Annotated in this window: 44 protein-coding genes (2 of these 44 cut by a window edge); 27 read left to right on the forward strand and 17 right to left on the reverse strand. The window is 42.4% G+C overall.

Annotation, left to right across the window (positions count from 1 at the left end):
* The 3 genes in view from rsgA to ATC1_RS00245 are tightly spaced (each overlapping or abutting the next) and all read right to left on the reverse strand, a layout consistent with a single transcriptional unit that may run on beyond the window.
* Positions 1–896: the 5' portion of a ribosome small subunit-dependent GTPase A gene (rsgA, locus tag ATC1_RS00235; RefSeq protein WP_062276827.1), read on the reverse strand. The gene continues 16 nt to the left of window position 1, outside the view; only the first 896 of its 912 coding nucleotides appear in the window; it begins with the start codon at positions 894–896; its stop codon lies beyond the left edge, outside the window.
* Complete coding sequence (locus ATC1_RS00240; protein ID WP_062276831.1) at positions 897–3,167, reverse strand: penicillin-binding transpeptidase domain-containing protein; 2,271 nt, start codon at positions 3,165–3,167, stop codon at positions 897–899. It abuts the gene before it with no gap.
* Positions 3,164–3,868, reverse strand: coding sequence for a Maf family protein (locus tag ATC1_RS00245; protein ID WP_062276834.1), 705 nt, complete (start codon positions 3,866–3,868; stop codon positions 3,164–3,166). Before ATC1_RS00245 ends, ATC1_RS00240 begins: the two co-directional genes overlap by 4 nt.
* A gap of 331 nt (positions 3,869–4,199) precedes the next feature.
* On the opposite strand from ATC1_RS00245, the gene ATC1_RS00250 reads away from it, so the two are divergent.
* The gene (locus tag ATC1_RS00250) at positions 4,200–5,327 is read left to right on the forward strand and encodes a glycosyltransferase (RefSeq protein ID WP_062276837.1); all 1,128 of its coding nucleotides are present in this window, start codon (positions 4,200–4,202) and stop codon (positions 5,325–5,327) included.
* 26 nt (positions 5,328–5,353) lie between these two features.
* On the opposite strand, the gene ATC1_RS00255 is transcribed toward ATC1_RS00250, so the two are convergent.
* The 6 genes from ATC1_RS00255 to rpsB all read right to left on the reverse strand — a co-directional run bounded on the left by ATC1_RS00255 (position 5,354) and on the right by rpsB (position 13,144).
* On the reverse strand, positions 5,354–5,596 hold the full coding sequence (locus ATC1_RS00255; protein WP_062276839.1) for an acyl carrier protein: 243 nt from the start codon (positions 5,594–5,596) through the stop codon (positions 5,354–5,356).
* Between the two features lie 41 nt (positions 5,597–5,637).
* Positions 5,638–7,482, reverse strand: coding sequence for an HAD-IIIC family phosphatase (locus ATC1_RS00260; protein ID WP_062276842.1), 1,845 nt, complete (start codon positions 7,480–7,482; stop codon positions 5,638–5,640).
* Positions 7,479–10,214: a phage holin family protein gene (locus ATC1_RS00265; protein WP_062276846.1), complete on the reverse strand. Its 2,736-nt coding sequence runs from the start codon at positions 10,212–10,214 to the stop codon at positions 7,479–7,481. Before ATC1_RS00265 ends, ATC1_RS00260 begins: the two co-directional genes overlap by 4 nt.
* A gap of 273 nt (positions 10,215–10,487) precedes the next feature.
* Positions 10,488–11,204, reverse strand: coding sequence for a UMP kinase (pyrH, locus tag ATC1_RS00270; protein ID WP_062276849.1), 717 nt, complete (start codon positions 11,202–11,204; stop codon positions 10,488–10,490).
* 448 nt (positions 11,205–11,652) lie between these two features.
* Positions 11,653–12,267 carry a translation elongation factor Ts gene (gene tsf / locus ATC1_RS00280; protein WP_062276855.1) on the reverse strand — a complete coding sequence of 205 codons (615 nt, stop codon included), beginning with the start codon at positions 12,265–12,267 and terminating at the stop codon, positions 11,653–11,655.
* Position 12,268: 1 nt separating this feature from the next.
* The gene (gene rpsB / locus ATC1_RS00285) at positions 12,269–13,144 is read right to left on the reverse strand and encodes a 30S ribosomal protein S2 (protein ID WP_062276859.1); all 876 of its coding nucleotides are present in this window, start codon (positions 13,142–13,144) and stop codon (positions 12,269–12,271) included.
* Between the two features lie 376 nt (positions 13,145–13,520).
* On the opposite strand from rpsB, the gene ATC1_RS00290 reads away from it, so the two are divergent.
* From ATC1_RS00290 to ATC1_RS00310, 5 genes are all read left to right on the forward strand, one after another.
* On the forward strand, positions 13,521–14,336 hold the full coding sequence (locus ATC1_RS00290) for a M55 family metallopeptidase (protein WP_082174587.1): 816 nt from the start codon (positions 13,521–13,523) through the stop codon (positions 14,334–14,336).
* A 265-nt stretch (positions 14,337–14,601) separates the two neighbouring features.
* Entirely contained in the window at positions 14,602–15,498 is an 897-nt protein-coding gene (locus ATC1_RS00295) for a cation diffusion facilitator family transporter (RefSeq protein ID WP_062276865.1), read from the forward strand.
* A gap of 71 nt (positions 15,499–15,569) precedes the next feature.
* Positions 15,570–16,007 carry a D-aminoacyl-tRNA deacylase gene (dtd, locus tag ATC1_RS00300; protein ID WP_062276868.1) on the forward strand — a complete coding sequence of 146 codons (438 nt, stop codon included), beginning with the start codon at positions 15,570–15,572 and terminating at the stop codon, positions 16,005–16,007.
* Positions 16,008–16,011: 4 nt separating this feature from the next.
* Positions 16,012–17,874, forward strand: coding sequence for an excinuclease ABC subunit UvrC (gene uvrC / locus ATC1_RS00305; protein WP_062276872.1), 1,863 nt, complete (start codon positions 16,012–16,014; stop codon positions 17,872–17,874).
* Positions 17,875–18,113: 239 nt separating this feature from the next.
* Entirely contained in the window at positions 18,114–18,755 is a 642-nt protein-coding gene (locus ATC1_RS00310) for a lactate utilization protein (protein WP_062276875.1), read from the forward strand.
* Between the two features lie 138 nt (positions 18,756–18,893).
* Here ATC1_RS00310 and ATC1_RS00315 read toward each other — a convergent pair whose 3' ends face one another.
* The 4 genes from ATC1_RS00315 to rplS all read right to left on the reverse strand — a co-directional run bounded on the left by ATC1_RS00315 (position 18,894) and on the right by rplS (position 22,798).
* Positions 18,894–19,892 carry a bifunctional UDP-N-acetylglucosamine diphosphorylase/glucosamine-1-phosphate N-acetyltransferase GlmU gene (locus ATC1_RS00315; RefSeq protein WP_062276878.1) on the reverse strand — a complete coding sequence of 333 codons (999 nt, stop codon included), beginning with the start codon at positions 19,890–19,892 and terminating at the stop codon, positions 18,894–18,896.
* Between the two features lie 364 nt (positions 19,893–20,256).
* On the reverse strand, positions 20,257–21,561 hold the full coding sequence (gene folP / locus ATC1_RS00320; RefSeq protein WP_062276881.1) for a dihydropteroate synthase: 1,305 nt from the start codon (positions 21,559–21,561) through the stop codon (positions 20,257–20,259).
* Positions 21,562–21,565: 4 nt separating this feature from the next.
* Positions 21,566–22,300, reverse strand: a complete 735-nt coding sequence (locus tag ATC1_RS00325) for a gamma-glutamyl-gamma-aminobutyrate hydrolase family protein (protein WP_062276884.1) — start codon at positions 22,298–22,300, stop codon at positions 21,566–21,568.
* A gap of 153 nt (positions 22,301–22,453) precedes the next feature.
* Positions 22,454–22,798: a 50S ribosomal protein L19 gene (gene rplS, locus ATC1_RS00330; protein ID WP_062276887.1), complete on the reverse strand. Its 345-nt coding sequence runs from the start codon at positions 22,796–22,798 to the stop codon at positions 22,454–22,456.
* 438 nt (positions 22,799–23,236) lie between these two features.
* Here rplS and ATC1_RS00335 point away from each other — a divergent pair, with 438 nt between their 5' ends.
* From ATC1_RS00335 to ATC1_RS00430, 18 genes are all read left to right on the forward strand, one after another.
* Complete coding sequence (locus ATC1_RS00335) at positions 23,237–24,784, forward strand: acyl-CoA carboxylase subunit beta (RefSeq protein ID WP_062276889.1); 1,548 nt, start codon at positions 23,237–23,239, stop codon at positions 24,782–24,784.
* 34 nt (positions 24,785–24,818) lie between these two features.
* On the forward strand, positions 24,819–25,106 hold the full coding sequence (locus ATC1_RS00340; RefSeq protein WP_062276892.1) for an OadG family protein: 288 nt from the start codon (positions 24,819–24,821) through the stop codon (positions 25,104–25,106).
* 62 nt (positions 25,107–25,168) lie between these two features.
* Entirely contained in the window at positions 25,169–25,579 is a 411-nt protein-coding gene (locus tag ATC1_RS00345; RefSeq protein ID WP_062276894.1) for a biotin/lipoyl-containing protein, read from the forward strand.
* Between the two features lie 12 nt (positions 25,580–25,591).
* A complete protein-coding gene (locus ATC1_RS00350) occupies positions 25,592–26,725 on the forward strand; it encodes a sodium ion-translocating decarboxylase subunit beta (RefSeq protein ID WP_062276896.1) in 1,134 nt (377 codons plus the stop codon).
* Between the two features lie 848 nt (positions 26,726–27,573).
* Complete coding sequence (locus ATC1_RS00355; RefSeq protein ID WP_062276898.1) at positions 27,574–28,005, forward strand: single-stranded DNA-binding protein; 432 nt, start codon at positions 27,574–27,576, stop codon at positions 28,003–28,005.
* Complete coding sequence (locus ATC1_RS00360; protein ID WP_062276900.1) at positions 28,005–28,655, forward strand: translin family protein; 651 nt, start codon at positions 28,005–28,007, stop codon at positions 28,653–28,655. The genes ATC1_RS00355 and ATC1_RS00360 overlap by 1 nt, the downstream gene beginning before the upstream one ends.
* A 465-nt stretch (positions 28,656–29,120) precedes the next feature.
* On the forward strand, positions 29,121–30,005 hold the full coding sequence (locus ATC1_RS00370; protein WP_062276907.1) for an NAD(+)/NADH kinase: 885 nt from the start codon (positions 29,121–29,123) through the stop codon (positions 30,003–30,005).
* Complete coding sequence (locus tag ATC1_RS00375; protein ID WP_062276910.1) at positions 30,002–30,562, forward strand: B-box zinc finger protein; 561 nt, start codon at positions 30,002–30,004, stop codon at positions 30,560–30,562. Before ATC1_RS00370 ends, ATC1_RS00375 begins: the two co-directional genes overlap by 4 nt.
* A gap of 6 nt (positions 30,563–30,568) precedes the next feature.
* Entirely contained in the window at positions 30,569–32,305 is a 1,737-nt protein-coding gene (recN, locus tag ATC1_RS00380) for a DNA repair protein RecN (protein ID WP_062276913.1), read from the forward strand.
* Between the two features lie 222 nt (positions 32,306–32,527).
* The gene (locus ATC1_RS00385; RefSeq protein WP_062276916.1) at positions 32,528–33,310 is read left to right on the forward strand and encodes an SdrD B-like domain and LysM peptidoglycan-binding domain-containing protein; all 783 of its coding nucleotides are present in this window, start codon (positions 32,528–32,530) and stop codon (positions 33,308–33,310) included.
* An 18-nt stretch (positions 33,311–33,328) separates the two neighbouring features.
* A complete protein-coding gene (locus ATC1_RS00390) occupies positions 33,329–34,258 on the forward strand; it encodes a hypothetical protein (protein WP_062276919.1) in 930 nt (309 codons plus the stop codon).
* Positions 34,258–35,952 carry a R3H domain-containing nucleic acid-binding protein gene (locus ATC1_RS00395; protein WP_062276922.1) on the forward strand — a complete coding sequence of 565 codons (1,695 nt, stop codon included), beginning with the start codon at positions 34,258–34,260 and terminating at the stop codon, positions 35,950–35,952. Before ATC1_RS00390 ends, ATC1_RS00395 begins: the two co-directional genes overlap by 1 nt.
* Before the next feature lie 3 nt (positions 35,953–35,955).
* Entirely contained in the window at positions 35,956–36,600 is a 645-nt protein-coding gene (gene tmk / locus ATC1_RS00400; protein ID WP_062276925.1) for a dTMP kinase, read from the forward strand.
* Positions 36,601–36,925: 325 nt separating this feature from the next.
* Positions 36,926–38,245 (forward strand): peptidylprolyl isomerase, encoded by a 1,320-nt coding sequence (locus tag ATC1_RS00405; RefSeq protein WP_062276928.1) that lies wholly within the window; start codon positions 36,926–36,928, stop codon positions 38,243–38,245.
* A gap of 241 nt (positions 38,246–38,486) precedes the next feature.
* Positions 38,487–39,122 carry a lysophospholipid acyltransferase family protein gene (locus ATC1_RS00410; RefSeq protein WP_172667683.1) on the forward strand — a complete coding sequence of 212 codons (636 nt, stop codon included), beginning with the start codon at positions 38,487–38,489 and terminating at the stop codon, positions 39,120–39,122.
* A 545-nt stretch (positions 39,123–39,667) separates the two neighbouring features.
* On the forward strand, positions 39,668–40,942 hold the full coding sequence (gene rho, locus ATC1_RS00420) for a transcription termination factor Rho (RefSeq protein WP_062276937.1): 1,275 nt from the start codon (positions 39,668–39,670) through the stop codon (positions 40,940–40,942).
* Positions 40,939–42,042, forward strand: a complete 1,104-nt coding sequence (locus ATC1_RS00425) for a M23 family metallopeptidase (RefSeq protein WP_062276940.1) — start codon at positions 40,939–40,941, stop codon at positions 42,040–42,042. The genes rho and ATC1_RS00425 overlap by 4 nt, the downstream gene beginning before the upstream one ends.
* A gap of 226 nt (positions 42,043–42,268) precedes the next feature.
* Positions 42,269–44,125 carry a S9 family peptidase gene (locus tag ATC1_RS00430; RefSeq protein WP_062276943.1) on the forward strand — a complete coding sequence of 619 codons (1,857 nt, stop codon included), beginning with the start codon at positions 42,269–42,271 and terminating at the stop codon, positions 44,123–44,125.
* Positions 44,126–44,384: 259 nt separating this feature from the next.
* Here ATC1_RS00430 and ATC1_RS00435 read toward each other — a convergent pair whose 3' ends face one another.
* The 3 genes from ATC1_RS00435 to ATC1_RS00445 are packed head-to-tail and all read right to left on the reverse strand — an operon-like array spanning position 44,385 to position 47,324.
* The gene (locus tag ATC1_RS00435) at positions 44,385–45,869 is read right to left on the reverse strand and encodes a bifunctional glycosyltransferase/class I SAM-dependent methyltransferase (protein WP_062276945.1); all 1,485 of its coding nucleotides are present in this window, start codon (positions 45,867–45,869) and stop codon (positions 44,385–44,387) included.
* Positions 45,870–45,899: 30 nt separating this feature from the next.
* Complete coding sequence (locus tag ATC1_RS00440) at positions 45,900–46,841, reverse strand: metal ABC transporter substrate-binding protein (RefSeq protein WP_062276948.1); 942 nt, start codon at positions 46,839–46,841, stop codon at positions 45,900–45,902.
* A 6-nt stretch (positions 46,842–46,847) separates the two neighbouring features.
* Positions 46,848–47,324: a TIGR03943 family putative permease subunit gene (locus ATC1_RS00445; RefSeq protein ID WP_062276951.1), complete on the reverse strand. Its 477-nt coding sequence runs from the start codon at positions 47,322–47,324 to the stop codon at positions 46,848–46,850.
* A gap of 907 nt (positions 47,325–48,231) precedes the next feature.
* Here ATC1_RS00445 and ATC1_RS00450 point away from each other — a divergent pair.
* From ATC1_RS00450 to ATC1_RS00460, 3 genes are read left to right on the forward strand one after another with little or no spacing between them, the layout of a single operon-like run.
* Positions 48,232–49,077: a metallophosphoesterase family protein gene (locus tag ATC1_RS00450; RefSeq protein ID WP_062276954.1), complete on the forward strand. Its 846-nt coding sequence runs from the start codon at positions 48,232–48,234 to the stop codon at positions 49,075–49,077.
* Between the two features lie 29 nt (positions 49,078–49,106).
* Positions 49,107–52,190, forward strand: a complete 3,084-nt coding sequence (locus ATC1_RS00455; protein WP_062276956.1) for a hypothetical protein — start codon at positions 49,107–49,109, stop codon at positions 52,188–52,190.
* 27 nt (positions 52,191–52,217) lie between these two features.
* A complete protein-coding gene (locus tag ATC1_RS00460; RefSeq protein WP_062276960.1) occupies positions 52,218–56,291 on the forward strand; it encodes a Smc domain-containing protein in 4,074 nt (1,357 codons plus the stop codon).
* Between the two features lie 177 nt (positions 56,292–56,468).
* On the opposite strand, the gene ATC1_RS00465 is transcribed toward ATC1_RS00460, so the two are convergent.
* Positions 56,469–57,671, reverse strand: partial view of an ATP-binding cassette domain-containing protein gene (locus ATC1_RS00465; RefSeq protein ID WP_062276963.1) — the 3' portion only. Its footprint extends 984 nt past the window's final position; only the last 1,203 of its 2,187 coding nucleotides appear in the window; the start codon falls outside the window, past its right edge; it ends in the stop codon at positions 56,469–56,471.

Genomic DNA, 57,671 nt, shown 5'->3' on the forward strand with positions numbered 1-57,671 from the left:
TCTCCATATCGGATCCGCAGAAAAGATTCAAGCCTTTCTTTGCTCACTTCACCGGTTTCAACCGCTTTTTGAACGGCGCATCCGATTTCTTCAGGTCTGTGTGTACAATCGCTGTAAAGACAGTGGGATACTAATGGTCGAATTTCCGGAAAATATCCATCCAGTTCTTCTGGTTCAATATCCCATAATGCAAGTGTTTTCAGTCCAGGCAAATCAGCAACAAATCCCCCGCCTTTTAACGGAAACATCTCTCGTACAACAGTCGTATGCCGGCCTTTGTCCGTTGCTTCGCTGATCTCATTCACTTTTAAATCCAGTTCTGGATCAATCAAATTGATCAAACTGGACTTACCTACACCCGAAGGACCGACTAATCCGGTTACTTTGCCGGTCAGCAGAGATTGCATTGTTTCGATACCTATGTGTTCAACCACAGAGGTATACAATACGTGATAACCAATTTTTTCATAGATCTGAAAGATTTTTCGGGCTTTTTCCATACCGATCAGATCTGTTTTATTGATCAGAATGATCGGATGAATTGCCTGCTTTTCACAAATGACCAGAAAGCGATCGAGCATTCGCAGTCTTGGTTCCGGCTTGGCACAGGAAAAAACCAGCAGAATCTGATCAAGATTACTGATCAGAACCTGCCGATATTCAATTTTTGTACCGGACATCATCCGAATCAATTCATTGCTGCGTGGCAGGATCTTTTCAATAACTCCCGTTCCATCCTCAAAGCGGATATACTCAACACTGTCTCCGATGGCTACCAGATCTACATTGTGCGTTTGTTTCTTGATTTTGCCGCGCAGCTTGCATATTGTGATCACTCCATCTGAAAAAACTGAATAGAATCCTGAGTGATATTTTAAAACGCGGCCTTGTAACATTTATTCTCCTGTTTCATCTGTTTCAGGAGTAATCTGCCATGGCGCTTTGGTTGGAACCGGCGTCGGTGTTATCGTCGGCGTCGGTGTAGGCGTCTTGGTGATGTACACGCCGGCTTCCCAGTTATATAGCATCGATGCCTGACCGTTGTAATACAGTTCGAGTACCCGTCGGAATATTGGCGCAGCAAAATCGGATCCTTCTCCAATATTCTCAACCAGGACAGCGATCGCGATATTCGGCTTTTCGGGATCTTCTTCATCGGTGAAACCAGCGAACCATGCATTGGGAAGCGCTCCCGGCGATGTTTGTGCAGTTCCAGTTTTTCCCCATATTTTTTGTTTGACAAACTTAAAGGTATTATAGGCGGTGCCCCGAACATTGCTGGTTACAGACAACATGGCATCTTTGATATAACCCAGATTTTTTTCTGAGACAGGCAATTTTCCCTGTTCTTCCGGTTGAAAGGCATAGACCACATTCCCTGCTGGATCTACGATCTGTTCAACGACCTGAGGACGGTAAAGCGTCCCGCCGTTGCCGACAGCTGCGACAAATCGCGCCACTTGCAGTGGTGTGACCAGCAAAGTACTTTGTCCGATGCCTAATTGAACAGAGGAATATTCATCCTTCGGCGTTTCCACATTCCCCGGCTCCTCTTCGATCTCGCCAATGCCGGTTAAAGATCCCAATCCGAATCCCCTTGCCATACTGGAGAGTGCATCTGGACCAACACGCCGATATAGTTCAAGGCCGATTTTATAGAACCATGGATTGCAGGAGCGCATGAGGCCTTCACCGAGTGTCAATGTACCACTGGGCGGTATGTCGTGCTCCAGCGTCCAGTCTGTTAAAGTGACTCCATCCAACTCGTTAAACTCATATCCGCATTCATACGTGTCATTGATATTGTAAATTCCGGTTTCCAGAGCTGCTGCCATGGAAATGATCTTAAATACCGATCCCAGCGGATACTGTCCCTGCGTTGCACGGTTATACATCGGACGATTGTTTCCATACAGCAAGTCCCCGCTGTAAAAAGAGTTGTAATTATTGAAATCGAGCAAATTCGGGTCAAAGGTTGGGGATGAAGCCAACCCCAGCACTCTGCCGGTATCTCTTTCCAGGACGACAACAGCTGCATTGAATCCGGCGATGGCACGTTGCAGGTCATATTGAAAATCCTCATCAAAGGTTGTGTAAATTGTGTTCGCTGCAAGTGGATCGGTTTTCGATAATCGGGTTATAGCATTTCCGTTCGGATCCACAACATACAGCGCTGCCCCGCGTTCCCCATCAAGCTGATCCTGTCCCCATTTTTCGATACCGAGTCGGCCAATGCGTTCATCAATCCGATAGCCATTCCGTTTCATTTGATCAGCTTCATCAGCCCCGATTGGCTGCACATATCCGACCAGATGCGGCGCAACTCCTCCATCAAAATAATATCGGCTGGCAGTGTAACGATTCAGGTAAACTCCTTCGTATCCGGATATTACGGAATAACGCTCTTCCAACGTCGCTGCAGGTACTTCTCCGACAATAACATAATCGTATTGATTCGCTTCCTCAAGAATCTGTGTGATCACAAAAGTCGTCTTGCCTGTCAGTCGAGACAATTCGTTAATCAACGATGTCCAACGGTTGGATGGGATGGATGCCGGAACGACACCGATGGCATACGCTTCTGCTTCAGAGGCTAATGGAATCCCGTTAATGTCATAAATCGTGCCGCGTGACGGAACAGTTATTTCCATTGCCAGTTTATTCCCGCCGCGCAGTTCGGGCATGATCATGCCGTCATCCCACAGAATTTTCCAGTCTTTTGCTTCGAACGTCAAATTCATCACCATATCTCTGGAAATGACACCGGCTGCATGGGTTATGAAATCGATTTTATATCCGACCTGGGCGCTCCCTGGATTGGTCAGTACGGAGGTGATGGCATAATTCAATTCATCAAGTGTCATATTGATTGCGGTGTCTTTGTAGCGCAAGGCAAAATCATCATAACTGATCGTATCCCGTGTGACTTGGGACAGCATATTGTACATCGTAACGTAGTCCTCTGCTTTCCAGGCGGAAAGGAAGGCTTCGGCTGAAATTCGCGATTCCGGTACGGCTGTTGTCATGGTTTTTGGGTCTGGCAGCGGAGTATCCGAGGGAATCGGAGTAGGTGGCAGGGGTGTATCTTTTGGTTTCAGAGACGGGAAAATACCGCAGGAAGATATCAGAAAAGAAAAAATCAGAATTAAAGGAATAATTCGTTTCATGCAGATAACTCACTCTCTATGCGCTTAACAACAGCGTTTCTTTGGATCTCTTCTTTTTTCAGATTGCATGGATAGGTAATATTGGCTTTGCAGCAACTTGAAAAATCTTTGTCAAATTGAATACCCAATTGGGAAAAGAGAAGTTCCGTATGGCATAGTGGCAGCCCCATCACGCAGGCATAGCATCCCTGGATGGAGGACACCGGTTCAAACACACGATTTTGGATTGCATATGCACCGGCTTTACCTTCCGGATCTCCTGAGGCGACATAATCTTCAATTTCAGCGTCAGTGAATGGTCGCATCTGAACAGTTGTCTGACACACGCAAAGCGCTGATTCTTGTTTTGTTTGATTTGTGTGGAGTAATACGATGGCAGTGCACACGACATGAGGCTTCCCCTGCAGTTCTTTAATCATTCGGAAAGCATCGGCAGCATCCCTTGGTTTCCCATAGATCTGACAATTGCGAAATACGGTCGTGTCGGATGCAAGGATAAATTTTTCTTCAAGCGGATGAAAACGAGTCAGAACGCTTGCTTTTTCAAGTGCCATCCGCTCACAGTATAAAACAGGATCTTCTTCGATATGCGGAGTTTCATCAATATCCGCCGATTGACAGATAAAATTTTTGATAGCCCAGGATAAAATTTGACGTCTTCTGGGAGAGGCAGAGGCAAGAATAATTTCGATTGCGGACATATTTGAAATTCTATCACAGATGATTTTTTGTTTTATGAACCAGCAGCAATTCTAAAATGAGGATTCTATGTTGTGTTGCTTTTGCGTTTCGCGCATGAAAATACAACAACAAAAGAATCCTTCCCAAATTTAAAATTGCTCTCGAAGGTCTGCACCAATATGGAAATGAAAGTTGAATCGTATAATTAGGAACATACATACCAACTTTGCAGTCGCCCGAATGGAAATGTTGGTAACTTGTGTTATCAGAAGAATTTTAAGGGAAAGCAATACGAGAAGCAAACTGTTATATATATTCAAATATTGAAAAAAAACAGGAGCAGACAGTTCATTGAAAATTTTACATGTAATTACTGATCTGGATCGTGGCGGCGCGGAAATCATGCTGGCAAGGATATTACCTTTGCTGCGGACTGCCGGTTGTCAACAGCAAGTCATCTGTTTGAGCGGTCCGGGCAATATAGGTAAAATTATCCAAGAAAATGGTTTTCCGGTTTCTTATTTAAATATGAAACGATCTGTACCGGATCTGTTTGCATGGATTCGGCTGGTGAAAATGATCCGGTTGGAACAACCGGATTTGATCCATTCCTGGCTGTATCATGCGGATTTGTATGTCAGTCTGGCAGATCTCTTTGTCCAAAAACCGCTGGTCTGGGGATTACATAATTCTACATTAGGTACGAAATCCAACCGTATTACCAGGGTCATTGTACGGATTCTGTCAAAATTATCTCATTTAGTGCCAAGGCGGATTCTCTCTTGTTCGAAAGAAGCGATGAAAGTTCATCAAGCACTGGGATATCGGCCGGATATCATGCGCTTTGTCCCGAACGGTTTTGATACGGTAACATTCAAACCCGATCTACACAAACGCATGGTTCTGCGTAATGAACTGAGATTGTCCGATCAACAAATACTGGTTGGCAACATTTCCCGCTTTGATCCACAAAAAAATCATATAGGATTGATTGAATGCTGGGGCATGCTGGCTGCATCGCGGCCGGATGTGCGATTCCTATTGGCTGGCAAGGGACTGGATGCGGGAAATCCGATCATTCGGGATCTTTTACGTTCTGCAGGTATCGATGATAAAACGATTTTATTGGGTATTCGGGAGGATGTGCCTGCGCTTCTGAATGCGTTGGATCTGTTTGTCTTCTCTTCCAACAGCGGTGAAGCTTTTCCGTTGATTATCGGCGAAGCCATGAGCAGCGGAATCCTGTGTGTCGGGACAAAAGTTGGAGATACTGCCGACTTGATCGGCCCATGCGGACGGGTGGTTGAGCCAGATGACATCCCGGCGCTGCTGCAGGCTTGTCTGGAGATGCTTGCGCTATCAGAGGAAGAAAAAAAAGAATTGCGTGAAGATTCCCGAAGGAGAATCAAGGAGCAATTTTCATTGGAAAAGATGAGTCAGGGTTATCTCGCGGTTTATCGCGAAATTCTGGCTTCCTGAATATGCAGAGATATACGGAAACGGAATTAAAGTGTTCCGGAATGATTTTCTTCGATGATGCGCAGGAAATCCTGAATGCTTTTAACCCGGATAGCCTGTTCTGTCGTCATCCTGATGCCAAATTCTTTTTCAACCGCAGCACATAAATGAATGTGAGAAAAAGAATCCCATTCCGCAATATCTTCGGCGCTTGTGTGTTCATCGATGACAAGCGTCTCATCATCAAAAACATCCTGTAAAATCTTCTGTAATTTTTCGATCGTTTCCATCCGTTAAAAACTCCTCTTTACTGGTTTCAGACTGTTGTTTTTCACATGGTTTCTTCTGTAACATGGATTTTTGTTTCACATGGAACATATGAGGATACGGAAAGCGAATATCTGCGCGTTCCATTCTCTTCTGCGATCAAATCGAAACCCAGATCGTCCAACAGATTTGCCACGTATCCATTTTTGGCTGTCGGAATGTATTCTCCCAGAATCTCTGCACAGCCAAAATTTTTAGCCACTGCAACTATATGGTTCAGCATGGCTTTTTCGAGATCGCGTTTAAAAACACGGCAGCTCATAACCCAGGATTCGATCCATAACCGCTTCCCTTCCTGTTTACGCAAAATGCAGGCTGAAATCAAGCCGTAATTGCTGAATTTATCGGCAAGTATCGCCCGCAGCGGGTATACTGCTTCATCATTCAGGAGACAATCCATCTCGGCTTCCGAATAACGAACAGTCCTGAGATTGAACTGGTTGGTTTTGTTGATTAATTGAGTGAAGCGTTCTGTTTCGGATCGACTGACGCGCCCGATCCGGGCGTCCATCTCCAAAGCGGCCAGATACGCATCATAGTCAACCGAGCTTTCGCTCAAGCGGATGCGTTCCTGATCCGCTGCGTACGATTGCGCACGGGATAAATCTTCTTTCGACAACTGCAGCCAGTCAAAATAGCCTGCCTTGTCCAGTGCGACGCTGAACTGTGCCGGATCTGCCGGAACATCCAGCACCGCTACCTCTGGAAGCATGGAGCGGACGATTTCGCGTTCTGCCGGATTATCATCAAAGAAAACCAGTGAATCCAATCCGATATTCAACTGCTGTGCGATGTGGCGCAGATTGTCCGCCTTATTGTTCCAGTTAGCGATAAACGCTGCAAAATCCTGCAGTTTTAAGTAACAATACGGATGCGATAGAAATACTTGTTCTGCAATCGTCTGATCGTTTTTACTGCATACAGCCAATAATACGCCACGTTCTTGATATCGTTTCAATGTATGCTGAAAATCGAGATAGGCTTCTCCGATGGCATGATTCGGATCCAGGTTGATGCCCTCTAATCCATCATCGCCAATCACACCGCCCCATAACGTGTTGTCCAAATCCAACACAAGACACTTTTTCATCTTTCCCGTCAACGCCGCAGTCAGGCGTGACAGTGACAGCGCCATTACAGGCAATGCATCCATACAAAAAGGTTGCTTGCTGATGAACCAGGCGGAATCATCAAACCAGCGGTCTTTTCCGAAATCAGCGGACATGGCTTCCTGATCAATCAGATGGATAAAGGATGGTTTTTCCCGCAGAAAACGGTCGTTAACCATGCGCAGATAGGTATTCCGGCTGGATACCAGGTTTGCTTCCAGATTACCCAATACATGGCGATTTGGAACCGCAATGTTGGTTAAAAAGACTTGCGCACTGCTATGTTTGTGGAAAAACTGCCACAGCGCGAGCTGTGATTGCACTTCACGTTCAGCCAAATCATCCACAGCATCCATTGGTGATAACAGCTCCGGATACGCTTCCAGATCCCGATATTGGCGCAACACGATGAATACATCCGGCTGAAACCGATACAAATCCGATTCAAGGTTCATCAAATCGTTCATCAAACCACCGTAAACGCTTTCATAGAACAGCGGCTGAATCCCGAAAGCATATAGATAAGGACGCAAAATACGGGTCAGAAATTGGGTGTTGCATGTTCCCGAGATGGCGATTTTCAGCGGGTGCAACTCTGGATGATTCTTTTGGAGCTGTGTCTCCTGTTTCATCAGCTTTCTTGAGAGCGATAGGATATCACTGGCATTCCATTGGAAAAAACTGCCGGAAAAGATGGTCTGTTCGATATCAGAAAATTTGATTTGAATTAGATCTGTCATGGGCGTTCCAAAAACATGCGGAAAAGAATATTCATCTGATGGAGTGAATCCAATTGAAAAATGGCTGCAACACTTTCCAACAGGATGAAAAAGATCAGGCTGGTCAGAATGAATAAAAATAGGACGACCGGAATTACAATCAGACGTTTCTTGCCTTGAATATCAGCAATTCCGGCTGCAGCTGTGGCTGTGGCAATTAACCGGATGAGTAAAATCGGAATAAACCAGAATGAACGAAAACCGGGAAATAAAGCTCCAAACCACAAGATATCCAATATACCGCAGAATAAGAATCCACGGATCATTTTTCCGAAAAGATCTTCCTTCTGCAAAATCAACGTGCTGGCATATGCGGAGCCGATCAGCATAAACAGATTGACTGACCATGTGATCAAACCCGCCAGAATCCGGTTTTCTAACGGGATATCCGTCATCAGCAGCCAAACCACCAGGTTGGAAGACAGCGAGATTAGCGAAATCAGCAGTGCCGGTCCGTTGAAAATGGGATCATTCCCGATTTTTCGATACGAATCTCCCTGAAACAGCACAATGTCCCGCAATAGAGGAGTCCATCGGCTGGTATGACGTATACCAGCTAGCAGCCTGGAGAAGCTCCAACCGGCTTTGATTTCGGCGGCCGATGCCTGTTGCTGTGCTCGAATATCTTTTTCGGATAGTTGATTTCTGCAATTCAGCAGAATATCATATATTTGATTGGAATTTGAAATATGATCCGGAATTTTGATCGTGACAGGATGGAAAATGAAGGCTGATGTTTGTTCTCCGCCCATTCCGCCATGTGATCCGATCAATTCTTCGAAGGAGGCAACCGTTCCGTCTGCATAAACGGTTGAAAAGAGGATCATATCACCCCCGCTGGGAAACTGTGCCAGATAGGAAATCTGCTCCTGTCGCAGCTCCGGATTCCCATACGGCAGGAAAGGATCCTTTCCGCTGATCACCCCCGTTATAAGATTTCGCGATCCTTCTTTCCCGATGGCGATGGGTTCACCATCCTTCTGGACAACGACCAATCCGATCCCGGGATGTTCAATCAGCCGCTGCACCAGATTGGGATAATGTGCTTCGATTTCTGCCAAGGAAACCTTATGGTTCAAAAAGGAAAAGTAGACATTGACCAGATTGCCGCTGGCCAACACCCAGATATCGCTCTCCTGAGACTCCAGTTCTTCGATCAGTTCACGTCGTTCATTTTTGTCCAGCGCCTTCTCGATGCGCGAGATGGTCTGTTCCCGGATGGATCCTGGATTTTGGGCTGAGACCGAGCGCAACGCCATCAATGCAGCGCGAATGCTGGCATCATTATCGGCACTGTTTTCAATACCAGTTACCAGCGTCACGGCTTTTTCCACCGCGCACTCGTATGCAAGCTGGCGGATGAAGGTACTCAGCGGATAACCATAGCGCTGTTTGAAGGTCGTGCCGAAGGATTGACCGTGATCGGAGAGGATCAGCAGTTCGTACTCTCTGCCGGCATCTTTTTCAGCGGCGTGCCAGATCTTCTTGATTGAGCGGTCGATGCCGTTCAGCGTGTGCATCGCTTCCAGACTGTCTGGCCCGGAATGATGCGCAATTTCATCATGTCCATAGAAGGTGGCATAAATCGCAGGACGACCGCGATACACATCATTGATGATCAGCGCTGTTGAGATATCGCGCAGCAGCACAGCGGTGGCACCACGCACCAGTGGATAAAAACGCCGCAGTCGATTCAGGCGGGGGCGTTTATTGCGCACTTTAGCCCACAGATATTGCAGTATTTCAACAGCTGCCTCGAACAGCGCGTGAAGGATTGATTTGGTCAGCAAATACGGATTCATTGAAAAAAGGTATATGTCGATATTGCGAGTGATCAACTCCTCGTTATTTCTGGGGAAGATCGAGCTGACCGTTAAAATCGCTGCAGCTGCATTGCCTGACATCAGATTGTTGATGCTGACGCCGCCTTGCAGTAAACCTCCCGGTTTTTCTTCTAAAATTCTCTTTTCAATCAGGTTTGCATCCTGAAAATTGCCGGAAGAGATTACTTTCTTCAGTTTTTTGTCATACCAGCGAAAGGCGCAGATATTATGGTTATTACCGAACATGATGCCGGCCTGGCTGGATGACGTCTGGGATGGAATTCCGCAGTCGAATTCATCAATTTGATACTTGCCGGAATCCAACAACTCGCTGACAAATGGCATTATCCTTTTCGAAACCGCCTTTTGCATTCGTGTATAGGAAAGGCCGTCAATTTCCAATACGATAATTCCTTTTTTCCCGTCATCCTGAATGCGTGTCTGCTTCTTGATTCTTTCACCCACAAAATCAAAATACAACAGGTCATCGTCGATCGGGATGAGCGTTGAAAAAATGATATTGGTCAATGCAAACAGAAAGCTGGCGACAAAACCAGTCCAGTAGGAATCGATCACGAACAGATCCGTAAAATAAGCAACCAATAAGATGGTGAAGGCATTGATCAGCAAGGAAAAAAGACCGGCAGTCAGACCTGTTAGCGGGATAGTCAGCAACAGCAAGAATGGCCGAACCAGCAGATTCAGTAATGTGAAAATCAGACTGACGGACATGGCGCTGATGATGATCGACAGCTCCTGGTCCGGCAGAATGGTCAGACCCGGCAGCAGCCAGTTGCTGACAAGAAAACAAGCGGCATTAAATACCCATAAAATGATCCATCTTAACAGCAGGGAAAAAATGTTTCGCATGATTACGATTATACATGATGGTATTTGGTGCTTTTTATCGGATTCGGTAATTTGAAATATGAGAAGTTTTTTTGGAAAAAAGAGAGAAGTTGTTATTGTGTTGTTTTTGCGCTTCGAGCAAAAACAACACAATAATAAATAATCCCTTTCATATTTCGAGTCGCTGGTCAGGAATACTATTCAATGTTTTCCCGCGGAGCGGGAAAACATTGAATAGTACCAAAATATGATTTTAAATGATTTGAAAGACCAGCCTAATCAATAATTAGTCTGCTACGGAATGACGAGGGTGCCGACTTTCTCACCGGAAAGGGCTTTTTTGAGCGATTCATTCTCCCACAAATTCAGCACCAGCACCGGCATCTTGTTGTCCATACAAAGTGAGATAGCGGTTGAATCCATCACTTCAAGCTGCATGGATAGCGCGTCAATATAGCGGATGGTATCAAATTTTTTCGCAGCGGGGTTTTTCCTGGGATCAGAATCGTAAATGCCATCGACCTTCGTCGCCTTGATCAGAATATCGGCATGCATCTCGACAGCACGCAGCGCTGCGGCGGTATCCGTTGTGAAATAGGGATTTCCGGTACCGCCGGCGAAGATCACAACGCGTCCTTTTTCGATATGGCGCAGCGCACGGCGCCGGATGTAGGGTTCTGCGACAGACTGCATCTGAATAGCGGTTTGCACGCGTGTAGTCACTCCGATGTGCTCCAGAGCGTCCATCAGGACGAGGGAATTCATCACGGTGGCAAGCATTCCCATGTAATCCGCTGTCGCCTGATCCATGCCCACTTCAATTCCGATTTTACCGCGCCACAGATTGCCGCCGCCGATGACGATCGCGAGATCCGCTCCCATTTCGACTACACTTTTAACATGTAGTGCGATCTCGTTAGCAGCATGCGGATCAATTCCGCTGCCTTCCTGTGGAGCCAGGGCTTCACCACTCAGTTTGAGCAGAACACGTTTAAACTTCAATTCCGACATATAGTTTCCTTTCAGTAAAAGATCTTCCCTGAAAAATCCAGGGAAGTATCATTTCTGCTGCGATTCGAACTATGAATAGAATCCCGATTGATCTGATGGTTTTGCGCTTTGCGCAAAACCATCAGATCATCAAATTTCCTCTCTTTATTCGAACGGTTAATCCAAATTTCGAATCGCTATCATTCCTGTTCCCTGGTTGTATGGATGCGGATTGGTGTAAATCCGCTAAAAAATGGATGATCCGACCGAAAAAGAATTGCTTTCTCTTTCATTATATAGAGAAAATCCGGATCGAAAACGGTGTTTTTCCAGCAATACGAAATAATAGCCAACTTTTTGAATCAACCGAGCGTACTCGTAATTCGAAATGCAAATTTCAAATACAAAAGTGCGTTTACCTGTAAAAAAGAGAACCAACTTTTCGGTTGGTTCTCTCGATTTTGTTTTTTTATTCTTCTTCAGAATTTGTGGATTCACCCAGTGCAAAGCGGGCAAAACGCCGGATAACGACATTTTCTCCCATCGATGCAATGTTCTGATTCAGCAAATCCTGAATGGTGATTGATTCATCGCGGATATACGGCTGATTGCACAGGACAAATTCATCCTTGTATTTCTTCAGTGCGCCTTCAACGATCTTCGGGATGATGGCATCCTTCTTTCCTTCTTCACGGGCTTTAGTCTCGGCAATTTTCGCTTCATGATCCAGCACATCCTGCGGGATGTCTTCTTCTTTGATGTAGATCGGAGAAGAGGCGGCAACCTGGAGAACCAGTTCATGTGCCAGAGCGCGGAACGCTTCTGACCGACCGACAAAATCGGTTTCGCAGTTCAGTTCTAACAGGACGCCTACGCGTCCGCCGCCGTGTGAGTAAACTTCCACGACACCTTCGGAAGCATCGCGGGTAGCGCGTTTCAATGCAGTGGCAAGCCCTTTTTCACGCAGGAAATCCATCGCTGCGTTGAGATCGCCGTTGGCGTTTTCCAGCGCCTTGCGGCATTCCAGAATGCCGGCGCCGGTGCTTTCGCGGAGTTGTTTGATTAATTCAACACTGATTGCCATCTTATTCTTCCTCATCTTCAATCGCTGCATCCAAATCCAGATCTGCAGCTTTTTTGCTCGCTAATTTTGCTAATGTTGCAGCGCCGAACAGGTCTTCATCCGGGGTTTCGCTGTCATTCATATGGCTGTGTGTCTGTTCGCGGTAAGCCGTTTCTGAAGTAAAGGCAACATCGCCCATTTCTCCGTCTGTTCGCAGCGCTTTGCCTTCAATGACGGCATCTGCGATCTTTCCGACCACCAGTTTAATGGCACGAATCGCATCGTCATTGGACGGAATCACATAATCCACATTGGAGGGATCGCAATTGGTGTCCACCATGCCGATCACCGGAATGCCCTTCAGGTTCGCTTCATGAATGGCAGTTTGTTCGCGCATCACATCAATGACGAAGATCAGACTCGGGGTTGATTTAATATTGCGCACACCGCTCAAACGGAGTTGCAGACGGGCGATTTCACGTCCGATCATCAGCCCTTCTTTTTTAGTCAGTTTGTTGATTTCACCGCTATCGCGCATCTTCTCGAGCTTTTCCAGCTCCATGATTCGCTGATAGATGGTGGACCAGTTGGTGAGCATACCGCCCAGCCAGCGTTCGGTCACATACGGCATGCCGCAGCGAATCGCTTCTTCTTTGATCGTTTCCTGCGCCTGGCGTTTTGTGCCGATAAACATAATGTTTTCACCAGATTGAACAATATCACGCACAACCGCATACGCTGTATTCAGACTCTTTGCCGTCTGCTGCAGGTCGATGATGTGGATGCCGTTCCGTTCGGTGAAGATGTACGGTTTCATGGCGGGGTGCCATTTGTTCGTGCGGTGCCCAAAGTGAACGCCGCTTTCCAATAATGCTTTCATGGAAATTACATTGGTCATTTTTTACTGCTCCTTTTGCGTTTTTATCCTCTGCCTCCTTCATTTCTGCCCGACCCGGCTCCGTTACGAGCCGACGCGGCTGGGAAGATCCGAAGGCATGTGTAATCCAAGCCGAACTATTTTACCATAGTTTCAGTCCTGTAAAGGAAAAGTCATGTGGAAGCCGAAATCGGAATTCCTTATTGTTCTGATGTTTTAAGAGAAACGAAAAAAATTCCATTAATACATGATCGTTCTCGAATTTCGAACCGCTGGCTGAAGATTCTTGACCATTGTCCATAGTATAATTAGCTGAACTATGAAAAGCATTTTTTCCTGATCAGGAAAAAATGCTTTTCAGCATATATACAATCAAAGGAAATTTTGGTTTCAGGTTATGAAAATACTAATAGCATGTGATATGGAAGGAATTACCGGCGTTACTCGCTGGGAGCATTGTGACAGTACCCATTCTGAATATACACGATTTAGAAAATTGATGACAGAAGATGTAAACGCAGTGGCCGATGGAGCGTTCAGTGCAGGTGTTGATGAGATTTTTGTTGGTGATGGGCATAATCGGGGCCAAAACCTGTTGATAGAAAATCTTGATCATCGTATTGCTTATAATAATGGAACATTTTCTCCCTGGAGCATGATGAATGGTATTGATCAGCAAATCGATGCTGTGATGTTGATCGGATATCATGCCAAAGCCGGAACTGGTGATGCGATCCTTGCGCATACCTGGTCTAAAGAAGTACTGGATTTGAAAATCAACGGCAGCTCCATGGGCGAATTCGGATTAAATGCAATGATCGCAGGCTATTTTAATATTCCTGTGATTATGGTGAGTGGTGATCAGGCAATTGCAGCGGAAGCAGAAGGGCTGTTACCGGAAATTGAGACGGCAATTGTAAAACAGGCTTTCGGATATTTTTCCGGTTGTTGCCCTGCTCCAGAGCAAACACAGGCGCTATTAAAACAAAAAGCAAGAAAAGCGGTGGAAAAATATTTTGCAGGGGAGTCCTCTGCGCCGCTGAAAATCGCAGCACCGATCGATATTGAGGTGGAATTCCATATGCCCCATATGGCTGAAGCTGCAGCGAGAATGCCAGGTGCTGAACGCAGATCCGGTCGTTCTGTCGGTATGATATGCCGGAATGTTCCCGAAGCATTTGCTGCATTTCGAACGATGTGCAACTTAATCTAAACAGAATCAGCAATTCGAAATTTGGAAGAATTTCGAATTGCTAAAGCAGAATCGGATTGAGAGAAAAATATTGTATAATCTCTTGTCAAAATCGAGACAAAAATTCGTTTATACAAGGTGAAGAATTCGTTCTACACGCCATTTTCTGAAAAACGAATCAGTCGCAAAAAGAAAGACAATCTTTGAAAGGGTGTAGAGGGAGGATTGGGTCCGAACAAAATTTCCGTTTCTTGATGTCTGATATTTGAAAGGATCGGATAATCAAATGAAGTATTACTCAGATCATAAAAGATCAAACGAAAATAATCAACAATTGTATCGGGCTTTAATCATCACCCTGTGCGGAAATGTTTTCCTGGCTGTCATTAAATCCTTAGCGGCAAAATATTCGGGAAGTTCGGCGGTAACTGCCGATGCATACAATTCAATTTCTGATGTTTTGTATTCCGTTATGCTGGTAATCGGACTGTTGATTGCTGTCCGTCCGGCTGATATATCCCACCCTCAAGGACATCGTCGTTTTGAGCCTCTGGTCGGACTGGTTATCAGCATATCCATGGCGTGGGCTGGATATCAAGCTGTAGCGGATTCCATCGATAAGATAATTCACGGTACGCGTGCATTCGAGTTTGGCCTCCCGTCCCTGGTCCTTCTTTGTTCGGCGATTATTAAAGCTCTGATGTATTGGCTGATCAATCGCATATCCCGCAAAATCAACAGTCCGACTTTAAGTACGGCAGCGATCGATAATTTAATGGATACAATCACTTCGTTTACTGCGATAGTCGGCATTATTGCAGCCAGATTTTTTTATCCGCTTGCCGATCCGATTGCCGGTATTTTGGTTTCCATATGGATTTTCCGCGCAGCATTCAAAGCGCTGAAAGAAAATTTGGATTTTTTGACAGGCGCCGGCGCCAAAGCGGCGGAACGCGAGGATTTTCAAAAAATCATTGCTTCCGTCCCTGGTGTTATCAACGTACACCAAATCTTTACAGAATACGTCGGAACAAAACTCCTTTTGGATATTCATATCAATGTGGATGGTAAATTGACATTATATGAAGTCCATGCCATCGAATCTGAAATTGAGTCCCGTCTTACTGAAAATCCGGAAGTTGAACGTGCTTACATTCACATCGAACCGCCGGAATTTGACTAAAAAAATAGACTCTTTCAGGGACAGATTTCAGTTCCGCTGCCTAATCAGATTGAAAAACGAGGATCTACATCATGCGAGCAGTCATCCAAAGAGTTAAACATGCAAAAGTATCTGTCAATGGGAAAGAAATCAGCCGAATCAATGGCGGATTGCTTATCCTGCTTGGAATCGGCCCTGATGATCAGGAAGAGAATGCGAGAACGATGACAAAAAAGATCGCAGCGCTGCGAATATTTCAGGATGATCAGGACAAAATGAATCTTTCGGTTCTTGATTGCGGCGGAGAAGCGCTGGTTGTTTCTCAATTCACGCTTTATGCGGATACGCGTAAAGGGAACCGTCCTTCTTTTACTGGGGCAGCTTTGCCGAATCTGGCTGAACCGTTGGTAGATCGGTTTGCAGCGTTGTTAAATGAGCAAGGTGTTCCGACACAAAAAGGTGAATTTGGCGCATACATGCAGGTTGAACTCGAAAATGATGGCCCGGTAACGATCATTCTTGAGAGCTAAGAATATGGCAGTCAACGAAAAAATTCAAGGAATTCTTGACACACTCCCGAAAAAACCGGGTTGTTATCTGATGAAAGATAAAGATGGCACGATTATCTATATCGGGAAAGCCATTAATCTCTGGAATCGGGTTCACTCTTATTTTCAAGAAAGAGGCGACCATGTTCCACGCATTCGCCAGATGATTGCCCGAATCGACTTTATCGACTGGATAGTTGTGGAATCAGAGTTGGAAGCCCTGATTCTGGAAATGAATCTGATCAAAAAGCATCGGCCGCAGTACAATGTCCAATTGAAGGATGACAAAAATTATCCTTATATAAAAATTGAATTTCAAAAACCGTTTCCTAAAATTTACATTACCCGTCAGATGCATCGCGATGGATCACGATATTTTGGACCCTATACCAGCGTATGGGCGGTTCACCAGACATTGGATCTGTTGAGAAAAATCTTTCCCTATATTTCTTGCGACCGGGATATTACCGGACACGATTTGCGAGCCTGTTTATATTACGATATCAAATTATGTTCCGGCCCCTGCATTGGCGCTATCTCGCAAAAAGAGTACTATGCGATGATAGAAGATATGGGGAATTTTCTCGAAGGTAAAACAGCGAAAATCGTTGATCGGTTGCAGAAAGAGATGGAAGAAGCCTCGGATCAGCTGCGATTCGAGAAGGCGGCGATGATCCGTGACCAGATTCAGGCAATCAGTCGAGTTGTAGAAAAGCAAAAAATTGTCAGCAGTGAACAGATGGACTCGGATGTTATATCCCTGGCTCGCGCTGAAAATGAAGCATGTATTCAGATGTTTTTCATCCGCGGCGGAAAATTGATCGGGCAGGAATACTTCATTATGAAAGGGACTGAAGACGCAAAGGATGCAGAGGTTCTTACTGAATTCATCAAACAATATTACAACGAGGCGACCAGCGTACCGGATCAAATGCTCCTTCCGCAGGAATTAGATGAAACCCGGATCATTCGTCAATGGCTGAAACAAAAACAGGGACGAGGTTGTGTCGAAATCAAGGTACCCAAAAGCGGCGATGGGAAAGACTTGGTGAATATGGCGACAGAAAACGCAATCGAGACATTGCGTGCGCTCAAGACACAGTGGGAAAATGATACAAACAAGCAAAGCGAAACCCTCGCTGAACTTCAGGAAGCGCTTTCCATGGATGTGCCGCCAAATCGTATCGAATGTTATGATATTTCAAATACACAGGGATCCTTATCAGTAGGATCGATGGTGGTTTTCGAACAGGGAACCCCAAGTAAACAAATGTATCGCAGGTTTAATATCAAAACGGTTGAAGGTCCGAATGATTTTGACAGTATGACAGAAGTCTTGACGCGCAGACTGAAACGATGGCAGGCTGCCCAGGAAAAAAATCAGGAAGCAGGTGGAAAACCGGATGTTTCTTTTGCTTTGCTTCCGGATTTAATCATCATGGATGGCGGTAAAGGTCAGCTTGGCCGTGCTGTTGAAGTGCTGACCGAATTTGGATTGCGGGATCGAATCGCTGTTGTCGGTTTGGCAAAACGGGAAGAAGAGATATTTGTGCCGGGGAAAGCAGATCCCGTTGTTTTACCGAGACATTCACAAGCACTCTATCTGGTTCAGCGAATTCGTGATGAAGCACATCGTTTTGCGATAACTGCCCATCGAAATCGCAGAACGAAGGAAGGATTAGCCTCACAACTCGAGAAGATTCCTGGAATCGGACCGGTGAAACGAAAAGCATTATTAAAAAAGTTTGGCACGATTGAAAACATTGTAAAAGCAGAAAAAGCGGAACTTATGCTGGTAAATGGAATTTCTGAAATCAATGCGGAGGCGATTCGGGATTATTTTGGCTAATGTCAGCCTAAATAAAATGACTTTGCCAAATTTTTTCATGCTGTTCAAGTTGCAGTCTGCTTTGATGAAAATCCAATAGTTTCCGGTTCATTAATTCAAAATATCAACTTGTGATCCGAATCAATTACGACAACAAAAAATCCTCCCCAAATTTTTCAGTTTTCCTAATTCTGTCAATTTTATTAAAACAATATACAATAGAATCAATCTATCAGAAGAAACCATAAAGGAAAAAAATCATGGCACAAACACCTGTTCAAATTCGTAATGACAAACTTGCTGAAAAAGTTGTGAAGGCATTGAATTCAAGACATTTTGAAGCATATTATTGTCCAACCAAAGAAGCTGCGCTTGAAAAAGCATTGAGTTTGATTCCCAAAACGGATGTTGTTGCATGGGGCGGATCCGAAACGATTAAACAAATCGGACTGTGGCAATATGTGATCGACAATGGTTATACAGTGATCAATCGTGATCTTGGTAAATCTCCGGAAGAGCGTACCGAATTAATGCGCAAGGCATTAACCTGTGACACATTCCTGATGAGTTCCAATGCTATCAGTGAGGATGGACAACTGGTCAATGTAGATGGAAACGGCAACCGTGTTGCCGCATTGATTTTTGGCCCGAAACAAGTCATTGTTATCGCCGGAATTAATAAAGTTGTCAAATCCGTTGAGGACGCCGTTGTCCGTGCGAGAACAATTGCCGCGCCAATCAATGTGCAGCGCTATGAAACGAAAACACCCTGCAATGTCACGGGAACTTGTGAAGATTGCATTTCCCCGGACTGTATTTGTGCGAATGTTGTGACAACTCGGATCAGCCGTCCGGCAAAGAAAGTCAAAGTGATCCTGGTCGGTGAATCACTGGGTTTTTAGCAGCGATTGAAAGCAGCATAATCAACAGATTTAAAATCGAGACCTGTCTATTGAATGAATCAAAAAACAGGTTGTTCTCATGGTTTTGCGCAACGTGCAAAACCATGAGAACATTAAGAATTCTTTTTATATTTCGAATTACTGTCCCAATACTTGAAAAGGCCCGATCACCGATTTTTCAGGGAGTGAATAATTCTTTACTGAGGACTGGCGGATGACACAGCCTTTGCCGATCTCGCTGTCAGCTATAAAAGTGCCGGGTCCGATCAGGCAATTGTCCCCAATGATTGTTTTCCCTTCAATCCAGGTGTCGGGATACAAAATGACGTCACGACTGATGGTGACATCTGCTGCAATGTATGTCGATGACGGATCGATCATCGTTACACCTTCCATCATCCATTTTTGGTTGATTCGTTTCCGGAGAATTCCCTCTGCTTCGGATAAATGGACTCGGTTGTTGACTCCCAGCGCCTCTTCCTGATCTTCTAAGACGACCGCCTGGACGGGCAAGTGATCCTCATTCGCCAATTCCACCAAATCGGTCAGATAGTATTCTCCTTTTGGAGAAATCTTGACACGTTTTAGAGCTTGCCACAACCACGAGGAACGAAAACAATACACGCCGACGTTACATTCTTTAATATTCAGGATTTCTGGTGTTGCCTGTGCTTCTTCAACGATGGCTGCGACGGAGCCATCCATCTGACGGACGATCCGGCCAAAACCGTGTGAATCCTCCTGAATGATGGTTAACATTGAAAAAGCCCCAGAATTCTCTTTCTGAGTGTCACAAATTCTCTGAATTGTTTGTGCGCGAAGACAGGGCATGTCTGAATATGCGACAATAACATATTCGGTTTTATCGGCAGCTTGTGCTTCCGCTGCCAGTACGGCGTCGGCTGTCCCAAGCTGTTGTTTTTGAATTGCGATATGAGCTCGTTCCTGAATTACTGCTTTTACTTGATCCGCTCCATGTCCGAGAACAACCACCGGTTTTTCAGGTGTTACTTTCGCAATTTCATCCAGAATGTATGAAATCATCGGTTTGCCGAGGACTGCATGAAGGACCTTGGGAAGTGCAGATTTCATTCGGGTTCCCTGACCTGCAGCTAAGATGACTGGAATAATGGACATTAAATTTATCCTCTGTTTTCATCAATTTTTAAATTTTTTCCGGTCAAAAAAATTTCTGCTTTTTTTTTAATCCGGTCTTTTTCAGTTCGAATCATTGTTGAAAATAAAAATCAATCAAGAATTTTTATGAATAGCCAGCACTTCGAAATCGAGACTAACTTCTAAAATTGAAAAAAGAAATGTGGTATTGTGGTGTTTTTGTAATTCGCACAAAAACGCCACACCAACAATATATTTTTCCGAATTTTGAATCGCTGGCGAACAGCAGTTCATAAGATTTAATGATGTTTTAATTATAGAGCAGCTATTCTAAAAAAGGAAAAGATTTAGTTTCTCATGTGCATTGCGATTCATCGAAGCGAAATTATCGAATAATTGAATCAACCATTTTTGCCACATCGTACAGCGCGGCCGCATCATGGATTCGAATAATATCTGCACCATTCATGATTCCTGCGGCGATTGCTGCCGCAGTACCTTCGAGACGTGCTTCGATCTCTTTTTGGAGATAATGACCGATAAAGGATTTACGGCTGGGACCGATGAGAACAGGAAATCCCATTTCTCTGATTCGTTGTAAATTGTTGATGATTTCCAGATTTTGTTCCGGCGTTGTCCCAAAACCAATCCCCGTATCGATGATGATTTGTTCATCACGAATACCTGCCTTGCGAGCGTTATCAACCAGGGACAACAATTCAGACCGTACAGAATTGATCGTATCTCCGGTGGGTTGCAACGGTTTGTTCCGCATGAGAACGATCGGACAATGACTGGAGGCACATACGGGAGACATTTTATCGTCATAAGCAGCTCCTCCGATATCATTGATCCAGTCAGCGCCGATTTGGATGGCTGCTTCTGCTGTCGATGCATTTCTTGTATCAACGGACAGGACGAGCGAGGGAAAATGAGTCCTGATTGCTTTTAGAACCGGCAAGAGCCGCTCCTGTTCCATTTGAACGGTTATTGTGGTAAATCCGGGACGGGAGCTTTCAGCACCGATATCGATGATATCCATTCCTGCTGCAATTAATGCTTCCGATTTCTGCAGCGCTTTTCGGATCATTTCATCCGATGTTCCGTAAATCCCGTCTTTTGAAAAACTGTCCGGAGTCAGGTTTAATATTCCCATTAAGTAGGTTCGAATACCCCAACGAAATACGATTCTCGAAAAATCGATCTTTTCTGTGACAGCCGTTATCTCCGCTGATGGTAATTCCGATAACAATTGATGCCACGTTTTTCCGAATTCGGGATGTAATTTTTCTGGAATCAAGTCGCATAACGGAACCAGGACAAATTGCCGGTTTGGGATTTGCGGATGTGGGATGATGAGTTCATCTGTTTGAATGCTTTCGTCATCATAAAGGAGGATATCCAGATCAATTACGCGGGGCCCATATCGGAAATTGGGCATTCGGCCAATCCGTTTTTCAATTTTTTTAAGATAAGATAACAAACTCGCCGGTGGAAGTGTTGTTTCTGCTTCCCAGACCAGGTTATAAAAAGAGTTCTGATCTTTAAATCCCCATGGTTCGGTTTCATATACCGATGATGTCCTGAGAATTTTTACTGCCGGCGGAAGAAGCTGGGCAGCCAGTCTGAGGTTTTCTGCCCGATTTCCGAGATTTGTTCCCGCTCCGATATAAATCAATGCTTTTTTCATAGGATCACGACGTATGACATGCGTTTATAAAAGCGGTAAATAATTTGATCTGGTCCGGATCATCCTGCATGCATTCCGGATGCCATTGTACGCCAATGGCAAAAGGATGATCGGGTATTTCCACTGCTTCGATCAGTCCGTCCGGTGTCATTCCAACCGGTGAAAATGCTGATGCGATTTTACTGATTGCCTGGTGATGAAAAGAATTAACGTTGAGAGACGATTTCCCATAAATTTTTTCAAGACGAGACTGTGGATCGAATTGTACCGAATGAATAGCCTGATTGCGTGGTGTTCCCTTGGGGCTGCTATGATGAATTGTTCCCGGAACTTGATCCGCAATATCGGTATACAGCGATCCGCCCAAAGCGACATTCATGGTTTGAATGCCGCGGCAGATGCCCAGAATTGGCCAACTGGTTTCAACAGCATGTTTTGTTATTTCAATTTCGAGTATGTCCCGTGGGTGATTTGGCGCTGAAATGGAAGGGTGGACTTTTCCAAAAAATCGTTCCACTGCAACATCACCCCCGCCAATCAAGAAGACTCCGGAATATGTATCTCTCAAATATTGAATCTCTGATGGTGGAAATTCATCGGGAATCAACACAGGAAGTCCGCCGGCATTCAGAATTGCTGTAGTGTACCGTTGGCTTACGTCGTTATAAATCGCTTCATCCGGATTGTCCGGAATATCCTGATTGCATATGATTGCGATGACTGGTCTTTTTTGATTCATTTGCTGATCTCATTTTAAATAAGGAGGTGTTATGTTGAAAATGATTGTACCAAACTGCCTTGGCGAACAATAAAAAAACAGGAGTGATAAATACACTCCTGTTTATTCTGTTTCAATAAGACTTTAAAAGTCGCGCAACCCGCACAAATTGGATTAAAACTTTTGCTTGAGGCGAGCGCTTTTTCCGCTGCGATCCCGCAAGAAATACAAACGACCGCGGCGAACCTTGCTGTGACGTTCTACGACAACTTTGTCAATGCGAGGGGAACGGGTAAGAAAAGTGCGTTCAACACCTATACCATTGGATGCGAGACGACGAACAGTAAATGTGGAATTTGTACCATTGTTATGGGTATAAAGGACAATGCCCTTAAATTCCTGAATACGTTCCCGATTACCTTCTTTAATTTTCACATGAACGGAAACACCATCACCCGGAAGTAAATCCGGAATATTGGGATTGATCGGGGCTTCAATACTTCGTAAAATATCTGTCATAATAAACACCTAATCCTTGCAAAGGGTTGCATCGATATCAGCGCAATTTATGCGCGAGAACGGATTATAGCACATTCTGGCAATCATGTAAAGCCGTTATAGTAATTCCAATTTTCGTAACAATTGCCAAAGCCATTGCCAAATCGCAAATGCAGATTTTCACGCATCTGCATTGTTTCATAAGAATACCTTATTTTTTCAAAAAAAAAGGGTTTGTTCTTCAAACTACTTACGCAGGGTGATTACATGTCAGCAAATCGAACTGTTGCAGGTCAATAATTCGAAATATGGACTTGTTATCCAAATCAATCGAAAAAAAACTTGTTATTATGTTGCTTTTTTGCTTCGCGTTAATACATCATAATAACAAAAATTCTTCCTCACATTTCGAATTGCTGGTTGCCGCAGAAAATCCGGTTTTAAGGTAGAATTGTATGAATGGAAAAATTGCCTGTTGATCCCCGGATTGCTGAACTGAAGAAACGCAAACAGGAAGTTTTGAAAGGCGGCGGTTCGGAAAGAATTGCAAAACAACACGCCAAGGGGAAACTGACTGCGCGCGAACGGATTGAGTATTTGCTCGATCCCGGTTCATTTCAGGAATTGGAATCATACATTCTATCCCGATTTGAACAAAAAGAAAAGATTCATGGCGATGGTGTAATTACCGGGTTCGGTACAATTGACAATCGCCTTGTTTATGTATATGCGCAGGACTTTACCGTTTATGGTGGAACCATGAGCGAGATGCAAAGTCGGAAAATCTGTCGAATGATGGATCTTGCGTTAGAAAATAAAGCGCCTGTGATTCATATCATTGATTCAGGTGGAGCCAGAATTCAGGAAGGGATTGTCAGTCTGGCCGGTTACGCAGGTATCTTTCTTCGGACAACCAGGCTCTCAGGACTTGTCCCGCAAATCAGCTTGATTATGGGACCTTGTGCTGGCGGAGCTGCTTATTCTCCGGCTGCTACTGATTTCATTATTATGACCCGAAAGAATTCGTTTATGTTTTTAACCGGGCCTGATGTGGTGAAATCTGTGACAGGTGAGGTAATTGACGCTGAAAATTTAGGCGGAAGCGATACACATCTGATAAAAAGCGGATTAGCTCATCTTGCTGGGAACACGGATGAAGAAGCACTGCAGCTTTGTCGAAAGGTCTTTTCATATTTTCCAAATCATGCACTTGAAAAAGCGGTTGTTATTCCAACAGAGGATTCACCGGATCGGACTGAGGATTGCCTGAATTCAATGATTCCGGAAGATCCATCGGAACCCTATTCCATGCATGCCGTCATCGAAAAAATCGTTGACAAAAACAGCTTTTTGGAACTGCAAGCTGATTTTGCACCCAATTGCATCATTGGACTGGCGCGTTTTAATGGAAAAGGTGTCGGAATCGTTGCCCAGGAGCCGGCAAAAATTGCGGGTGTGATGGACATTGATTCCTCAGATAAGATTGCCCGCTTTGTTCGGACATGCGATTGTTATAATCTGCCGATTGTGACTTTGGTGGATTGCCCGGGTTTTCTTCCGGGAGTTTATCAGGAACATCACGGCGTAATCCGTCATGGGGCAAAAGTGCTGTATGCATACTCTGAATCGACTGTACCGAAGATTACAGTTATTATTCGAAAGGCTTATGGCGGTGCTTATATTGTACTTGGCAGCAAGATGATGGGAACCGATATTACCTATGCCTGGCCAAGTGCGGAAATCGCTGTGATGGGACCGGAAGGTGCAACAAAAATCTTGTACCGAAAACAAATTGATGAGGCTGAAGATCCGGAAGCTGAACATGACCGACTAGTTGATGAATATCGGAAAAAGTTTCTGAATCCGTATATATCCGCCGAAGCCGGATACATTGATGATATTATCGAGCCGAAAGAAACGCGTCCGAAGATAATTGCCGCCCTGGCAGGAATCCGTTTCAAGAAAATAGAACGCGATCTGAAGAAACATGGAAATATGCCGGTGTAGATAACAACCGGTTAGAAAGGAAGAAAAAACATATATGAATAATGTTGGAATAATTACCCAATCTTTGCTGATCACCTTGATCGGTATGGTCATTTTATTCATCTCCCTGTTTATTCTGTGGGGTGTGATGGAGTTATTAGTAAGGTTCCTTAAGGATCCTGCAGAAGCTGCAGAAGAAATCGAAGAACCCGAAGTTGTTTCTGTCGGTGAAGATGAATTGAAGATGCGGGCTGCCGCTGCGGCTGTCGCTTCGATTCAGGATTACGACCTGAAAATGAAAATCGCTGCCGCTGCAGCAAGTGCTGTATCTGTAAAGAAATAATCTTTTCGTTTCGCCAATCATTGCGAAAATGTATAACAAAAAATAATTAAGGAGTTATTCATATGAAACTGAACATTAAGGTTGAAGGTAAAAATTTTTCTGTGGAAATTGCAGATCCCAATGCGAATCCGATGATTGTCAATGTGGAAGGAACTGAATTCAGTGTTTATTCCGATAATGCACCGCGCGCTGCTGTTGCGGCACCGGTTACCACTCCTGCAGCCGCTCCAGCTCCTGTTAAACCAGTAGCAGCCGGCGCTGATGTTATAAAAGCACCCATTCCCGGCGTTATTCAGGAAGTCAACGTGACAGCGGGTCAGACAGTGAAAAAAGGCGATGTGCTGTTCGTTTTGGAAGCAATGAAAATGAAAAATAACATCACTGCAATGCGTGCAGGAACAATCGCTTCTGTCAATGTAAGCAAAGGTGATACCGTTACTCATGGGCAGGTGTTGCTGTCATTTGCTGATTAAGAGGAAATTACTATGGGTAACTTTGGTAGTTTCATCAGTTCTTCGTTTCTGGCATTAAGCTGGCAAAATATTGTGATGATTTGTATTGGACTGGTTCTAATTGGTCTGGCGATCATTAAAGAATATGAACCTAATTTGCTGTTGCCTATTGGATTCGGCTGCATTCTGGCGAATCTGGGTATGTCGATTAATACTGGTTTCATGAAAGTTTTGTATGAAGCTGGTATCGAGACAGAATTATTTCCGCTCCTGATTTTCATCGGAGTTGGAGCCATGATTGATTTCCGCCCGCTGCTTGCAATGCCGAAAATGGTCATTTTAGGCGCTGCAGGACAGTTCGGTATTTATGGAACATTAATTTTAGGCTGCATCCTTGCTAAGTATATTCCCGGACTAAAATGGGGTTTGGCGGAAGCCGCATCAATTGGTACGATTGGGGCAATTGACGGACCAACGGCAATTTATGTCACCTCGAAAATTGCGCCGCATCTTTTAGGCCCGATTGCTGTTGCCGCCTATTCCTATATGAGCTTGGTTCCGATTATTCAACCTCCGATTATGAAAGCATTGACATCGAAAGCGGATCGGCAAATCCATATGGAATATGCTGCGCGACCGGTTTCAAACCGTGCTGTGATTGTCTTCCCGATGCTTGTCACAATCGCTATCAGCATTATTTCTCCTGCAGCTGCTCCATTAATCGCCGCGTTGATGCTGGGTAATTTGATGAAAGAGAGTGGTGTTGTTCCTCGTTTAGACAAAGCTGCTCAAAATGAAATCATCAATATATCTACACTTTTCCTGGGACTTGCAGTTGGCGCTACTATGACCGGCGAAAGTTTCTTGAAACCGGATGTACTTTTTATTCTGATTTTAGGATTACTTGCTTTCATACTCGATACTGCTGCCGGAGTCCTTTTTGGACAATTCATGAAAGTTATCAGCGGCCGTAAGATTAATCCGTTAATTGGTGCATGCGGTATCAGCGCATTCCCGATGTCGGGCCGTATTGTTGCACAAATGGCATTGAAAGATGATCCGGATAACTTCATTTTAATGCATGCCATGGGATCCAACACAGCCGGACAGCTCGGCTCTGTGGTTGCCGGTGGCGTCTTACTTGCGCTTGTCCAAAGTATGCTCTGATCAAATATTTTAGAGTTTTGAGGCTGAAGCGAAAGCTTACAGCCTCTTTTTTTTTAATGTTTTCCATCCTCTTCGAAAGATATGCCTATATCTCTCTTGAGATAATGGAAGACTATTCACTCCATTTTCCATAACAGAAAATGATTGTCATGAAAATATGACACTTGTCATAAAAACGACTTGCATTATATGACGAATGTAATATAATAGTGACCAGGGACAGCAAAAGCAAAATTCTTCTTTTTATCTTTTTCCATGCCGCCTTTATATTTTTGAGAAAAAATGTGAAGGCGGCACTCCTTTTTATATTTTTTTCGCCCCACAACCAGAAAAGATTATCATACCTGTCTATTCCTCATCAGCAATTCGAATCAAATATTAAGTTCTTTATTTCGAACCGTTGGATGTCTGTCACTAATTCGAAATACGGGGCAGTACTTCGAATAATGCACACAAATACATGATGTTGTGTTGCGTTTTTGTTTTGTGCTGAAGATTTATATAATAAATCATTCATGGGTTAATCTGTTATTCCGAGGAGTGTGTCAGCTCGATGAAACAATCGATTCTTCTATGTGTCAAGAGATTGCTTAACCCCTACGGACTCGTCCCTCCAGGGTAATAACAAAGACAGGTTTCATCCACTCCATTTGACTTGTTTTCAACTACTTTCAAATGGAACATCATTAATTAAAAGGTACAAGTCTTTAATTTTTTCGATCATCCGTATTCGTTTCTCCGAATTTCTTATATTTCTACCTGCTGGATGTCTATCTGTATTATTGACTTTATTGATACAATTGACATAACTGGATTTGGCTCTATAGACTGAGTAGGAGGAAAAAATTATGTTTCATACAATTATTGTGGCCGGAAATATCGGACGTGATCCAGAAATGCGATATACCCCTTCAGGTGTAGCGGTAACATCCTTTAGTGTGGCATCAAGCCGTCAATATAGCAATGCACAGGGACAAGCTGTCAAAGAAACGATTTGGTTCCGAGTAAGCTGCTGGTCAAAATTAGCTGAATATGCGAATACTTATTTAAAAAAGGGGAACAAAGTCCTGATTGAAGGCCGTTTGGTTCCGGATACAACGACAGGCGGACCAAGAATATGGAATAGAAGCGATGGAACAACCTCTGCTTCTTATGAAATTAATGCCGTGACGATTCGTTCTCTGGCAACCCGCTCCGAAAGCGAAGGGACAGCGAATAATTCAAGCGGTTTCCCGGAATACAGCGAACCTTCTATAGAAGAGGATGACATTCCATTCTAATGAACACATCAGAAAAAATATTAGAAATTGCTGAGTTGGCATATAAAGATTTTGAAGCTCGAACTTCTGCACGTGATACAGCTTTAACACTGGCACGCGAATTAACCAGACATGCAGCAAATTCGATCAGGGCTATTCATCGAAATGAAAATGAATTAGCCCATCATCATTTGAATCAAGCAAAATTGATTGTTGAAAAATTGCAGAACGGATTGAGTGAATTTCCCGATCTTTATTATGCGGGGTATACACAGGATGCGATTAAAGAATTCTGTGAAGCAAGTTTAACTTGCGCCTTGATTGAAGGAGAAATGATTCCGACTCCCGAAGAATTGAAAATTCCCTATGCAACGTATTTACGGGGCATGGCGGAGACACCGGGGGAGTTGCGCCGCCGTTGTATGGATATCCTGCGTATGGGCTATTCGGATGATGCTGAAAAACTTTTAAGTCTGATGGATGATATCTATTCCATCATGATCACAATGGATTATCCGGATGCAGTAACCAATGGATTACGGAGACAGACAGATTTACTTCGCGGAATTGTTGAAAGAACAAGAGCTGATTTGACGCTCAGCCTGCGAGAAGAAAAACTAAAAACAATGCTCCAGTCAGCGGTTGATACATTTTCTGAAAAACGATCCTGACTCTACAAATTCAGCACTTACGGATTATTGTGAGGCGTATTATTTCATTCGATGAGATAATGCGCCTTCATTATTTATGGATCAAAAAAGCACAGCAACGAATAATCCCTCCCATAATTCGAATTGCTATAAGGAACCTGTCATTGCGTGGCAATCTCCCCGGCACATGTAGGGCAAAGCGCCATCCGGAAAGAGATTGCTTCTCAATGATCGCAATGACAGATCCATCCATATTTCGAACAGCAGATGAAAGAAATTACACTTCCGATAAAGAAAATTGAATTCTATTTTCATAGGAATTACTGGGTAAAACTGAATCACAACGATGGAAACAAAATTTTCGTATACAATTGAAAAGAAAAATTAAAATAATCATTTATAGCAACATTATCAGAATGACGATTTAAGAGAGATGGTTATGACTATCTCTGAAAAGAACTGATACAAAATAGAAATTGAAAACAAATGAAACCGCCATTAAAAAAGCCTGAACGAATCGCTGTTACCTGGGCTCCGAGTTTACAGGAAGCAAAATTCGAAGCGATGAAAATCGTAAAAGAGATTTCGTCTGCCGGAGGGAAAACCGTTACGGCGGAAGGATTCTCCTTATATGATTCAAGATTCCGCGAAATATTACAGAGTGAACCCTATGATCTGGTAATTACGCTGGGTGGGGATGGAACAATGTTGCGCACTGGAAAATTATGCGCTCCTGTGCATGTTCCCATCTGCGGGATCAATATGGGCAGTTTTGGATTTCTGATTGAAGTTCAGCAAAATCAGTGGCATGAAATGATCCCATTACTGTTGGATGGATCGTGGAAAATTGAAGAACGGATGATGCTTCATGTCGAACTACAGAGAAAATTCAGTAATCTGCTGCAATGGGAGGTGCTGAATGATGCAGTGGTTGCACACGGGGCAGAACTGCGGCCAATTCGAGTGAATGTCAAAGTCAGCGGCCACCTTCTGACCGATTATGTTGCGGACGGGTTAATTGTCTCAACTGCTACCGGATCTACAGCGTATGCGATGGCTGCAGGAGGACCGATTCTTCAACCTGAGTTACGAAATATGCTGGTAATTCCCATTGCTCCGCATCTGTGTCTGGATCGCGGTTTGATTTTACAGGAAGGTGAAACGGTCGATATTTCCGTTGCAGCAGATCACGAAACCGTTTTTTCTCCGGATGGTGCAAAAGGTGTAATTTTGTCTGAGGATGATCGCATATGCGTCTCTTCTTCCGAATACTCTGCTCAATTCATCCGATTTCGGGATAACGGTTTTTTTTACCAAAATTTCATTCAATATATGCAGCGGAATCCAAGCGCTGTAAGAGATAAATCATGAATTCGAATACAAATCACATTCAAACATGCTATAAACATCCAAACCGCCAGACTGTACTGCGGTGTAATCAATGCGGACGTCCAATTTGTCTGGATTGTGCCGTGTCTACTCCTACCGGATATCGCTGCAAAGAATGTATAAAAGAGCAACAGAGACGATTTAATAACAGTATCCCGCGGGATTATATCTTTGCAGGATTGATTGCCTTTATTCTTGGATTGGCGGGTTCATATTTCTTAATAGTGCTCCGTATATTATCCGGAATTTTCGCACTGTTGCTTGGCCCTTCCATCGGGATGCTGGTGGTGAAACTGGTGCGTGCTGTCACCCAAAAAAGGCGGTCCTCCACGTTAAATCATGTAACCGTCATTGCAGCAGGTATTGGAGCCGGTCTTCCATTACTCAGCAACGTTTTTCGTATCTTACAATCCATTGTTGTTGGAAATTTTCGTTTATTATTCAGTAATACACTTGAAATTGGCTGGGGCGTTGCCTTTCTGGTTCTCTTATGCAGTGTTATCCTGTCAAATATGAAAGGTTTTTCAATTCGAAGATAATTCCTTATGCTAAAAGAGATTGCAATCCACAACTTTGCTATCATTGATGAACTGGAATTGACCTTTTCTGATGGTTTTAATGCTTTTACCGGTGAAACTGGTGCAGGAAAGTCCATTATTCTGGATGCTGTATCGATGGTACTTGGCGGCAAATCGGATCCGACTTTTGTACGGGATGGATCAGGACGTGCAGTCATTGAAGCTGTTTTTTCCTGCGGGGATTACAAAGAAGTCATTCGAGAAATCCTTCTTCGCGAAGATTTGTTGGATGAAACCGATTTCGAAGAGCTGATAATGACACGTGAAATACGGGCTGAAGGGCGGAGCATTGCCCGTATCAATGGGCATAATGTGAGTTTATCGGTGATGCACGAAATTGGAGAATATTTTGTTGATATTCATGGGCAATCCGAGCATTTGTCGTTGCTGAATCCGAGAAACCACATTCATATATTGGATCGATTCGCGATGAACCAGGATTTGCTGAAGGTCTATCATGAGAAACTGAAAAAATTGCAGACCGTTCAACGGCAGTTAAAATCATTGCGCGTTGGCGAAGAAGAGAGTCTTCGTCAGAAAGATATGCTGACATTCCAGATCAATGAAATTGAATCCGCAAAAATATCTGAAAATGAAGAAGTAGATTTAATAAAAGAACGCGATCGGTTGGGGAATATTGAAAATCTGAGTAAGTATATCCGTCAAAGTATTCAGTATCTGGAAGGAAACAATACAGAAATTCCTGGCATCATCGATCTATTGGGACTTTTAACAAAATCTTTTGAGAACCTTGTAAAAAATGATTCGGATATTCAGACAGTCAGTGACACGGTTTTTTCAATCAGTGAACAGGCAAATGAAATATACGATTTTTTGCAGCACTATCAGGATCGATTGGAATTCAATCCGCATCGCTTAGAACAAATCGAAGAGCGTTTAATGATCATCAATGGCTTAAAAAGGAAGTATGGCGGAAGTATTCCGAATGTTTTGAGTTTTGCATTGAAAGCACAAGAAAAATTATCCCATCTGGAAAATTCGGAAGAAGAAATTGAAAATCTGGTTGAACAAGAGAAACAGTTATTGAATGAACTGTCGTTGATTGCGTGCCAGTTATCTGAAAAACGGATAGCTTCTGCACGAAAAGTAAGTCAGGACGTTGAAAAAGAGCTGGGAGACCTCCATATGGCCAATGCAAAATTCCAAGTTTCTATGACAACGCGTGAGGATGAGAACGGACTGCTGAATTCTTCAGGACAACGATTCGTATTTAATGAAAACGGGTTTGATGAGGTGGAATTTTTAATCGCTCCAAATCCTGGGGAGGGATTGAAACCTCTTTCAAAAATCGCATCTGGTGGTGAAACATCACGATTAATGCTCGCATTGAAAAATTCGCTTGCAAGTGCGGATGCGATTCCAACACTGGTTTTTGATGAAATTGATCAGGGAATTGGCGGACGAATAGGCTCCATTGTCGGAGAAAAAATTTGGAATATTTCTCGGAATCATCAGGTTCTATGTATAACGCACCTTCCGCAATTAGCGGCTTTTTTTGACGTTCATTTCCATGTGTCGAAGGAAGTTATCAATGGACGAACTAGGACGATTGTTCAGCGAATGGATCGAGAATCCAGCATTCATGAAATGGCATCGTTGTTAGGATCTGATTCAGAAGAAAACATACTGGCAGCCGAAGCTATGCTAAAAGACGCTGAAACCCGGAAGTCAAAGAAAAAATAATTACTCATTCGAAATATGAATTCCCAGTGATTTGAAGAATGGATATTCTTTTAAAATAAAGGGAGAAAGCTCGTTGCTGTGTTGTTTTTGCGCAAAACGCAAAAACAACACAGCAACAAATAATTCTTTCCAAATTTGGAATTGTTGCGAATTACTGGTATCAAATTCGAATTACTGAAAAATGATATAATTCGCTTTAGGAGCATGCTTAAAGGAAGCCGGATGAACCAAAAAAGAGTGAAAATACTATTTCTGATTCTGCTGTTTTTATCGGTAACAGTAAATCAAAATTTCCACGTCGTTGCAGCTCCAATGAAACAGGCTTTAGCTTCACCGACACCTGATTTAGATGGAAAAATCCTTTACACAGTAACCGATAATGATACTTGTCTGAGTGTTTCCCTGAAAATGGGAATTGATATCGATACCATTAAAAGCCTCAATAAACTGGATGAAAATTGTACGTTATTTTCTGGTACGCAGATCTTGCTGGGCATATACAGCACACCGACTCCGACCGCAGGACCTTCACCGACTCCAACTGAAATTCTTCCGACTCCGACACCGTTTAATGGCAATGCGCAGCTCTGTATCTATCTGTTTGAAGACATCAACGGGAATGCAACGGCTGAAGAAAATGAATCTGGAATCGGCGGGGGAGCTGTCAGTGTCACAAAAAAGAGCGGAAGTGAAACCTTCACCGGATTGACAACAGGAATCGATCTGTTGTGTTTTCCTGAAGTTCCTGAGGGTGAATATAATATCAGTGTGGCACCGCCTAATGAATATAATGCCACAACCAACATGAACTACGCGATAACGGTAAAAGCAGGTGATATGACTCAGGTCAACTTTGGCGCACAGAAACAAGCAGCGTTCGAGGACACTGGCACAGAGCAATCCGGAACACGGCGTTCTCCAGTCATGGCGCTTTTAGGAATCGGATTGATTCTGGTTGGTATTGTGATAGCAGTGATATTTGGAATTGTCAAAAGAAGAGATTAACAGGAATCTTGTGCATTTGTGATTAAAGTTCGACTATTCCGTATTTATGATCTGACCTTTTTCCTTGACAAGAAAAGTAAAATTATTTGCTTGATTAACCGAGTCCGGTATACTGGTTGTCAGCTTTCACTGATAAATTGTCTGCTGGATTATTTCGGTTTGACTTCACTGGAAATCTCTGCAGTATGTTACACATCACCTGCCGAATACTATTGGGGTGGATTAGCAAGTTTGGAAAGACGAGGAACCACGTCCTGGATTAATTGGTTGATAGCCAGTGAGAAAGCTGACAACCTCAATCTTCCGTTGCTGCTGGATTTTTTAGTAACAGCCGCTGGAAATGAACAAATGAAATATTTGGCAGCCGTTGTAGATGAAAACCAATGGTTTTGCAGTTCTTTTCGTCTGAACGGTTTTTCAATTTATTCAAGACAGTGTGTATGGCATCTTTGTGCTTCTTCCATTCCAACGGATGAGCATTGGACATCAGAGCTGATCGAGCCTTTTAATGAATGCGATCTTTTCCTTCAATCGCAGATCCCGCCATTAATTCGTCAAATTGGCAATAATTGGAGCAATAACCAGGTTTATATTCTCAGGAAAAATAATCAAATTATTCTTTGTGCAAAAATTGAACTATTCAAAAAACAGGTCTACATTGAACCAGTATTTCATCCGGAAGCAGAAAATCCTGGCAATTTATTGGTGCAATTGGCTTCATGGGTTTGTCAAAGTCCAGAAATTGAGATTCGAGTGGCAATTCCCGGGTTTCAAGCCTGGCTGACTGAATCCTTATTGTCTGAGGGATTTCAAATTGAAATGAAACAGATTATTTATGTGAAAAACCTCACTGTAAAAGTAACTGATGAAGTTATGTCATTTGCGTTTGATCAGAAAAAATTACAACCGATAGGACCGCATCAATACCATGCGATCGAAAAGAAATAATGAAAAATTACGATAATAATTTAGATGATATCTATGCGCTTGTAGCAATTTTACCGGAACGCCTATCTTTTCCAATTCATACAATAGGTAATTTTGATGAATTGGTCGAAATTGTTCTGGATGTCGGACGGCCACCAACTGCGCGTTATGTGAAAGAAGAAATTCAATTATCCGAACAGGAAGTTCTTGCTGAGGAGATCGAATATATCGTCAAGAATGTCGGTGACTTTGATCTGGATAATCGTGCCGGCATGGAACGAACGCTGCATCGAATCTCTGCAATCAGAAATCGAAAAGGCAAAATCATTGGTCTTACATGTCGTGTGGGTCGGGCAATTTTTGGAACGCTGGAAATTATCCAGGATTTTGTTGAATCCGGGCGAAGTATCTTGATACTTGGAAAACCCGGTATTGGGAAAACGACTATGCTGCGGGAAGCAGCCCGTGTTTTAGCTGAAAACCATCGTGTTGTGATCGTAGATACCTCCAATGAGATTGGCGGTGATGGGGATGTTCCGCATCCTGCTGTAGGAAAAGCTCGCCGGATGCAGGTAGCAAAGCCGGCATTGCAGCATGAGGTTATGATCGAGGCTGTTGAAAACCATAATCCGGAAGTGATTGTGATTGATGAAATTGGACGTGAACTGGAAGCTACCGCAGCACGAACCATTGCTGAACGGGGTGTACAATTGATCGGTACAGCTCATGGCCGAACGCTTAACAATTTGCTGATGAATCCAACGTTATCCGATCTTATTGGCGGAATTGAATCTGTTACATTATCGGATGAGGAAGCAAAAAGACGCGGAACACAAAAGACCGTTCTTGAGCGGCGCTCTCCCCCGACTTTTGATGTGTTGGTTGAGATAAAAGAAAGAAATTGTATTATTGTTTATCCGGATGTGGCAGCGGCCGTTGATGCCCTGGTTCGGGGTATTGAATTGAATCCCGAATTAAGAAGAAAAACAGATAAAGGCGATATTGTCCGTGAAAAAGCACCAGCTCCAGTCCTCGAAGGAAATGGAAATGGATTTTCCGTAAATGATACAACCGAGAAATCCCGCCAAAAATATAATATTATTCAAATTTCAGGCAAAAGCCGAAAACAACTCGATTCATTCAAAACCAATCCTGAAAATCTGACCAGGACAAACAGCAAAAAAACTGATTCAAATATTTCGATGGATGGCTTTTTGGATTACAAGCCAGGTGGCATGGTTTCAGAACCTGTAAAAATTTTCCCCCATGGAGTGGCTCGAAATCGGCTGATGGAAGCTGCTGAACGAATTCAAGTGCCGATTCGCATTGTGAATAGTATTGAAGAAGCTGATATTTTTATGACCTTGAAGCCTTATTATCGGGATCGCCAGCAGGTCATACTGGATGCCGAAGCGCGAAATATACCCATTTATGTCCTGCGTTCGAACACGATTAATCAAATGGAATACTCTCTTGCCAATGTTTTTGACGTTAAAGTAAATATTCAGGCAACTGACTGGAACACCGTTGAGAAAGAGACGTTATCCGCAATTCAAAAGGTGTTGAGCGGTCAGGCATCATGGATTGATCTTTCACCTGCAGACCATTCTATTCGACATATGCAGCACGAAATGGTCCAGCAAGCCGGGTTGATTTCTCAATCCTATGGAAAAGAACCGATGCGTCGAATTCGAATCTATCAAAATCCGGAGTGACCGATGTTTATTACCTTTGAGGGACCTGACGGTTCCGGAAAAACAACGCAAGTTCAAAAAATTGTCCATATATTGATGGATGAGGGATATGATGTCGTTACAACCCGTGAACCGGGAGGTACTGAGATCAGCAATCAAGTCCGTGAAGTATTGATGAATTTGCGTAACAAGAATATGTTTCCGCGGACAGAAATTTTGCTTTTTTGTTCAGCAAGGGCACAGTTAGTGGAAGAAGTTATCCGTCCGGCGCTACGTGAAGGAAAAATCGTTATCAGTGACCGGTACTCCGATTCCACCCTGGCCTATCAAGGTTTTGGGCATGGCTTTGATCAACAGACACTCAAGCAATTACTGAATTTTGCAACAGGCAATTTGTGGCCTGATATGACCTTCCTTTTGGATATTCCGGCTGAGAAAGGGCTTCAGCGCAGAATCTCCAATAACGTTGAATGGAATCGCATGGATGATTATCAATTGACCTTCCATCAGCGAGTCCGCGATGGTTATATGTCTTTGGTTGAGGAATGTCCGATGCGGTGGGAAGTGATCAATGCGGATCAGCCGGAAAATTTGGTTCATGAAGAAATCAGACGGCGACTCCATGATCGGATGAATCAATTCAGAAAAACAATTCTCTGCTCAAGTTAGAAGAAAACGCTGACTATCTCAATCCGGAACGGCAAGTTTATTATAAGGAGCAGCAATTCGAAAAGGTAAGCCATGTTTAGAATTGTTGTATGAGCAGAGAATTACTTGTTATTCTGTCGGTTTTCCGCAGAAAAATAAATAACAGAATAATAAATTTATCTTTACTCATCATAAAAAGCTTTTCCACAATCCGAGTTACTGATCAATTATGTAAAAAAAATCAAGTATTTGTTAATACAAAGATAAACTAACAAAATACGAAACGGTGATTTACAATAACGTAATCAATATGCGTCATATGGATAAATGAAAGGAATTCTTGCAAATGCAAAAAAAAGGATTAACGTCAATCATTTTTGTTTTTATGCTCGTTATCACGATTTGTTTTTCCGCTGCGGCAGAAGATGAATGGACTGCGTTTCAGCCGAGCGAAACAGCCTCCGGTTCAATTGCGTGTAACGTTGTCGGTCCATTAGGCCCAAATGAAAAAGTTTCAAAGATTCTTCCTCCCATTTCCGATACGGACTGGAGTACAGGACCGGAAGATGCACCGCTGACGATTTTAGAATATGCGGATTTTCAATGCCCATATTGTTCACAAGCCGGTATTGCATTAATCGACTTTCAACGACAGTTTCCGAATGATGTTCGGTATGTTTACCGCCATTTTCCATTAAGTTTTCATGATAAAGCGCCAACCGCTGCTTATGCTGCGGATGCCGCCGGTGCGCAGGGATACTTTTTTGAAGCGGAAGAATTCCTTTATGGAACTCAAAATGAATGGTCTGTTCTTGAGTCGATCGAGGCTTTTGATTCCTGGCTGAAAGAAAAATTTAAAACAGAAATACCTGACTTGGACTATGATCAATGGCTGAAAGATTATCAGAGTGAAGAAATTCATCAGAAAATCGACGCAGCTTATGACGAAGTATTATCCTATGTAAAAGATGATGGCAGCCAATTAATCACTGGAACTCCGTCAATTTTTCTGAATTTCAATGGATATCAGGGATCTTTGGACACAGAAGCTTTAAAAAAATATTTGAATTTATTTAAACTTCAGAGCCGCGTATTCAATTCATGTCCTGCTTTGACACTGGATTCTTCAAAAGACTATCGCGCTGTTGTCGATACATCCAAAGGACAGATCACATTTGATTTGTTCACAGATAAAGCACCTCTTGCCGTCAACAATTTTGTCTTCCTTGCAACTAACGGCTGGTATGATAAGAACACTTTCCATCGAATTGTTCCGAATTTTGTCGCTCAAACAGGTGATCCCAGTGCAACCGGTTTAGGAACTCCTGGGTATTATTTCGCTGATGAGGTCAGTGATGCCAAATTTGGTGAACCGGGCATGGTCGGAATGGCGAATTCCGGAGCCAATAAGAATGGCAGCCAGTTTTTCTTCACATATAACTTACATGATTATTATGAAAAATCCATTAATGATGCCAATGCAAATCTGAAAGATGAGAAAAAGCTGACTGCTGAAATGGTTGAAGCGGAAGTACAACAACAATTAGATGATCTTTCGCAAAAATATTCTGTATTCGGTAAGATTTCATCAGGATATGACATTGTAGAGTCTTTAGAACAGGGTGATCAAATCCTCAGTATAAAAATCGAAGAGAAAGCAAAATAAAACACAACAGTTTGAAAGTTTTTACAACTGATCGAATTAAAAACGAAAAGTGACTTTACATATTCAGTAATCCGAAATATAGACTTGCTTCCTTGGTTGATTCAACCGACAGGTCTATATTTCGAATTATTTTCTATTAAAATATTTTTGGCATCAGAAAGAGAGGATCATTCTGAAAAGTTTTATTAATCGTGATTCAGCATTTAAAATATTTAATACGCTTTATCGCATATTGACTCATGTGACCATTGAGAATCTGGAGTTTTTTCCAAAGAACGGCCCGTTGATTTTGGCCATGAACCACATGAGCCGCATTGATTTTCCTTTATTATGCGCAACGGATTACCGTTTAGACTGGACGGCGCTAGTTGCTGATAAATATCAAAAATGGTGGCTCTTTAAATATATCTGTGACCATACAGATATGATCTGGATCGATCGCTCAAAAGCAGATTTTGAGGCCTTTAAAAAAGCTTTTGAATGGATAAAATCAGGAAATTTGCTTGTTTTAGCACCGGAGGGAACCCGGAGCCGTAACGCACAGCTTCTGGAGGCGAAAACAGGAATTGTAATGCTTGCTGTAAAAGCCGGTGTGCCTGTTTGTACGGCAAGTATCACTGGAACCGAACATTTTATGAATGATTTTCTACATTTCAGAAAACCGCGAATCACAATCCGATTCAGTCCACCCGTGATTCTTCCGAAGATTGATCCGGAAAATCGGGAGAAATCACTGCGCGAAAGTACAGATGAAGTGATGTGCAGAATTGCGGCGATGCTTCCGGAATCATACAGAGGCTTTTATAAAGATTTTCCAAGAGTGAAGGAACTTTTGTCAGAATGGAAGAGTATTCCGCAGCTTAAAATTCCACAATGATAAACTATCAGTTCAATCTAATAAGGTTTTATTTAGAAAAGGCAGCAAATAGCGGAATTCTAAAAACGACTTAGAATATGAAAAGAGACTATTCGTTGTTGAAGGTGTTTTTGTAGTGAGAAAATGCCTTTCAACAACAATATTTTCTCTATTTTCTTGATAGATTTACTGAGAATTCAAAATTTCTTTACAATTCGATTGAAATAATGCTATAATAATTAAAATCCGGTTGAAAAACGGATTCATTTAGACTTTGTTTCTTTTTTCTCTGATCTGAGGGAAGCCTGCTTTCGGAGAATTCATCAGGTAACTATCTTGCTCATCAAACCAAATTTCTCCATTAATCTTTAAAATTTGGATGGACAATATCCCATAAATTTCTTTTACGCTTTTTACGAATAATATACTGGTTTGTACTTTCGGTTTTATTGAAAAACACGATCGATGATGTTTCATCAGTTTGTCTTTAATTGAACTGTGTCTCCTCAGTTCTGAATTTTGTTCTCAAATTTAATAAATTTAACACATAGGATAGAAAAACATATATGAAGACAGAAGGTTTGGATAATTTAACGCTGGCAGAACTGCGAAAAATCGCTAAGGATATGGAAATTCCAAATTCTCAGCGGATGAAAAAAGATGCATTGGTTGTCAGAATTCGGCAAGCTGAAGGTGAAAAAGAAGGAGTCGAAATTCGAGGCGGAATTCTGGAAATCATGAATGAAGGGATTGGCTTTCTGCGGGCAAATTATCAAATTGGTCCCGAAGATGTTTATGTATCCCAGGCACAATTACGACGATATGATTTGAGGGGCGGCGATCAGGTAATCGGTTTGGTTCGTCCTCCACGGGAATCCGAAAGACATTATGGATTATTAAAAGTCGAGTCTATTAATGGCCTTACTCCGGAAGAAGCAAAACACCGAAAGACTTTTGAGTCTATGACACCGATTTTCCCGGAAGAACGTTTTGATCTTGAGTATGATCATGCCAGTTTAGCCTCCCGATTAATTAATTTAATTGCACCCATCGGCCGTGGACAGCGTGGAATGATTGTATCTCCGCCTAAAGCTGGAAAGACAACCATTTTAAAACAAATTGCCAATGCAATCTCATCCAGTTATCCGGATGTTCATTTAATCATTGCCTTGATTGGTGAACGGCCGGAAGAAGTCACCGATATGGATCGGTCTGTCGATGCAGAAGTTGTGGCCTCAACGTTTGATGAACCGGTTAATTCACATGTTCGCACATCGGAAATTACGTTGGATCGAGCGAAACGACTGGTAGAAATCGGCAAGGATGTTGTCATCCTTATGGATAGCTTAACCAGGCTGGCACGGGCTTATAATATGGTAGTAAATCCATCCGGACGTACACTTTCCGGTGGTATGGATCCTTCCGCGATGTATCCTCCAAAACGTTTTTTCGGAGCAGCAAGAAATTTGGAGGAAGGCGGATCACTGACGATATTGGCGACTGCATTGGTCGATACGGGATCCAGATTGGATGATGTTGTATATGAAGAGTTCAAAGGAACCGGCAATATGGAACTTCATCTTTCCAGAAAACTGCAGGAAAGACGCATCTTCCCTGCTATCGATATTGAAAAATCTGGAACAAGACGAGAAGAATTACTTTTAGGTCCGGATTTGCTGCCTCGTGTCTGGTTGATGCGTCGGATGTATATGCAAATGATTGGACAGCCGCCACAGGGAGCTGGAATGGATACAGCGGTAGCGACAGAGGCCATTATTCAAAAAATGTCAAAGGCCAAAACGAATCTTGAATTCTTAGAGAATTTGACGGAGGGTATGTGAGTTTTAAATCCATGAAGCCGGATAATCGTCAATCGGGACTTCCGGCGTGGATCACAATTTCATTATGGGTGTTTGCTCTGATCTGTGTCTTTTTCATGGGAGTTGTCATGGTTCAGAGAACCCCTTATATTCGTGGGACAACCGATAAGAACGGAATATCAAAAAATCCAGGATCGCAATTGGCTGTTCAGGTCGAGTCGAATCCGGCTTTACCGGATTCCCTGGCTGAATTGAAGATTGATGAACCGAATTCACTCAACCGAAAAACCGACCTGACGACAAACAAACCGGATCGCGGGAATATGGAACCGGTAAAATATACGATCAAGGCGGGAGATTCCATCTATGGCATTGCGAAAAAGTATGGATTGGAACCCGAAAGTGTTTTATGGGCGAATTATGATGTGCTTTATGATGATGTTCAAAATATCTCAATCGGTGATGAAATTATTATTCCCCCCGGTGACGGAATCTATTACAAATGGAAAGAAAGCGATGTATTGCAGAAAGTTGCCGATAAGTATCGCGTAGAGGTAAAGGATATTCTTGCTTATCCGGCAAATTATCTGGACATCACCAATCCGCAGATTAAGCCCGGTGATTACCTGATGCTTCCCGGTGGTTATCGGGAAACTGCCGTGATCAATCCGATTGTCTTCGATTATTCAAAAGGTTCCGGTGTGAAGAAGAGTATTGTCGGACCTGGTGGCTGTTCTTGGGATTATCAGGCATATGGAAGTGGCTCTTTTGTCTGGCCGACTGCAAACCATACCTTAACAGGCAACGATTTCTGGTCAGGTCATCTGGGAGTTGATTTGGGAACAGTAGAAGGTGGGCCGATTTATGCTGCAGATAGCGGAACTGTGATCTATTCCGGTCCAATCAGCGGCGGTTATGGAATTATGGTCATGTTGGATCATGGAAATGGATATCAAACGCTTTATGCCCACTTAAGCTCGACTTCAGTCGGCTGCGGACAGAGCGTTTCTCAGGGACAAGTGATCGGATATGGCGGAAGTACAGGAAACTCGACCGGGCCTCACCTCCATTTTGAGGTACGGTATGCTGGCGGTTACGTCAATCCATGGAATGTTTTATAAAAAAAGCGCGTAAGCGCTTTTTTTAATCAGCGATTTCAATCAGGAAGATACCTTATTCGAATGGTTAATCCAAATATCGAATATCTTGAATTATCGCCATTAATGAAAAATGTGAATAGAATTCTTTGCTATCGTGATGGCTTTCCCCGAAACCATCACGATAGCACGTATTTCCCGATTGATTCAAATAGTAAGTCGATATTTCGAATTATTGCAGGAGGTTTTCATGAAAAAAATCCCGTTTGGTTTATGGCAGACCCCTGTTGATGAAGAATTTGTAACCCATCGCGGCAAAATATCCGAGATCAAATGGGATACACAAAATTCCATTGACACACTGGTTTTTTCTGGATCCAAAGATGGAAAAAGCTTTCTCAATGCATGGAGCTTACAAAATGGGTTGCGGGAACTCGGCGGCGGATATGCTGTAGGTGGATCGGTGGGATATGGCGGCGGTGACTTTGATATCCGTGATGGCAGGATCCTTTTTGCAGCGGGTGAAAAGGGGCTTTGCATGAGAAATCTTGGCAGATCATTGATCCAGGAATTAACAAATGACCGGTATGCGACAGCTTCCCCTGTGATTTCTCCGAATCATCGTTTCATAGCATATATCTGCAGCGATGGTGAAAATGATTGCATTGCGCTGCTTTCGCTTGCAGACAAATCCTGGCCTGTTCTGTGGATTAAAGGTTCTGACTTTTATATGCAGCCAACCTGGAGCTCCGACGGACGTTATTTTTCCTGGGTGGAATGGGATCATCCTCATATGGCGTGGCAGGCATCCAGAGTAATGCTGGCTGAAATCGATCCCTCCGACAGCCGAATTATTACCATGCGTATCGTCAGCGGCGGCGAATTTCTCCCTGCAAGTCAGCCGCAGTTTTCACCAGATAGTAGACTACTTAGTTTTATTCGTTCAAATGGAGAATGGGAAGATCTAGTTTTGGTCGATCTGGAAGATGGGTCAGAACGGATTGTCATACATGGAGAACGTTTTTCACTCTCCAATCCTGCTTTCAGTCAGGGCGTTCACTCTTATGACTGGTTTGGTGATAATCAACGTATTTTGTATACAAAAATCTATGGTCCAAAAAATACATTGTGGATAAAAGATATTAAATCCGGATCGGAAGAACTGCTTGAAATTCCTGATTATACGATCTTTCATACAGTATCCGTTTCGAAAACCGAAGGAAAAATTGCCGCGATTGCATCAAGTCCAACTACCTTTCCGCAGGTTATCTGCATGGATCACAATCAGATTTTCATCGTTTTTCGAACAAATTCTGATGATTTACCGCTGGAGTATTTCTCAAAACCGCGCGAGTTGTCCTGGGAAGCGAAAAATGGCACAACAATTTACGGTCTTTACTATCCCCCTCTAAATCCGAATTTTTCCTGGCAAGGTCTTCCGCCGGCGATTGTTCGTCCCCACAGCGGTCCTACCGGAAAAGCAGAGCTGGCTTTGTATCCAGAAATACAATATTTTACATCCAGAGGATTTGGATGGCTGGAGGTGAATTATCGCGGAAGCCATGGATACGGCAGATCTTATTTGGAATCCCTGAATGGACATTGGGGAGAGTATGATGTTGAGGATACAATTACCGGTGCAGCGGTGCTGACAAAGATGGGATTTGCGGATCCCCAGCGTATATTTCTAATGGGAAGCAGCGCAGGCGGTTACACCGTCTACAATGTGTTAATTCGTTATCCTGATTCTTTTCGTGCCGGAATCGTTCTATATGGGGTCACAAACCTCTATCAGACCATTACTGACACACATAAATTGGAACTGCATTATACGGATTCTCTGGTAGGGACTCTGCCGGAAGCCAAAGAAAAATTTGATGAATGGTCTCCCGCTTTTCATGCCGAAAAAATATCCACCCCTATAGCAATTTTCCAAGGCGATCGAGATTGTGTGGTTTCTTCTGATCAATCCAGAGAGATCATTGCAAAGATTCGCTCACGGAATATTTTCCGTCTTTATGAAGGGGAAGGTCATGGTTTTCGTAAACCCGAAACAATACGGGATTATTTGCTGACAACAGCCAAATTTTTGATGGAATTCCTGTAAGGATTAGCAGGATACTCATAGGACAGTGTTGATTGTGTTGTTCTTTGATCTTCATGTTCATCGTGAGACGAAAAGACCAACACAATGTCTCTTTTTAATCAGTATTTCGAAATTTGGGAATGCCTTTAACACAAAGAGAGAAGAAATGTTGTTGTGTAATTCTTTACACTCCGTGTAAAAATTACACAACAACTAATAGTTCTTTCCGTATTTCGAATCGCTGCTTTGTGATCGAAAGACCGGATAAAATCTTAGATTACTAGCCAGGTTGCTTTTGTTGTTTCGCATTTTCTAACAACTGCGGCAGTGTCAGGGATGGTTTGGCTGTCATTAAGATCTGATAGGCAAACAACCCTTTTGAAATGTGAATCAGGAAATTGTTAATATGCTGCAGGAATGATGAGAGCCCTTTATGATTGGGTATCGCTTTTTGATAAGGAGCCGGAATCCCTTTAACTGACAAAATTTGAAATCCATTGTCCTTTAACATTCGTTTTAAAGAATTCTGTGTGAACAAACGCTTCTTTTTCATTTCTAGAATGCCTAATTTTCCGTAGTTGAATTTGCCAAAGAATAAGCTGAATCTGGTGATAAAAAAAGCAACATTTCCGGTTGAGATGACGACATTCGGATGATCGGGAGCAAACGATTCCCGTATCTCTTGAAGCAGTTTTTCTGGTGAATCTAAAAATTCAAGTATATCCAACAATAAAATGTAGTTAAATTGACCTTTTATTTCTGAGAAATTAAGATGATTCAAATCTGCCTGGATTGTTTTTTGGGAATATTTTTCCAACTTTTCTGTGATAATCTTGTCAACGGAGGTTACTGAAATATTTTTTTCCGATAATGCCTTTGCCATATAACCAGGTCCGGCTCCCAGATCTAAGACTGTAGCGCCGGAAGGAAGCAAATCAACTGTGAATTGATGAGAGCTGAATAAACCAAACTTGCCCTCATATAATGACTGTTCCTGGCTGTTGATTTCATAATCGAATTTCGGATTATAAAAGAGACCGAAGCGCATGATGCGGGATTCAATACAGGATTTCATGATCATTTTCGCGTATTTCATTCCGTTGACCCGACAGATTTCATCGCCGTATTTTGTCGGGATCGGAATCTCACCGATTCGAAAATGGTTATCGGCTACTTGAATAATGATATCCGTATCAAAATCGTAGTATTTTGAGTCGAACTGAAAAGGTATTTGGCGCAGCACATCGACTTTATACGCTCGAAATCCTGTATGGTATTCGCTTAACTTCTGTTTCAATAATGCATTTTCAGACCAGGTCAAAATCTGGTTGCCAATCCATTTATACAGCGGCATTCCGCCACGTAATGCATCGGTCTTTACTTTCATACGCGATCCGAGCATCACATCGAAATCTCCATTGAGGATCGGTTCAGCCATCTCGTTGATGTATTCGGGAGGATATTGACCGTCTCCATGCAAAAGAATAACCACATCAAAATGGTGATCAATTGCATAAAGATATCCAATTTGCTGATTTCCACCATATCCCTGGTTGATTGGATTATACAGGTTGGTTATCGTTATTTCCGGATGGGCAAATGCAAATTTTTGTGCCAATTCATACGTTCTGTCTTTTGAGCAGTCATCGATTACTAAAATTTCATAATAATATGAATCGTTGATTTGTGCGGATATTCGATCCAGCACATTTTCAATAAAATTTTCTGCCTGATAAGCGACCACAAAGACTAAAATTTTTTTCATTCGATTGGATTCAAGTTCTTTCTTTCCTGATTATTTCAGCGCTTCAACGATGGTGTTAACATTGTGTCGAATCATTTCCAGGTAAGTGGGTGCTCCACCGTCCGACGGGGTTAGAGAATGCGTGTATAAATCTGTGATCAATTTGATCCCGGTTTCCTTGGCAATTTGTTCTGCCAATGCAGTATTGCTGCCTGTCTCAAGAAACAATGCCCGCGTACCGGTTTCCTTGATCCGATTGATCAAAGTGGTCAATTGACCGGCAGAGGGATCCGACATTGAACTTGAACTCATTAAAACCGTCCCAACGATCTTAAAACCGTACTCATCCGCAAAATAACCGAAACTTTCGTGATTCGTAATAATTAATCGTTGTTCTGCTGGAATTTCAGAAACTGCTTTCCGAATTTCTTTATCCAGATCCTCCAATTTGTTGATATAAGAGTCTGCATTTTGAGCGTAGATGGATGCGCCTTCAGGATCCAACGCACTGAGTCCGTCACGGATATTTTTTGCATATTGAATAACGAGAACTGGATCCAGCCAGAAATGCGGATCACCCGCTTCATGAGTATGTTCTGTTTGATTGTCATGGGACTCTTCATCAGATGCTTCCTGTCTTGTTTGAAGTCCCTGCGATGCAACGATCATCGGTTGTTTCTCAGCCACACTTGTCAGAACCTTATCAATCCATGGTTCCAAACCTCCGCCGTTAATGACGATCGCAGAACTTTTTGAAATTTTTAAGACATCCTGCACCGATGGCTCGAAAGAATGCGGGTCGACTCCGATCGGAAAAAGGGAATCCACTTCCATTCTGTCGCCTGCAATATTTTTGACGATATCTGCCAGATAATTTTCTACTGCAACGACTTTCATTTTTTCTGAATTTTGATTCGATGTTTTACTGCAACCGGTGAAAAATAACAAAAGGCAGAAAAACAGAAGGGATAAAATCAAGTGTTTTTTTAGCATATACCTCTATTCAGAATAAATATAGGGATCATCCGGGATTTCAGCTTTTTCAATTGTTTCAGGCAGGATTACATTTCTTTCTTTGTCTCCGACTTTAATACGATCCCATTTTCCTTTCACCAAAATCCATTGATCATTTTCCCATTTCGCATTGTCTTCCAATAAAACAGGCAATCCTTGTGGTAAAGCGTCATCATAGCAGCAATCTAACAGCAATCTGCCAACAAAAAAAATGTTTTCTGGATCTTCTTCATGGCGGTATACAAATCCAAGAATTTCTACCGGTTTGCCAAGATACTCAGAAGGATCTTTGGCATTAAACAGTAATTTTTGCCAATAGATGATTCCTTTTGGAGATTCTTCTTCAATTCCCTCGGCTTTTGAATCAATATTCATTTTTTGAACCGTAACTGTCGGATTGGAGAAGCTGATTAACAGAAACATAACGATGAATTGAATAATAAAAAGGTTGTTTTTTTTCATCTTGTCCTCCTCACAAATATCATAGCTGTCGATATTCTTTTCAGTAACAGCAACTCGCAATATGGATTGATTTTTTGAATCAACCAAGAAAATTTGTTGTTTTTATGGTTTTACGTGAAGCGCAAAACCATAAGAACAACGATTAATTCTCTTCATATTATGATTTACTGTTTTTGCTAAGCTAAAACATCCATTTGAATCGCTTCAGATTTATGACAAACTATCGATTTGCCTGATAAATTGAATTCAGCATCAATTTTCCAGGTATTCTCAGATCTGAAAGCGATTGCAATTCAGTACGAGTATTACTCGGTAATTAGTTTGATTATACAATATCGTACCGGTCATTTTGATCAATTTGCGTTTTGCTATGATAGAGAAAAGTGCCCATTCGCCCATGAATATTCTGGACTAACAGTGATGCGAAATAATTCATCCGGTGACAGGGACAGCGAATCGGCTTTTTGAAATGCTGCTGTTACTGTAGTTACAACCTTATAAAAACTCTTATAATCAATAACAGGAAGGAATTTCGATAATTTTTTAAGAATATCAACGATTCGAAATAAGTGAAGAATGTAATTCTGATTTCTTTTATATGCAGAACTCAAAAAATCGATTAAAAGTTTTCTCTACAAATTCGAAAAGAAATTGATAATTTTGTATCGCTTTGGAAATACTGACCCGCAATTTGAAATATGAAAAGAATTCTATGTTGTTCTTATGGATTTTAAGCTTCATGCGAAACCAAAAGATCAATAAGTTTTCTTGATTGATTCGGAAAGTCAATCGAAATTTCAAATCACAGAATAATGACTCATTTGTTTGAATATCTGTTCAAGGTTACAATTCAGAAGAAAAACTGGTAATAATATAATGAGGAACAATCGAACTGTCTGGAATACCTATGGGTAATCGGCATCTGGTTATTTCTGATATTCATGAAAATCATGAAGCGATTATGCGATTGATTCTTAAAGCCAGGAAAATACCCGGAGGTTTTTGCGATATATGGTTTTTGGGTGATTTTTTTGGTCATTCTGAAGATGCCGACGGGAAAAATCATCTGACGCAAAATAGTTTATTAACCATTGAGGATTTGTTTCAACTGCCATTATATTGTGTATTCGGGAATTGGGAATATTGGCTGGCGCATCCGGAGAATGATGAAGTCAATGACGGGCAACGCGGTAATAGCAATGCTTTGGGGGAACGACGGGAAATCCTGAAGCGCACAAAAACTCACCTTTTACAGCGTCTGATGCGATATTCAATTCTCGAATTACCCGAAACGAGGCCGGAGTTTACATTGTTTCACGGTTGCAGTTTTTCATGTCATGATACGGTAGCTTACCATGCCGATCCTTGGGAGAGTTATATTAATCCACATGATCTGAATATTGTGACAAGAAATCTTTTTGGAAATGCAGATCATCTGAAAACTCCTCATTTTCTGTTTGGTCACACGCACATCCCCGGTTTTTTTGTTTATTCAAAAACATCGTTTGTAAATATGTGGAGAATATTCAGTCCGGAAATGGCAAAAAAACCGATCTATTACGGGAACGAAAACCAGCGGTTTGGTATCAATCCTGGAAGCGCGGGTATCACCCAGGTGAATTTTCCAAGGACTGCCATCATTCTGGATACAAAAGAGAAAACTTTTCAATATATTGTGGATCATGGAGATCCCATGAGAATAAACCGGAACTTCTTTTTAACTTCGCTGTCGATGAGAAATCGTCAGCGTTGAGGACAAAAGATTCAGGTTTTGGAGGGAATATGGAACGAACAATTTTGGATCAATTTGCAGAACAAATTCATTCTGTAAAGATTCGCAATAAGATACTTCCATTGACATATACCGGTGTAAAAAATGGCGGCGGATTTACCGCAGCTTTTGAATTTGAAAATTCAGAAACCAAAGAAAAGTATTATATAAAATTTACAGAAGTCCGTGATGATTCATCGAATGAGGTCGCTGTTCTAACCAAAGCGGCTCAGTTATTTCGTAATGAAGTCCTGATCGAACCAGATCCGCTGAAAAGGATGAATTATGTCCCTGTTCCTGAAATATTAACGGATGATCCTGAGAATTTTAATCTTGAATTTATTCGAATTTTTGATCGGGGTCGGTATCATATTCAAATTCAGACTTCTGGTGAAGGCGACCATTGTGAAACCAAACTGCCTGATCAATTACAAGGAAGAATTGCGATCGCGCTGCAGTTCGCAAAACTATTGCGAACTTGTGCAAAAAATAAAATCGCCTATGTCGATGTCAAACCATTGGAACATTTATTCTGGATAGAAAAAGAAAACCGGGTTCAGATTACCTTGATCGACTGGGGAATTTCCAGAGCAAACGCATCTGTTTTCTTATTGTCTGAAGACCTGAGAAAATTCTGCCTTTACCTGCCGGAGATTATCTATGGCAGAAAAATGCTGGAACTAACGAATAAGGGAAAATTTGAATATCCGATTCAAAAAGAAAACGACAGCATTTTGATTCGAATGCTTGGCCGTCTCAGTTTTGCTGCAAACTTGCCGCCTCTGAGTCAAAAATATGCGGTTTTGGTTGGTGAACAATTATCTGGCGCTGTGAGCGAAATCCGGATTCAAAATCGCTGTGTGGAAGTTTGGGATGAAGTCATCGATGTTTTGGATACTGCTTACGATGCATCGAAGACGAAGTCGGTCATTATGTCTGACTGGGAGAGTCTGAAAAAGAAAGCAGAGGAATTGATTCAGAAGGAAGGAGAGATGTTCCTTGGAAAAGATTTTTTCAAAATTATGGAATCTCGTCTCACTTCGTTGGCTTCCTATCCATCATGGTTGATTCCTGAAATTCGTTTTATTCAAACATGGTTTGGAAAGATCGATTTTGTTCCTCATCGCGGTTTTGACCTTTGTGTTCAGTGTTGTATCAATGATCAGCCACAGCAATTTGAGTTGGAATTTAATAAAATTTCGGAACTGATTCTTGCAAAATTGGAGAAAAACACATCCAATCCGGAGCTGACTGCATTGTTGAAGGAAAATATCGAACAAGTCCGCCATGTAATTCAAGCCTGGATCATTATTCATGATCTGAACAACGGCAATCTTTCAGACGAAGATTTCCATATCAAATTCAGTTCTTCCGTTTTAAGGGTCATCGATCCTATTCTGGCTGACGCATATAAAAAAAAGACCAGACAAAATCGTGAGAAAAAAACAAACATCCTTCCGCCTGACGCAGAATTCAATGAGAACCTGTCTGGGGACGCGGATGTTGCAACCCGGCTTTCAAGCAAACTGGAAACAAAACCTGATCTTGCGAATCGTATTTATACGCTGGTTGCATCTTTTGGAAGCTCGGACCTTGCATCCGATCGATGGGGATTTGGTTTCATTCAAGAATTAGACTCCATTTTACAGATTACTCAAGAAACAAAAGCATATGCAGAAGAAAAGCAGTTAGAGCCAATACTTGAATCGATGGTTCAAGAGATTCAAGAATGGACGGAAAAAATCGGACCACAAACATTCATTGCAGCGGATGAGGTTCTGCATCATGTGAACTGGATAACCACGCTACCGCAAAACATTTTAAATTCGAAGATTATTAAAAGAACTGAAAAGATTGAAATCGGTTCGAAAATTAAAAACGAATTGGATCAATGTATTCAGAAACTGACTGAAGCAGGTGTTGTAGTCTCTCAGGAAGTCTTTGACAGAATTAGCGATAAGCTGATCAGAATCAAGGGTCTGAGAAAAAAGTTGGATTCAGATAATCTTTTCCGTTTGCGCAATATGATCGAAAATGGTGATTATAAAAATGCGAATCAGATCATTGATGAGCATTATATGGAGAATCCTCCTTTATATGATCGTATTCGCGAGGAAATTCTCAGCCGGCAGAAAGATGATGAGGATAAAAAATCAATTGCATTGATTAATGCGGTTTTGACGGATTTATCCGGCAATAGCGATTATTCTGAAACTGGGAAATATTTAAAAAACCAGCAAAATGTCCCAATCGTTCAACAAAAGATTTATGAATTTCGTCAAAAGAATATCCAATTATTTGATATTCAGGATGAACTAATTCGAACGAAGAGCATCGCACATGACAGTAAGAAGTCACTTTTTGGCGTCAAACAAAACACAGGAATCATTCTCTTTTTGCTGATTCTGGTAATTCTTTTTTCAATCGGAACACTGACAGTGATTTTAGCGAAGAATTTTTCTGTTGCCCAAAATATCGCCAAGGTTGAAAAGAACCTGAACAGTTTTCAGGAAACCTATCTGGCATATGCCAATGCGACAGATCTGCCGACAATGACGGCTATTCCAGTAACGCCAACAGTCCCAGCTGCAACACCGACATCAACCGTTATCCCGACGGTGATTCCGACAGCAGATATCAGTGTGGGCTCAGTAACTTCCGTTGCTCTCAGCCCAGCTGATGAACATCTGCAAGCATTATTAGGAAAGAAAGTACTTTTCGATCTGAATGGAAATGTGAGCCTTTTTGCAGATGAGGCAATGACTCCGGAAAGACAACTGGGAACTGTCATTAATTTTGTGCAGGGCATGAATGGCGTATTGGTAAATTACAACGATAAAGCAGTTCATTTGCAGTCAACCTTTAATATCGGACGAAGTCAGATTTCCATCAGCACCTATAAGAACGTCAGTCGATCCACCAATATTCGTATGTTTTCCGATGTCCCATCTGCTACGACTCCAGTATTCATTTCGCAAATTGAATTCGTTTTAGTCGAACCCGCTTCAGCTTGCACCAGTGGAAACCAGGAGTTTTGTCACGGTCTCATTTCATTTTGGGTATCTCGAGATCAAATTGAGTCCTCTATCAAATGATCGCTATGGATTAAGGAATTATTAAGAATGAGCGTCCTTATGGAAAGTGATTCACTCATCACAAAAATCACTCAGTTGATTCTTAATTGGCAATTGCGTGAGGCGTCTGCTTTTATTGATACACAACAAAATGTATTATCCGTAAAAGATATTTTTGCGATGCGTAATTTGCTGGATCAATATTTGGAGTGGGAAAATGCGTTTTCGGAAATAATTGCAAAAATCGATTCTGATCCGGCAGCTGCGCAGTATATGTTGAACCAAATTCCTGAGGAAATTCGCATTACGTATCCGCAGATCAAATCGATTTATTCATCCATGGAGTTGACAAAAGACAAACAGCAAATCGATGCGGCTTTAAAAAAATGTGATGAAGCTTATGAATCGTTGCTCCATGAGCTGAATGAAAAAAAAGCGAAAGCGTTAATCGAAGAAGCCAAGCGAATTTTCCCCAATTGGGATCGAAATAATGAGTTAAGAGAACGAATAAATAACATTCAGGAACTGCATGAAAAACTGGCAAGGGGACTGCAAATTCAAACGGAGGTCAGCGCTTTGCGAGAAAAAGGTGGCCAGTCTGCTTATCAAAAAGCAATGTCCCTCATTAATGAATATACATCGCTCGGATTGGAAAATGTAGGAATCGCATTATTTGATGTCGCTGCTGAACGCGACCATTTGCTGCAAATGATCACCCGGGCTGAGGGAAAAAGCTGGTCTCATCGGCTGACTATAACTTCAGAGTCAGAAGAGATTTTAAGATTAGAACAATCCATTCATTCTCTGGAAGATGCCGAAAGCAAAAATCTGCGTGTCCTGTTTAACAATAACGCAAGATTATTAAACCTTCTGACGAAAGAAAAAAGTGAAACAGAATCGGATTCTGAAAAAAGTATTCAATTAGGGATTCGAATCGAAGAATTAAGAAAAAATAACCAGCAAATCGAAACGGATATTCGTACGGAGGTCGGAAAACGATCGATGGAATACTGTACACTTGCCCAGGCGGCGTTGAAAGCCGGGGAGTTGTCTACTGCAGAAATTAATATCCGACTGGCAAAAGAAACCGGGAAATCTGCAGATCCATTCGATCCAGATGAATTTTTAGGCGATATTGATCTGCCTACATCTGTATTGGATTCCATTGATCAACTTGAAGAAACGTTAAAAAGGGTTTCTGTTGTACGAAATGAGGTGGAAGAGAAACTGCGAAATATCCGGGAGCAATTCAGCGCGGAAGAAAACATTACTTTAAATAACCTCTCTTACTGGATTTCCGTCATTGAGGAATGCTTTGAAAAAGATCCCATTACACCTGGTCTATCTCAATTTCGCACTGAAATAAACAATCGCTATCAATCTGTTCGCACGTACGCCTTTGAAAAAGGCATCCGTGAAATTGACCGGTCCATTAAAAATGGCAAGTTTACGGACGCAAAAATTAAACTGGATTTTTTAATTGCATCGTTTCCAGATGATCAGGAAAAAGAACAACTCACGAAACGGCTTAATAAAATCAGCGTTTTAGAAAAAATTTTTGACCAAATTGATGGTTTACAAAAACAAATTGCCGAGTTGTATCACTCAACGACTGAAAAACTGGAATCTGATGCAGAACATACTGGACAGCTTGAATCTTATTATCAGAAGATTCAAGCAATTTATAAAAAATACCATTTACAAGAGCCAAAAGAACTTGAAATTAACCGGTTTAATCAGCTCCGTATCTTTGATAAAATCGGCGAGTATGAATCAGAAATAAAAATTGTTAAAAACAGTATCGCCAATGGGATATTGACAGCAGAAAGCCTCTCAGCTGCTGAAAAAATCGAAATATCCGATCTCTATTCCGTTGAGACGGCTCGCGATCTGTTAGCCAGATTCTGGTTCTTTTGTGCAAAAGTGGATAATAACCGGGAAAATTTACCGCGATATCTGGCGAAAGCGGAACGAATTGCTGAAGATTGCAACGATTCAGCGCTGCATCAGGAAATCAGCGCGTTTCGAATAACGATGAATGAAAAAAATGAAGAAGGAAAACGAGTCAATTTACTTCTTGAAACATTGAATCAATTCTGGAAGGAGAAAACTTTTTTAGCTGGAATTGACTATATATCGAAAAATGTCACCGTAGAAGACCGGAAAAATCCCCAGATTTTTCAGTTGGTTGACCGGATTGAACAGGCATATCGTTTTAATTTATCGGAAGAATTGCTGAAATCTGCTAAAGAAGCATTTTCTCACGGCGATTATCAGAAAGCAGAAGAAGACATTTCGCGAAGCCTGGATTATTTATATTCTGTTGAGGGTGCTCAGCTCCAAAAAACGATTAACAGTATCCAGCAATTTGAAGAGAACAATCTGAAAGAGATTGAAAACTTTCTTAATCAGGATGTTTTTCACGATGGTGAAATCGACGAATTGGCTGCTGAAGAAATTCGTTACATTGCTGATCGCATTGATTCGATGGAAAAATCCCAAATGGTAGACCGTCGGATACGATCCAGAATCGGAACTGCAAAAAACCGGATCATCAGAATAAAAAATCAGGAAACCGGTACTTTTAACAATTTGCGTCAGCAATTTGAGAATGCTCTGATGCTGGGCGAGGAGGGATTGGAACAGGCAGAGTCCGTGTTGAAAGATATGGATTCCCGCATCTGGATTGAAAACCGAAGTTCAGAAATACTATCTCTGAAAATGAAGTTGGATGAGATCAAGAATATTCTCAAAGCATTGCGCATTGTGATTAACCAATCGGATCATTATTTACATCAGGGGGATTTTCGTTCCGCGGAAAGAATTCTTGCAGCATTTCATGCAGACGCAAAACAAAAATGGCCAGATTGGCTGCTGATCCTTAAAGAAAATGCGGAATTTCGTATCCGCGAGCTGCATGAAAAATATCAGCAGGTTCAATCGAGATTTGAAAAAAAGGATTCAAATACCGGTGAGGTTATCGATGAGGCAAACCGGATTTTGGATCCTAAATCTACAGATGCTGTTCAAAGTTTCCGTTTGACAACAGAACTTGGTCAATATAAAACAATTTTAGAACGGGATATTCGGGTTGATTCTGAGCAAAATCCTTATATGATTGGCATTAATTATCTGCTGGATGTTCTGAAATGGAATGAAATCGCAGTAGAAGCAGTCTCCGGAATGGGAAACCATCGAGAAGGGATCTCTTTGGATGCATTATATGGTATTCGGAAAGCCGGACGGGATTTATTTGATCGAATGCCTCCTGCGCTGGTTGGAATTCAACCCAGTTTTGCTGAACGGAATAAATGGCTGGAAGAAAGAACACGGGTACGGCAGCTCTTGTTGGAATTGGAGGGGACACAGAAAAAAACAGCGAATCGTCCATCAGAACGACAATCAATCATTCGCCGGGATATTCAGGAACTTGAGAAATTATCACTGTTGCCAAATGAAGAGGAATCGCTCTCGCGAATAAAAAAAATCCAGGAAAATCGAAAAAAACGGAAAGGTTGTCTTTTCTCTGGTATTCTCTTTTTCGTTCTTGCGCTTGCAGGGCTGTATCTCGCTTCACCGATATTGATTCCATACTTAACTCCTGAACCGACGATTTCATATACTCCCTCGATGACATTCACACCTAGCCTGACAGCTTCACCTACCATGACCATGACAGCGACGCTGACTGCAACACCTACGTTGACACCGACAGCGACATTTACTCATACGCCGACAGCAACACCAATGGGATTGACCGGCGTTATACGCAACCATCTGATTGGTGTATATGAACTTCCTGATGGCAATACGAAAATGCTCAGCAACGGGTATTTAGAACCTGGGTCGGAAGTGGAAATAATCCGCTATTGTGAATCCGCAGTGATCAAAGGTGAATATTGGGCACTGATTTTTTATCCGTCTCAGGACAGGAATACAGGCTGGATTCGGATCCGTTTGCCTGATTCGCTGGATTATGTCTTATTATCAGATACCGGCCAGCCTTCTTTAGAAGTACTGAATGATAATCCGGCATTGAAGATGACTTGTCCGCTGAAATCCTATATCCGGATGCCGGGAGACCCGACAATCACTCCGACTGTTTCGCAGCAAGAAGATTGAATCTGGGCCAGCAATTCGAAATATGGATTAGCTTTTTGAATTCATCAAGAAAATTTGTAGTCCTTATGGTTTTACGCGAAGCGCAAAACCATAAGGACTACAAAGAATACTTTTCATATTTCGAATGACTGGATCTGGGCAGGTAATTCTGCTTCCAACCGAAATCCTCTCGATGCATTAAGGAAGATCCGTTCGTTGTCTTTTAACCAATTCGGCGAAATGCCCGTTGCGATTGATCAGCGTCTCATAATTGCCATCTTCAAGAATTCGTCCTTTGTCCAGGACGATAATCCGGTCACAGTTTTTAATGGTGGATAATCGGTGAGCTATGATAATGCGCGTGCATTTCATCTGATCCAAGGCATCCGAAATCTGTTTTTGGGTAATATTGTCGAGTGCTGAGGTTGCTTCATCGAAAATTAGAATTTTTGGTCGATGCGCAATGGCTCTGGCAATCATCAGCCGTTGTTTTTGACCTCCGGAAATGCCTCCGTTGCCTTCCGAAATATATGTGAACATGCCCATCGGCATATTGCGGATATCTTCTGCGATTCCTGCAATTTCTGCCGCCTTCCAGGCATCTTCTGTAGATGACTGAGGCGCTGCAAGAAGAATATTTGAACGTATATCCCCGGAAAAAAGTTTCCCGTTTTGCGTGACACTGCCAATATGGCTGCGCAGAGACTTCAGATCCAGCTTTAACAAATCTTTGCCATCATAATAAATAACGCCTTTTTGCGGCTTTTCAAATCCCAATAATAGACGAACCAGCGTCGACTTACCGGAACCGGTGGTGCCAACGATGGCCAGCGATTGTCCTGGTTTGATTTTAAGAGAAAAATCAGCAATGATGAAAGGCGTATCTTCTGTATAACGGAATGAAACGTGATTCATTTCTACCAGACCGGATATATGGCGAATCACTTCTTTCCCTTCCGAGATTTCAGGTTCCGTTTGTAGAATCGGATGAATAATTTCCAGAATTGGTTTCAAGTTCGCGAGCATAAGAGCGATGCCCGAGAATGACAAAATTGCAGAGCTTGCCATGCCATAGGAAACATTAAATGCCATATAATTTGCCGTGCTGATATGGTTCATCGCTGTAGTGAAATAGATCAAGATCGATCCTGCCATGGCTATCAGACCGGCTGCAACTGGCTGCATTTTCAGCATCCAGGGCAGATCGTACGATAATTCTGCATTGGTTTTATAGGATTCCGCCCATTTTGTGAACGCTCTTTTTTCAGCTCCGGATAGTTTGATTTTTTGAATTCCTGAAAATAATCCGAAAACAAGGCCGTTTAATTTCGATGAGGAAATCATCTGTTTCTGGCTGATTTGTATCTGTATGAAGATTGAAAGAATTGAATAAAGAAGCAT

This window comes from Flexilinea flocculi, from assembly GCF_001192795.1.
GTDB classification, from domain to species: domain Bacteria; phylum Chloroflexota; class Anaerolineae; order Anaerolineales; family Anaerolineaceae; genus Flexilinea; species Flexilinea flocculi.

Coding starts and splice junctions, on each gene's coding strand:
- ATC1_RS00290 (WP_082174587.1), top strand. CDS start 13,521: ATGAAAATACTAATAGCATGTGATATGGAAGGAATTACCGGCGTTACT.
- ATC1_RS00375 (WP_062276910.1), top strand. CDS start 30,002: ATGAATTCGAATACAAATCACATTCAAACATGCTATAAACATCCAAAC.
- recN (WP_062276913.1), top strand. CDS start 30,569: ATGCTAAAAGAGATTGCAATCCACAACTTTGCTATCATTGATGAACTG.
- ATC1_RS00335 (WP_062276889.1), top strand. CDS start 23,237: ATGGAAAAATTGCCTGTTGATCCCCGGATTGCTGAACTGAAGAAACGC.
- ATC1_RS00405 (WP_062276928.1), top strand. CDS start 36,926: ATGCAAAAAAAAGGATTAACGTCAATCATTTTTGTTTTTATGCTCGTT.
- ATC1_RS00460 (WP_062276960.1), top strand. CDS start 52,218: ATGAGCGTCCTTATGGAAAGTGATTCACTCATCACAAAAATCACTCAG.
- folP (WP_062276881.1), bottom strand. CDS start 21,561: ATGAAAAAAGCATTGATTTATATCGGAGCGGGAACAAATCTCGGAAAT.
- ATC1_RS00295 (WP_062276865.1), top strand. CDS start 14,602: ATGAAGTATTACTCAGATCATAAAAGATCAAACGAAAATAATCAACAA.
- ATC1_RS00360 (WP_062276900.1), top strand. CDS start 28,005: ATGAACACATCAGAAAAAATATTAGAAATTGCTGAGTTGGCATATAAA.
- ATC1_RS00345 (WP_062276894.1), top strand. CDS start 25,169: ATGAAACTGAACATTAAGGTTGAAGGTAAAAATTTTTCTGTGGAAATT.
- ATC1_RS00260 (WP_062276842.1), bottom strand. CDS start 7,482: ATGACAGATCTAATTCAAATCAAATTTTCTGATATCGAACAGACCATC.
- ATC1_RS00245 (WP_062276834.1), bottom strand. CDS start 3,868: ATGTCCGCAATCGAAATTATTCTTGCCTCTGCCTCTCCCAGAAGACGT.
- ATC1_RS00350 (WP_062276896.1), top strand. CDS start 25,592: ATGGGTAACTTTGGTAGTTTCATCAGTTCTTCGTTTCTGGCATTAAGC.
- ATC1_RS00445 (WP_062276951.1), bottom strand. CDS start 47,324: ATGAAAAAAAACAACCTTTTTATTATTCAATTCATCGTTATGTTTCTG.
- pyrH (WP_062276849.1), bottom strand. CDS start 11,204: ATGTCGGAATTGAAGTTTAAACGTGTTCTGCTCAAACTGAGTGGTGAA.
- dtd (WP_062276868.1), top strand. CDS start 15,570: ATGCGAGCAGTCATCCAAAGAGTTAAACATGCAAAAGTATCTGTCAAT.
- tmk (WP_062276925.1), top strand. CDS start 35,956: ATGTTTATTACCTTTGAGGGACCTGACGGTTCCGGAAAAACAACGCAA.
- tsf (WP_062276855.1), bottom strand. CDS start 12,267: ATGGCAATCAGTGTTGAATTAATCAAACAACTCCGCGAAAGCACCGGC.
- ATC1_RS00310 (WP_062276875.1), top strand. CDS start 18,114: ATGGCACAAACACCTGTTCAAATTCGTAATGACAAACTTGCTGAAAAA.
- ATC1_RS00370 (WP_062276907.1), top strand. CDS start 29,121: ATGAAACCGCCATTAAAAAAGCCTGAACGAATCGCTGTTACCTGGGCT.
- ATC1_RS00340 (WP_062276892.1), top strand. CDS start 24,819: ATGAATAATGTTGGAATAATTACCCAATCTTTGCTGATCACCTTGATC.
- ATC1_RS00355 (WP_062276898.1), top strand. CDS start 27,574: ATGTTTCATACAATTATTGTGGCCGGAAATATCGGACGTGATCCAGAA.
- rho (WP_062276937.1), top strand. CDS start 39,668: ATGAAGACAGAAGGTTTGGATAATTTAACGCTGGCAGAACTGCGAAAA.
- ATC1_RS00440 (WP_062276948.1), bottom strand. CDS start 46,841: ATGCTAAAAAAACACTTGATTTTATCCCTTCTGTTTTTCTGCCTTTTG.
- ATC1_RS00455 (WP_062276956.1), top strand. CDS start 49,107: ATGGAACGAACAATTTTGGATCAATTTGCAGAACAAATTCATTCTGTA.
- ATC1_RS00265 (WP_062276846.1), bottom strand. CDS start 10,214: ATGCGAAACATTTTTTCCCTGCTGTTAAGATGGATCATTTTATGGGTA.
- ATC1_RS00430 (WP_062276943.1), top strand. CDS start 42,269: ATGAAAAAAATCCCGTTTGGTTTATGGCAGACCCCTGTTGATGAAGAA.
- ATC1_RS00385 (WP_062276916.1), top strand. CDS start 32,528: ATGAACCAAAAAAGAGTGAAAATACTATTTCTGATTCTGCTGTTTTTA.
- ATC1_RS00315 (WP_062276878.1), bottom strand. CDS start 19,892: ATGTCCATTATTCCAGTCATCTTAGCTGCAGGTCAGGGAACCCGAATG.
- ATC1_RS00325 (WP_062276884.1), bottom strand. CDS start 22,300: ATGAATCAAAAAAGACCAGTCATCGCAATCATATGCAATCAGGATATT.
- ATC1_RS00395 (WP_062276922.1), top strand. CDS start 34,258: ATGAAAAATTACGATAATAATTTAGATGATATCTATGCGCTTGTAGCA.
- ATC1_RS00240 (WP_062276831.1), bottom strand. CDS start 3,167: ATGAAACGAATTATTCCTTTAATTCTGATTTTTTCTTTTCTGATATCT.
- ATC1_RS00255 (WP_062276839.1), bottom strand. CDS start 5,596: ATGGAAACGATCGAAAAATTACAGAAGATTTTACAGGATGTTTTTGAT.
- rplS (WP_062276887.1), bottom strand. CDS start 22,798: ATGACAGATATTTTACGAAGTATTGAAGCCCCGATCAATCCCAATATT.
- uvrC (WP_062276872.1), top strand. CDS start 16,012: ATGGCAGTCAACGAAAAAATTCAAGGAATTCTTGACACACTCCCGAAA.
- rpsB (WP_062276859.1), bottom strand. CDS start 13,144: ATGACCAATGTAATTTCCATGAAAGCATTATTGGAAAGCGGCGTTCAC.
- ATC1_RS00435 (WP_062276945.1), bottom strand. CDS start 45,869: ATGAAAAAAATTTTAGTCTTTGTGGTCGCTTATCAGGCAGAAAATTTT.
- ATC1_RS00450 (WP_062276954.1), top strand. CDS start 48,232: ATGGGTAATCGGCATCTGGTTATTTCTGATATTCATGAAAATCATGAA.